The sequence below is a fragment of the Sphingopyxis sp. DBS4 genome (assembly GCF_024628865.1).
GTDB lineage: Bacteria > Pseudomonadota > Alphaproteobacteria > Sphingomonadales > Sphingomonadaceae > Sphingopyxis.
This window is the reverse complement of the sequence record NZ_CP102384.1, coordinates 2,002,267-2,059,937: the sequence shown is the minus strand read 5'-3', so window position 1 is coordinate 2,059,937 and position 57,671 is coordinate 2,002,267. Positions and strand designations below refer to the sequence as shown.

The 57,671-nt window shown below is 62.4% G+C and carries 53 protein-coding genes (2 of these 53 only partly in view); 34 read left to right on the top strand and 19 right to left on the bottom strand.

Going from position 1 to position 57,671, the window contains the following annotated elements; all coding sequences use genetic code 11:
• From NP825_RS09705 to tviB, 7 genes are all read left to right on the top strand, one after another.
• Nucleotides 1–196 carry the 3' end of a metallophosphoesterase gene (locus tag NP825_RS09705; protein ID WP_257551369.1) on the top strand. 464 nt of this gene lie to the left of the window's left edge, so 196 of the gene's 660 nt are visible here — the last part of the coding sequence; its start codon lies off the left edge, out of view; the stop codon is at nucleotides 194–196.
• Nucleotides 197–363: 167 nt separating this feature from the next.
• A complete protein-coding gene (locus NP825_RS09700) occupies nucleotides 364–1,740 on the top strand; it encodes an O-antigen ligase (protein ID WP_257550941.1) in 1,377 nt (458 codons plus the stop codon).
• 119 nt (nucleotides 1,741–1,859) lie between these two features.
• Nucleotides 1,860–2,549, top strand: a complete 690-nt coding sequence (locus NP825_RS09695) for a polysaccharide biosynthesis/export family protein (RefSeq protein WP_257550939.1) — start codon at nucleotides 1,860–1,862, stop codon at nucleotides 2,547–2,549.
• A gap of 16 nt (nucleotides 2,550–2,565) precedes the next feature.
• A complete protein-coding gene (locus tag NP825_RS09690) occupies nucleotides 2,566–4,749 on the top strand; it encodes a polysaccharide biosynthesis tyrosine autokinase (RefSeq protein ID WP_257550937.1) in 2,184 nt (727 codons plus the stop codon).
• 106 nt (nucleotides 4,750–4,855) lie between these two features.
• Nucleotides 4,856–6,034 (top strand): hypothetical protein, encoded by a 1,179-nt coding sequence (locus NP825_RS09685; RefSeq protein ID WP_257550934.1) that lies wholly within the window; start codon nucleotides 4,856–4,858, stop codon nucleotides 6,032–6,034.
• Nucleotides 6,035–6,063: 29 nt separating this feature from the next.
• The gene (locus NP825_RS09680; RefSeq protein WP_257550932.1) at nucleotides 6,064–7,077 is read left to right on the top strand and encodes an NAD-dependent epimerase/dehydratase family protein; all 1,014 of its coding nucleotides are present in this window, start codon (nucleotides 6,064–6,066) and stop codon (nucleotides 7,075–7,077) included.
• Nucleotides 7,078–7,086: 9 nt separating this feature from the next.
• Nucleotides 7,087–8,364, top strand: a complete 1,278-nt coding sequence (gene tviB, locus NP825_RS09675) for a Vi polysaccharide biosynthesis UDP-N-acetylglucosamine C-6 dehydrogenase TviB (RefSeq protein ID WP_257550930.1) — start codon at nucleotides 7,087–7,089, stop codon at nucleotides 8,362–8,364.
• Nucleotides 8,365–8,420: 56 nt separating this feature from the next.
• Here the strand turns inward: tviB and NP825_RS09670 are convergent, their stop codons facing one another.
• Nucleotides 8,421–8,735, bottom strand: coding sequence for a hypothetical protein (locus tag NP825_RS09670; protein WP_257550928.1), 315 nt, complete (start codon nucleotides 8,733–8,735; stop codon nucleotides 8,421–8,423).
• Nucleotides 8,736–8,786: 51 nt separating this feature from the next.
• Here NP825_RS09670 and NP825_RS23640 point away from each other — a divergent pair, with 51 nt between their 5' ends.
• The 3 genes from NP825_RS23640 (at nucleotide 8,787) to NP825_RS09660 (ending at nucleotide 11,475) form a co-directional block, all read left to right on the top strand.
• Nucleotides 8,787–8,990 carry a DapH/DapD/GlmU-related protein gene (locus NP825_RS23640; RefSeq protein WP_374046562.1) on the top strand — a complete coding sequence of 68 codons (204 nt, stop codon included), beginning with the start codon at nucleotides 8,787–8,789 and terminating at the stop codon, nucleotides 8,988–8,990.
• Between the two features lie 83 nt (nucleotides 8,991–9,073).
• Nucleotides 9,074–10,153: a glycosyltransferase gene (locus NP825_RS09665; RefSeq protein WP_257550926.1), complete on the top strand. Its 1,080-nt coding sequence runs from the start codon at nucleotides 9,074–9,076 to the stop codon at nucleotides 10,151–10,153.
• Between the two features lie 41 nt (nucleotides 10,154–10,194).
• Nucleotides 10,195–11,475, top strand: coding sequence for an O-antigen polymerase (locus NP825_RS09660; RefSeq protein WP_257550924.1), 1,281 nt, complete (start codon nucleotides 10,195–10,197; stop codon nucleotides 11,473–11,475).
• Nucleotides 11,476–11,524: 49 nt separating this feature from the next.
• Here the strand turns inward: NP825_RS09660 and NP825_RS23635 are convergent, their stop codons facing one another.
• Complete coding sequence (locus NP825_RS23635; RefSeq protein ID WP_374046551.1) at nucleotides 11,525–11,848, bottom strand: ATP-binding protein; 324 nt, start codon at nucleotides 11,846–11,848, stop codon at nucleotides 11,525–11,527.
• Here NP825_RS23635 and NP825_RS09655 point away from each other — a divergent pair.
• The 5 genes from NP825_RS09655 (at nucleotide 11,754) to NP825_RS09635 (ending at nucleotide 16,177) form a co-directional block, all read left to right on the top strand.
• Nucleotides 11,754–11,972, top strand: a complete 219-nt coding sequence (locus NP825_RS09655; RefSeq protein ID WP_257550922.1) for a hypothetical protein — start codon at nucleotides 11,754–11,756, stop codon at nucleotides 11,970–11,972. The genes NP825_RS23635 and NP825_RS09655 overlap by 95 nt on opposite strands.
• Nucleotides 11,973–12,003: 31 nt before the next feature.
• Nucleotides 12,004–13,299, top strand: a complete 1,296-nt coding sequence (locus NP825_RS09650; RefSeq protein WP_257550920.1) for a lipopolysaccharide biosynthesis protein — start codon at nucleotides 12,004–12,006, stop codon at nucleotides 13,297–13,299.
• A gap of 208 nt (nucleotides 13,300–13,507) precedes the next feature.
• Nucleotides 13,508–14,662: a glycosyltransferase family 4 protein gene (locus tag NP825_RS09645; RefSeq protein ID WP_257550918.1), complete on the top strand. Its 1,155-nt coding sequence runs from the start codon at nucleotides 13,508–13,510 to the stop codon at nucleotides 14,660–14,662.
• Between the two features lie 42 nt (nucleotides 14,663–14,704).
• Nucleotides 14,705–15,307, top strand: a complete 603-nt coding sequence (locus NP825_RS09640) for a sugar transferase (RefSeq protein WP_257550916.1) — start codon at nucleotides 14,705–14,707, stop codon at nucleotides 15,305–15,307.
• Nucleotides 15,308–15,349: 42 nt separating this feature from the next.
• Nucleotides 15,350–16,177 (top strand): DegT/DnrJ/EryC1/StrS aminotransferase family protein, encoded by an 828-nt coding sequence (locus tag NP825_RS09635; protein ID WP_257550914.1) that lies wholly within the window; start codon nucleotides 15,350–15,352, stop codon nucleotides 16,175–16,177.
• A 70-nt stretch (nucleotides 16,178–16,247) separates the two neighbouring features.
• On the opposite strand, the gene istB is transcribed toward NP825_RS09635, so the two are convergent.
• Together istB and istA are read right to left on the bottom strand one after the other, a co-directional pair.
• Nucleotides 16,248–17,084, bottom strand: a complete 837-nt coding sequence (gene istB, locus NP825_RS09630; protein ID WP_019052403.1) for an IS21-like element helper ATPase IstB — start codon at nucleotides 17,082–17,084, stop codon at nucleotides 16,248–16,250.
• Nucleotides 17,081–18,553: an IS21 family transposase gene (istA, locus tag NP825_RS09625; protein WP_257550910.1), complete on the bottom strand. Its 1,473-nt coding sequence runs from the start codon at nucleotides 18,551–18,553 to the stop codon at nucleotides 17,081–17,083. Before istA ends, istB begins: the two co-directional genes overlap by 4 nt.
• A gap of 264 nt (nucleotides 18,554–18,817) precedes the next feature.
• On the opposite strand from istA, the gene NP825_RS09620 reads away from it, so the two are divergent.
• Nucleotides 18,818–19,192, top strand: coding sequence for a hypothetical protein (locus tag NP825_RS09620; protein ID WP_257550908.1), 375 nt, complete (start codon nucleotides 18,818–18,820; stop codon nucleotides 19,190–19,192).
• Between the two features lie 259 nt (nucleotides 19,193–19,451).
• Here the strand turns inward: NP825_RS09620 and NP825_RS09615 are convergent, their stop codons facing one another.
• From NP825_RS09615 to galE, 10 genes are all read right to left on the bottom strand, one after another.
• A complete protein-coding gene (locus NP825_RS09615) occupies nucleotides 19,452–20,075 on the bottom strand; it encodes an acetyltransferase (protein WP_257550906.1) in 624 nt (207 codons plus the stop codon).
• Nucleotides 20,072–20,452: a VOC family protein gene (locus NP825_RS09610; protein ID WP_257550904.1), complete on the bottom strand. Its 381-nt coding sequence runs from the start codon at nucleotides 20,450–20,452 to the stop codon at nucleotides 20,072–20,074. Before NP825_RS09610 ends, NP825_RS09615 begins: the two co-directional genes overlap by 4 nt.
• Nucleotides 20,449–21,183, bottom strand: a complete 735-nt coding sequence (locus NP825_RS09605) for an SDR family NAD(P)-dependent oxidoreductase (protein ID WP_257550902.1) — start codon at nucleotides 21,181–21,183, stop codon at nucleotides 20,449–20,451. The genes NP825_RS09610 and NP825_RS09605 overlap by 4 nt, the downstream gene beginning before the upstream one ends.
• Nucleotides 21,176–21,403 (bottom strand): hypothetical protein, encoded by a 228-nt coding sequence (locus NP825_RS09600; RefSeq protein ID WP_257550900.1) that lies wholly within the window; start codon nucleotides 21,401–21,403, stop codon nucleotides 21,176–21,178. The genes NP825_RS09605 and NP825_RS09600 overlap by 8 nt, the downstream gene beginning before the upstream one ends.
• A gap of 5 nt (nucleotides 21,404–21,408) precedes the next feature.
• Complete coding sequence (locus tag NP825_RS09595) at nucleotides 21,409–22,458, bottom strand: ketoacyl-ACP synthase III (protein ID WP_257550898.1); 1,050 nt, start codon at nucleotides 22,456–22,458, stop codon at nucleotides 21,409–21,411.
• Entirely contained in the window at nucleotides 22,448–22,726 is a 279-nt protein-coding gene (locus NP825_RS09590; RefSeq protein ID WP_257550896.1) for a hypothetical protein, read from the bottom strand. Before NP825_RS09590 ends, NP825_RS09595 begins: the two co-directional genes overlap by 11 nt.
• Complete coding sequence (locus NP825_RS09585; RefSeq protein ID WP_257550894.1) at nucleotides 22,726–24,318, bottom strand: HAD family hydrolase; 1,593 nt, start codon at nucleotides 24,316–24,318, stop codon at nucleotides 22,726–22,728. Before NP825_RS09585 ends, NP825_RS09590 begins: the two co-directional genes overlap by 1 nt.
• Nucleotides 24,312–25,223: a bifunctional 2-polyprenyl-6-hydroxyphenol methylase/3-demethylubiquinol 3-O-methyltransferase UbiG gene (locus NP825_RS09580; protein WP_257550892.1), complete on the bottom strand. Its 912-nt coding sequence runs from the start codon at nucleotides 25,221–25,223 to the stop codon at nucleotides 24,312–24,314. The genes NP825_RS09585 and NP825_RS09580 overlap by 7 nt, the downstream gene beginning before the upstream one ends.
• A 148-nt stretch (nucleotides 25,224–25,371) precedes the next feature.
• Complete coding sequence (locus NP825_RS09575) at nucleotides 25,372–27,318, bottom strand: nucleoside-diphosphate sugar epimerase/dehydratase (RefSeq protein ID WP_257550890.1); 1,947 nt, start codon at nucleotides 27,316–27,318, stop codon at nucleotides 25,372–25,374.
• A gap of 383 nt (nucleotides 27,319–27,701) precedes the next feature.
• Nucleotides 27,702–28,730, bottom strand: coding sequence for a UDP-glucose 4-epimerase GalE (gene galE / locus NP825_RS09570; RefSeq protein ID WP_257550888.1), 1,029 nt, complete (start codon nucleotides 28,728–28,730; stop codon nucleotides 27,702–27,704).
• Between the two features lie 106 nt (nucleotides 28,731–28,836).
• On the opposite strand from galE, the gene NP825_RS09565 reads away from it, so the two are divergent.
• The 7 genes from NP825_RS09565 (at nucleotide 28,837) to NP825_RS09535 (ending at nucleotide 40,468) form a co-directional block, all read left to right on the top strand.
• Nucleotides 28,837–30,357, top strand: coding sequence for a YdiU family protein (locus NP825_RS09565; protein WP_257550886.1), 1,521 nt, complete (start codon nucleotides 28,837–28,839; stop codon nucleotides 30,355–30,357).
• 72 nt (nucleotides 30,358–30,429) lie between these two features.
• Nucleotides 30,430–31,632 carry a nucleotide sugar dehydrogenase gene (locus NP825_RS09560; protein ID WP_257550884.1) on the top strand — a complete coding sequence of 401 codons (1,203 nt, stop codon included), beginning with the start codon at nucleotides 30,430–30,432 and terminating at the stop codon, nucleotides 31,630–31,632.
• A gap of 187 nt (nucleotides 31,633–31,819) precedes the next feature.
• On the top strand, nucleotides 31,820–34,135 hold the full coding sequence (locus NP825_RS09555; RefSeq protein WP_257550874.1) for an autotransporter assembly complex family protein: 2,316 nt from the start codon (nucleotides 31,820–31,822) through the stop codon (nucleotides 34,133–34,135).
• A complete protein-coding gene (locus NP825_RS09550) occupies nucleotides 34,135–38,367 on the top strand; it encodes a translocation/assembly module TamB domain-containing protein (RefSeq protein ID WP_257550871.1) in 4,233 nt (1,410 codons plus the stop codon). Before NP825_RS09555 ends, NP825_RS09550 begins: the two co-directional genes overlap by 1 nt.
• Nucleotides 38,367–38,591, top strand: a complete 225-nt coding sequence (locus NP825_RS09545) for a hypothetical protein (RefSeq protein WP_257550869.1) — start codon at nucleotides 38,367–38,369, stop codon at nucleotides 38,589–38,591. Before NP825_RS09550 ends, NP825_RS09545 begins: the two co-directional genes overlap by 1 nt.
• 177 nt (nucleotides 38,592–38,768) lie before the next feature.
• Entirely contained in the window at nucleotides 38,769–39,341 is a 573-nt protein-coding gene (locus NP825_RS09540) for a TMEM165/GDT1 family protein (RefSeq protein WP_257550867.1), read from the top strand.
• A 104-nt stretch (nucleotides 39,342–39,445) separates the two neighbouring features.
• The gene (locus NP825_RS09535) at nucleotides 39,446–40,468 is read left to right on the top strand and encodes an acyl-CoA dehydrogenase family protein (protein WP_257550865.1); all 1,023 of its coding nucleotides are present in this window, start codon (nucleotides 39,446–39,448) and stop codon (nucleotides 40,466–40,468) included.
• On the opposite strand, the gene NP825_RS09530 is transcribed toward NP825_RS09535, so the two are convergent.
• Complete coding sequence (locus NP825_RS09530; protein ID WP_257550863.1) at nucleotides 40,469–41,605, bottom strand: acyl-CoA dehydrogenase family protein; 1,137 nt, start codon at nucleotides 41,603–41,605, stop codon at nucleotides 40,469–40,471. It abuts the gene before it with no gap.
• A 55-nt stretch (nucleotides 41,606–41,660) separates the two neighbouring features.
• Entirely contained in the window at nucleotides 41,661–42,410 is a 750-nt protein-coding gene (locus tag NP825_RS09525) for a helix-turn-helix transcriptional regulator (protein ID WP_257550861.1), read from the bottom strand.
• Nucleotides 42,411–42,550: 140 nt separating this feature from the next.
• On the opposite strand from NP825_RS09525, the gene NP825_RS09520 reads away from it, so the two are divergent.
• Complete coding sequence (locus tag NP825_RS09520; RefSeq protein WP_257550859.1) at nucleotides 42,551–45,025, top strand: TonB-dependent receptor; 2,475 nt, start codon at nucleotides 42,551–42,553, stop codon at nucleotides 45,023–45,025.
• 28 nt (nucleotides 45,026–45,053) lie between these two features.
• The gene (locus NP825_RS09515) at nucleotides 45,054–45,959 is read left to right on the top strand and encodes an oxygenase MpaB family protein (RefSeq protein WP_257550857.1); all 906 of its coding nucleotides are present in this window, start codon (nucleotides 45,054–45,056) and stop codon (nucleotides 45,957–45,959) included.
• A gap of 113 nt (nucleotides 45,960–46,072) precedes the next feature.
• On the opposite strand, the gene NP825_RS09510 is transcribed toward NP825_RS09515, so the two are convergent.
• The gene (locus tag NP825_RS09510; RefSeq protein ID WP_257550855.1) at nucleotides 46,073–47,533 is read right to left on the bottom strand and encodes an ATP-binding protein; all 1,461 of its coding nucleotides are present in this window, start codon (nucleotides 47,531–47,533) and stop codon (nucleotides 46,073–46,075) included.
• Between the two features lie 79 nt (nucleotides 47,534–47,612).
• Between NP825_RS09510 and NP825_RS09505 the strand changes: the two genes are divergently transcribed.
• A complete protein-coding gene (locus NP825_RS09505) occupies nucleotides 47,613–48,503 on the top strand; it encodes an ROK family protein (protein ID WP_257550853.1) in 891 nt (296 codons plus the stop codon).
• On the opposite strand, the gene NP825_RS09500 is transcribed toward NP825_RS09505, so the two are convergent.
• On the bottom strand, nucleotides 48,500–49,033 hold the full coding sequence (locus NP825_RS09500; RefSeq protein ID WP_257550851.1) for a molybdenum cofactor guanylyltransferase: 534 nt from the start codon (nucleotides 49,031–49,033) through the stop codon (nucleotides 48,500–48,502). The two genes, NP825_RS09505 and NP825_RS09500, sit on opposite strands and share 4 nt — an antisense overlap.
• A complete protein-coding gene (locus NP825_RS09495) occupies nucleotides 49,030–50,358 on the bottom strand; it encodes an MFS transporter (protein ID WP_257550849.1) in 1,329 nt (442 codons plus the stop codon). The genes NP825_RS09500 and NP825_RS09495 overlap by 4 nt, the downstream gene beginning before the upstream one ends.
• 167 nt (nucleotides 50,359–50,525) lie before the next feature.
• On the opposite strand from NP825_RS09495, the gene cyoA reads away from it, so the two are divergent.
• The 8 genes in view from cyoA to NP825_RS09455 are tightly spaced (at most 14 nt apart) and all read left to right on the top strand, a layout consistent with a single transcriptional unit that may run on beyond the window.
• The gene (cyoA, locus tag NP825_RS09490; RefSeq protein ID WP_257550846.1) at nucleotides 50,526–51,704 is read left to right on the top strand and encodes a ubiquinol oxidase subunit II; all 1,179 of its coding nucleotides are present in this window, start codon (nucleotides 50,526–50,528) and stop codon (nucleotides 51,702–51,704) included.
• 14 nt (nucleotides 51,705–51,718) lie between these two features.
• Nucleotides 51,719–53,725 (top strand): cytochrome o ubiquinol oxidase subunit I, encoded by a 2,007-nt coding sequence (cyoB, locus tag NP825_RS09485; RefSeq protein ID WP_257551367.1) that lies wholly within the window; start codon nucleotides 51,719–51,721, stop codon nucleotides 53,723–53,725.
• 4 nt (nucleotides 53,726–53,729) lie between these two features.
• On the top strand, nucleotides 53,730–54,377 hold the full coding sequence (cyoC, locus tag NP825_RS09480; RefSeq protein WP_257550844.1) for a cytochrome o ubiquinol oxidase subunit III: 648 nt from the start codon (nucleotides 53,730–53,732) through the stop codon (nucleotides 54,375–54,377).
• Nucleotides 54,374–54,745: a cytochrome o ubiquinol oxidase subunit IV gene (gene cyoD / locus NP825_RS09475; RefSeq protein WP_257550842.1), complete on the top strand. Its 372-nt coding sequence runs from the start codon at nucleotides 54,374–54,376 to the stop codon at nucleotides 54,743–54,745. Before cyoC ends, cyoD begins: the two co-directional genes overlap by 4 nt.
• Nucleotides 54,742–55,434: an SURF1 family protein gene (locus tag NP825_RS09470; RefSeq protein ID WP_257550840.1), complete on the top strand. Its 693-nt coding sequence runs from the start codon at nucleotides 54,742–54,744 to the stop codon at nucleotides 55,432–55,434. Before cyoD ends, NP825_RS09470 begins: the two co-directional genes overlap by 4 nt.
• The gene (locus tag NP825_RS09465; RefSeq protein ID WP_257550838.1) at nucleotides 55,434–56,741 is read left to right on the top strand and encodes an ATP-binding protein; all 1,308 of its coding nucleotides are present in this window, start codon (nucleotides 55,434–55,436) and stop codon (nucleotides 56,739–56,741) included. Before NP825_RS09470 ends, NP825_RS09465 begins: the two co-directional genes overlap by 1 nt.
• On the top strand, nucleotides 56,738–57,271 hold the full coding sequence (locus NP825_RS09460) for a response regulator transcription factor (protein ID WP_257550836.1): 534 nt from the start codon (nucleotides 56,738–56,740) through the stop codon (nucleotides 57,269–57,271). The genes NP825_RS09465 and NP825_RS09460 overlap by 4 nt, the downstream gene beginning before the upstream one ends.
• On the top strand, nucleotides 57,271–57,671 hold the 5' portion of the coding sequence (locus NP825_RS09455; RefSeq protein WP_257550834.1) for a LysR family transcriptional regulator. The gene runs 511 nt beyond the window's last position; the window shows 401 of its 912 coding nt (coding positions 1–401); it begins with the start codon at nucleotides 57,271–57,273; the stop codon falls past the right edge of the window. The genes NP825_RS09460 and NP825_RS09455 overlap by 1 nt, the downstream gene beginning before the upstream one ends.

The window sequence follows — 57,671 nt, the reverse complement described above, 5'->3', positions numbered from 1 at the left end:
CGACGATCTCGGCGATCATGGCAAGGTCATCGTCCATGGTCACAGCATCACCGCTGCGCCCGACGAGCAAGCCAATCGCATCGGCATCGACGTCGGCGCGTTCCGCAGCGGTGTCCTTGCCGGAATCGGACTCGAAGGGAGCCGGCGCTGGTTTCTCTTCGCACGCGAAAGCGAGGCGAGGGCGAATGCGGCCTGACCTCGGGTTCGGCCTGCCGAACCTTGCCACTCCTCGCCGGACGGTCTATTCGCCGGCGCCGATACGGTCTAGGGCCCTGTTTTCCATGCATCCGATGCCAGAATAGTGAAAATATGAGCAGAAGAACGACAGGCGCGTCGCGTCCGAAAGGCTCCAGTTCGCCCGATATGCAAGGCTGGATAGCCATTCTGTTTTTGCTGTTCGTGTTCTTGACCGGCGGCGGATCGCGGAGCGACATCGCGTCACTGCCGATCCTGCGCGGCGTATCGGTGCTGTTCGCCTGCTGGGCGATTACAGGTATGACGCGCGACGACTGGCGCCGCATCCTCGCACCGCTCGCGATTCTGCTTGTCCTGACCACGTGGATCGCCATTCAGCTCATTCCGCTCGCTCCCTCGATCTGGCACGCGCTGCCCGGCCGCGAAACGATCGTCATGATCGATCGGCTGCTTGGACAGCCGGAGCTCTGGCGGCCGATTTCACTGACGCCCTCGGATACGTGGAACAGCCTCCTCGCGATGACGGTGCCGCTTGCGGCGCTGCTGGTCGCCGCCCGTCTAGGCGCTGAAGACATGGCGCGGGTGATGCAAGCGCTGGTCATCATCGCCGTCGCGAGCAGTCTGCTCGGACTGCTGCAGATCGTCTCTGGAAGTGGAAGCGCTGCTTTCTTATACAGAATTACAAACTACAATTCGATGGTCGGTCTGTTCGCCAACCGTAATCACCACGCTGTCTTTCAGGCCTGTGCGGTTGTTTTCGCGGCGGCGCTCCTCCGCGACGAACTGATGCGGCGGCAGCAGAATCCGATGATCCAGCTTGGCTTAGCCGCTGCTGCGATCCTGTGCGTGACGATGACCATGCTGATCGGCTCGCGTGCCGGGCTGGTTGCCGGCGGTGTGGCGTTCTTGATCGGTTATGCGATGATCCTGTCGGCATGGCGCGGTCGGCCCGTTGCTACGCCGCGTCGCAGAGTTGTGTCCGGCAGTGCGTCTTTTGGAACGCAATGGCTGGTCTACACGCCGCCGGTGTTGATTGCCGCGCTTCTGGCGACGATTCTATTCTTGGCCGGTCGCACGACGTCGCTTAGCCGGCTCGCCGACAACCGGGCCGCGGAGGATCTTCGTGTTCTTGCCTGGCCTACCGTCTGGCAGATGACCGAAACATATTGGGGTGTGGGCGCAGGATTCGGATCGTTTCCGGATGTTTACAAAATATTTGAAGTCGATGCCCTGTTACAGCCCGCCTATTTCAACCACGCCCATAATGATTGGATGGAAGCGCTAATTACCGGCGGCTTGCCATTCGCACTGATCGTTGCGGCAGGGCTGATATGGTTCGGCCGCGCGGCCGCCTGGGCGGGCTTCACGCGGCTGGTCAAAGGGCATCGCGGCGACTATCGCCTGCCAGTGCTGGCGGTGGCGGGTCTTCTGGCGGCGGCCAGCCTCGTCGACTATCCGCTGCGGACGCCCTCACTGCAGGCGATGGTGATCATGCTGCTGGTACTTTTCGTATGTCCCGCGCCCGCCACGGCCCGGCGGGAATAGGCTTGCGGGCAAAAGCCGATCCACTATAGCCTTTTTCGCCGTCGATTACGGGGTTTGACAGTTTTTCTATGAAAAATATTCTCTTGTGTGCCGCAACGGCCGCGCTGCTTGCGGGATGCGTGAAAAGCGCGCCCCCGGTCGCGAGCGTGCCGGGGACGCCGATCACCGCATTGTCCGTCCTGCCGCCACCCGAAGCGTCCGACGTGATCCGTTCGACGCGGCTGGCCTTCATCGGCCCCTTCACGGAATTGCGCATCGAAGTGTTCGGGGTACCGGACTTGCAGCGCGACATCATGACCGACGGAGAGGGGAATTTCTCCTTCCCGCTCGTTGGCACGGTTGCCGCCGCCGGCAAGACCCCGCTGGCGCTGGCCGATCAGATCCGATCGCAGCTCGTCGGAAAATATATTCGCGATCCCCAGGTCACGGTGAACTTCAAGGCGCCCACGAGCGCGAGCGCACTGGCTTTCCAGTCGATGGCGGTATCGGTCGACGGCGAGGTCAAGCGGTCGGGCTCCTATCCGGTGGCGGGCCGCATGACACTGATGCGCGCGGTCGCGCTGGCGGGCGGTCTCACCGAATTCGCGAAGCTCGACGATGTGGTGGTGTTCCGCAATGTCGGAACGAAGCAATATGTCGGCATCTATAATATCGGGGCCATCCGCCGCGGCAACTACGCCGATCCGGAAATCTTCCCCAACGACGTGGTGATCGTCGGCGATTCGCCGCAGCGCCGCATGTTCAAGGATATTCTGGCGGCAACGCCGGCGCTCCTGTCGCCGCTAATCCTGCTCGCGCGCGAATTTTGATAGGATGGACCGCCAAATGAACGAGATTGTCCGCGGCCCTATCGTGCCTGTCGATCCCGCCCCTTCGTCTTATGGAGAAGGTGGCGAAGAACAATATGCCGCGTCGCTTCCCGAAATCGAGCGCATATTTTCGGCGATCCTCAACCATCGCAACTGGGTGATGGCGGCGATCGTCGGCGCTTTGCTTCTCGGTCTGCTCGCGACATTTCTCGCGACTCCCGAATATACCTCTACCGCGCGGATCGAGATATTGCCCGATTCTCCCGTCGATACGTCGGTCGACGAACAGCGGGACCGTGCGATGGTCAACGAAATCGCGTTCTACAATACGCAATATTCGCTGCTTAAATCGGAATCGCTCGCCGAGCGGGTCATTCGGGCCGGAAATCTGACCGCGGACAAGGATTTCATCGCGGCGTTTAACCTCGACGCGGCCGATGCGGGAATGACCAGTGCCGAGCGGCGCAGCCTCACGGTCAAGGCCGTCGAAATCCTGCTTGATCGGATCGACGTTTCCCCGGTGCGCACGTCGAGCCTCGTCGATATCGGTTTTTCGACGCCGTCGGCGAGATTATCCGCCAAACTGGCGGACTTATGGGTCACCCAGTTCGTGCAGGCGACGATTGATCGCCGTTTTGCCGCCACGTCCGACGCACGCAAATATCTCGAGGGGCGGCTCGATACGCTTCGCCAGAATCTGGAGACTTCCGAGCGGGCACTGATCAATTACTCCGTTTCCAAGGGTATCGTCACCGTTGCGTCCGAGACGGACAATAATGGCAGGACGAGAACCCAGACGCTGGTCGGATCGGATATCATCCAGATCAGCCAGGCGCTCGCCAAGGCGCGCGAAGCCCGCATCGCCGCCGAAGCCGAACTCGCCAATACGATGACGGGGGTCGCGCAGGTCAATGCGCCCACCATCAGCGCGCTGCGGCAGAAGCGCGCAGTGGCGGAGGCTGAACTCGCGCAGATGCGAACGACTTTTGCGGACGACTATCCGGCGGTCGTGTCGCTGCGGTCGGAGATCGCGAATCTCGACAAGAGCATCCGCGATGAAGTGGGGCGCTCGTCGCAGGGGAATCGCGAAGCCTATAATGCCGCAGTGAAGCGCGAGCGCGATCTGGAGAGTGAACTGAACGGGCTGACCAATCGCTATAACAGCCAGCAGCGGGAATCGATCGAGATGGCGATCCTGCAGCGCGAGGTGGATTCGAACCGCCAGCTTTATGAGGGCCTGCTGCAGCGCTACAAGGAAATCGGCGTTGCGGGCGTCGGCACGAACAATGTGTCGCTGGTCGATCGGGCGAAGCCGGCCGAACGCCCGTCGAGTCCCAGCCTGCTGATCAATTTGGCCGTCGCGCTTCTCGCGGGCATGGTGCTTGCGGCGGGCCTTGTGTTCATGCTTGAGAAGATGGACAGTTCGGTGCGCGATCCGCAGGATGTCCAGTCGCGCTTCGGCCTGCCCTTGCTGGGGGCAATTCCCGAAGTGATCAACAGGCCGGTCGCGGACGCCATCACGGACAAGAAGTCGGCGATCTACGAAGCCTATTTCTCGTTGATGACCAACCTGACCTTCCTCACCGCGCATGGCGCGCCGCGGTCGATCATGCTGACTTCGTCGCGGCCGAAGGAAGGCAAGAGCAATTCGTCGCTCTGCCTTGCGACGGTACTTTCCGCGACCGGCAAGTCGGTCATTCTCGTCGATGCGGACGTGCGGAATCCGTCGCTCAATCGCTATCTCGACATTCCCAACCAGCGCGGGCTCAGCCACTATCTTTCGGGTGACGAGGATCTGGACGGGATGATCGCCGAACTGCCCAAATTCGGCTTTTCGATCATCACCGCCGGCAAGATGCCGCCCAATGCGGCGGAGTTGCTGGGCAGTGAAAGACTCAGCACGCTGATCGCGACGCTGCTTGAGCGCTACGATCATGTTCTGGTCGACTCGCCGCCGCTGCTGGGTCTTGCCGACGCGCCGCTGATCGCGCGCCGGGTCGAAGGCGTGTTGTTCACGATCGAAGCCAATTCGACCAAGAACCGCGCGATTGCGACGGCGCTGACCCGACTCCGCATGTCGGGGGCAAAGCTGTTCGGCGCAATCGTTACCAAGGTGGGCGCCCGGAATCAGGTTTACGGCTACGGCTACGGCTACGGCTACGGCTTCAGCTACGGTTCCGACAAGACCGAAGGCGCGTGACCGTGTCGGACCAATTCGAGAATTTGGTGAAACGGTGAAGATTGCGGGAATATTGCTTTGGTCGACGGCGGCCGTGCTGGCCGTGCTGGTCGGCACATCGAGCGGCGTGATCGCCAGCCAGGTCAAAGATCCGGCCAGGTCGGCCGCCATCGGCATCGGACCGATGGGGCAGGCGAAGGCCAATCTGGCTTTCGCTTCCTATGCCGCGCGGCAACAGCAGAATCGGAACGCCGCAATTTCGGTGCGCGAGCGCCAGCTCGCCCTGACTGCTTACCAGAGCGAGCCTCTGTCCTCTGCGGCGCTGGGCATATTGATCGCATCGACCGGTCGCGCCGACGCCGCCCGGAGGCAGGCGCTGCTCGATCTCGGGGGCAAGCTCACGCGCCGGAGTTCGCTGATCACCTCGGCTTCGATAGAGGCCGCCGCGCTGCGCGATGACGAGACCTCCTTCTTCTTGTGGATGTCGCGCGCCATTCTGACCAATGGAACCTTGCGATCGGTCTATGTCAAGGCGATGGCTCAGGCGACGGCGAGACCTGGAGCCGCTTCGACGCTGGCGCCGGTCATCGGACCGGAACCGAGCTGGTCGGATCGCTACTGGCGCGCGGTGGTGTCCGTGCCGGCCAGCCTGGAGAATGCGGCCAAGCTGCGCATCCTTGTGGCCGGAGCACCTTGGCGGCAGACCGAAATAAGGGACACCGACCGCGCGCTTGCCCGGCGTCTCGCCGATTATGGTCATTTCAATGCGCTGCAACAACTGGCCGCCGCCTTGCGCCGGACGCCGGCGTCACAGGCGGCCGAAGGCGTGCTCCCCGATGCTGATTTCTCGCAGCCCGCCGTTCTGCCGCCGATTGACTGGGAATTGGCGTCGTCGGGCAATCTCGGAGCGACGATAGAGCCCGAGCGCAAACGCATGTCGATTTCCGCGATCGCCGGTGCGCGCGGCTATGCCGCCCGCCGATTGGTCGCGCTTGCGCCCGGGGCGTATGAGATGGAATGGGATCTCGTCGCGGGGGCCGCTCTCGAAAAGGATGTGTTGTCGGCTCGTCTCAGTTGCGCGGAAAAGGGAAGCGATCCCGGCGCCGCACAGATCGTGAGCCTTGGCGTCGGACATCAGCGCGCCGGCCTGGCCATCGCGAACGATGCCTGCCGTTGGTACTGGTTTTCGGTCAACGTGAACGTCCCGGACATGTCGGCGGGCATCGATGCGCAATTCCGCCGCCTGAACCTCAGGCGCGTCGATCAGGCTTCGCCGACGGGTTCGAAGGGAGTTTTGAAAGAATAATGGCTGTGTCTTATACATCTTCCTCACCCGTGCGCAGGGTTCTGATTACGGGTACCGCCGGCTTTATCGGTTTTCATCTCGCGAAGTTACTGCTTGCCGAAGGCTTCAGCGTTTGCGGCTATGACGGGATGACCGATTATTATGACGTGCGGATCAAGCAGCGCCGGCATGCGATGCTGCTCCAGTCGGCAGATTTCAAAGCCGTCGAGGGGATGCTGGAAGACCAGCTTCTGTTCGACCGCGTTGCCGATAGTTTCCGGCCCGACGTCATCGTCCACCTCGCTGCGCAGGCCGGTGTGCGCTACAGTCTCGAAAATCCACGTGCCTATATCGACAGCAATATCATCGGCACCTTCAACGTCATGGAGGCTGCGCGGCGGCTGGAGGTCGGCCATCTGCTGATGGCATCGACCTCTTCGGTCTATGGCGCCAATGACGAAATGCCTTTCGTGGAGACCGAGAAGGCCGATACGCAATTGACCATTTATGCGGCCACCAAGAAGGCCAACGAGAGCATGGCGCACAGCTATGCGCATCTTTGGAATCTGCCGACCACCATGTTCCGCTTCTTCACCGTTTACGGTCCTTGGGGCCGTCCGGACATGGCACTGTATAAATTCGTCGACGCAACGCTCGAGGGGCGGCCGATCGACATCTATAATCATGGTGATATGTATCGTGACTTCACCTATGTCGAGGATCTGGTGCGCGGTATCCGCCTGCTGGTCGACGCGGTACCGGTGCGCCCTGCTTCCAAGGACGAGATCGAGCCGGGCGACAGCCTCTCGCCGGTGGCGCCGTTCCGCATCGTCAACATCGGCAATTCGGACAAGGTACGCCTGCTCGATTTCATCGAGGCGATCGAGGACTGTCTCGGCAAGAAGGCGATCCGGAATTATATGGAGATGCAGCCGGGGGATGTACCCGCTACCTGGGCAAATGCGGAGTTGCTTCAGCGTCTTACCGACTATCGCCCGCAGACCGATTTCCGCGACGGCATTGCCAAATTCGTCACGTGGTTCCGCGAATATTACGGGAAATAAGGGCCCGGTATGAACAGCATGTCTCTCCCGACCGTGGCGGTTGTCGGACTTGGCTATGTCGGCCTGCCGCTGGCCGTCGAGTTCGGCAAGCATCGCCCGGTGATCGGTTTCGATATCCGCAAGGAACGTATTGCGGAACTGCGCGGCGGCAGCGACCACACACTCGAGACCTCACCCGAGGAACTGGCCGAGGCGAAACAGCTTTCCTTCACCGCCGACCCCGCCGATCTGGCAAAGGCGACGATCTATATCGTTACCGTGCCGACCCCCATCGACGCGAGCAAACGGCCAGACCTGACGCCGCTCATCCGAGCGTCCGAGACGCTGGGGAAGGTGCTCAAGCGCGGCGACATCGTGATCTATGAATCGACCGTCTATCCCGGCGCCACCGAGGAGGATTGCGTGCCGGTGCTGGAGCGTATCTCCGGCCTCAAGTTCAACGAGGATTTCTTTGCAGGCTACAGCCCCGAGCGGATCAATCCGGGCGACAAAGCGCACCGGCTGACGACGATTCGCAAGGTGACCTCCGGCTCGACGCCCGAGGTCGCCGAGACGGTCGACCGGCTTTATGCCTCGATTATCGAGGCCGGCACGTGGAAGGCGGAATCGATCCGCGTCGCCGAGGCGGCGAAGGTCATCGAGAATACCCAGCGCGACCTCAACATCGCGCTGATCAACGAGCTAGCGATCATCTTCAATCGCATGGGCATCGATACCGAGGCCGTGCTGAAGGCGGCGGGAACGAAGTGGAACTTCCTGCCCTTCCGCCCAGGCCTCGTCGGCGGCCACTGCATCGGCGTCGATCCCTATTATCTGACGTACAAAGCGGAGATGCTTGGCTACCACCCTCAGGTGATTCTCGCCGGACGACGCATCAACGACGGCATGGGCGCCTATATCGCCGGTCAAATGGTGAAGGCGATGCTCAAGCGCCGTATTCAAGTTGACGGAGCCCGCGTATTGGTGCTCGGCCTCACCTTCAAGGAGAATTGCCCCGACCTGCGCAATACCCGCGTAATCGATGTGGTGACCGAGCTCCAGGATTATGGCATCGCGGTCGATGTTCACGATCCTTGGGCCGACGTCGCGGAGGCGGTTCACGAATATGGCGTCGATCTTGTTGCTGCCCCGCAAGCCGGCGCCTATGATGGCATCATTCTTGCTGTGGCGCATCGGGAGTTCGCCGAACTGGGCGTGGGCGGCATTCGGGCATGGGGCAAACCCATCCATATGCTCTATGACATCAAGAATGTTCTGGGAGCGGCCGAAAGTGATCAGCGATTGTGAGCATCGAGGATAGAACGAGGCCAACGAGCGGTCGGGACAAATTCAATCGATATGGCTCAGTCATTGCCATATCGTGTTTTTTTGTAAGGTGGTTTCCCAAGACTATCCGTGCTCTGCTGTGGGATGCAAGCCGCCCTTTCGGCGGCGCAATCGCTTTGCTGTTGCGTTATGCGCTTTTGCGCGCAGATTCGGCCGCTGTCGGACGCAATGTCTACATCGGCCGTAATGTTACCATTCTCAATCGACATAATTTGAGGATTGGAAGCAATGTTTCCATTCATGAAAATTGCTACCTGGACGCAGTTGGCGGCTGCACAATCGGCAATGATGTTTCCATCGCGCATGGATGCAGTCTTCTTTCTTTCGATCATGATTGGAGATGTACGGATATCGCTATCAAGTACAATCCGATCGCTACCGCTATGGTGACAATTGCGGATGACGTCTGGATTGGGGCAGGAGCGCGCTTGCTGAGTGGCGTTACGATAGAAACACGTTGTATTATTGCAGCGGGCGCTGTCGTGACGCGAGCAGTCCCGTCGGGCTCACTTTATGGAGGGGTTCCTGCTCGAAAGATACGTGACCTGCCTCGGTCGGTTGAAATAGAAACGAGCCGTTTCAAATGAGGGCGCTCTTCGTACACGACCACTGGTATCTCCAGACCGAAAAAGGATTTCATGACCCCGGGGGACTCCCGGAAGAAGCGCTTATGCGCTATGTAAATGCCTTTGGAAATTTGCAGGTCATCTGCCGGGGGCGAAAAGTTGCTTCGTGCAACCTTCCTGTGATCGAGAATCCCTCGATCGATTTCCTGCCGTTTCCAAATTTACTTACCGCGAAAAATATTATTCGGTACTTTTCTATTAAAAATAAAATAGGTCGAGCGGTACGAAATGCTGACATCGTGATTGCTCGACTTCCGAGTCTTCTCGGTTCTCTTGCAGCAAAAGAAGCGCGTAACGCGAATATCCCATATCTCGTGGAAGTTGTCGGAGATGTATTTGAATCCGTATACAACCATCGCTCTCGCATGGGGGTATTATTGGCACATTACAGTGAATATATTATGAAGAAAGAAGTATCCAAAGCAAAAATATCTATATATGTCACAGAAAAAGCCCTGCAAAAGAAATATCCCTGTGCAGGAAAGGTTTATTCTTGCACGAATGCGATGGTCGAGCCAATTGCCGACGAGGAATTTTCGATAATTAGGGCGATAAGATCAAGTCGTGACATATATACGATAGGCCTTGTTGGGGCGCTAGACGTGGGTTACAAGGGGCAGGATGTTGCTTTGGAGTGCCTTCGCCGTCTAATATTTGATTTCGGTCAAGCCAACGTCTGCATAAGATTTCTGGGGCGGGGCGATCCTGCGCATTTGCGGGCGATTGCCGAACGATACGGCGTCGCTGATAAGGTGTTCTTTGATGGGATCGTGCCGCCTGGAGATGCGGTTCTCTGCTGGATGGACCGGCTGGATATCTTGTTGCAAGCAAGCAAGCAGGAAGGTCTCAGCCGGGCTGTGATCGAAGGCATGAGTCGCGGGCTTCCGGTCGTTGCAACGAAAGTTGGCGGTACCGATGAATTGCTTGATGAAAAATGGCTCGTCGAACCAGCCGATCTAGAATCTATGGTTGCATTATTGCGTAAGCTGCTTTCGAATCCTGCACTTATGCAAAAAGTTGGATTTGAGAATCTAAATACTTCTCGGCGTTACGATACGAATGTTATCGAAAATCGCCGCCAAAGCGCATTTATGGATCTTTTATCCTATAGGGATGGTAGATAGATTCAATGATTGAAAAGAGAAATAATCATATCATTTTCGCAATGATATTATTTTTCATATTTATTTTTACGAACGCAATAGCACTTTACTATTCGAGTGAAGTATTATTCGTATTAATTGGCATGTATATTACGATATTTTCTGTTTTATATGGGAAGGGCTTAATATTCAAGCCGGTCGTATGGCTCTCCATAGCATCATTTTTATACTCATTTGGCGGGAATATTGTATATTTGTTCGAGGGCTATGGGCTATATAACCCATTGGAAACTGCCTTATTCGCAAATATTTTCCATTTCTCCGTATGTTTCTCATTAATATTATTCGATTCGGATCAGAAAAATGACCATGGGCTTGTAGATATATTTGATAGATATACGCTATATAAATATAATTTTTATGTATCAATCGCATTAGTTTTAATTAATATATTTATATTCTATAATAGCGGAGCTTCTAGTAAGAGGGAGTTTTCTTCAATAAGTTCAGATTCAGATCTCGGGTATTTCGGATTTTTTTATAGCTATTTCGTGCTGTCTTTCGTCGTTTATGCCATTTCTTTCTATAGAAAAAATGGTAAAATTCCAATATTTGAAATTATCTGCTCTCTGATCCTGTCATTTTTTACCCTTTTGGTGACAGGTGAAAGAGACGTTTTCTTTAAAATTGCGCTATCATTAGCATTCATGTCTCTATACTTTAAATCTGTTAAGCCATCTGTTGTGTATTTCTCTGTACTAGCCGTGATATTGTTTGTTCCGTTTTCTAAAAGCTTGGGCGTTTCTCTGGGATCTGACAGCGTCCAACTATCATTTTCAGGAAGCAACTTCATCGTCGGTTTCATGAAGAGTGACTTCGCCTCGGCTGGCAGCAATCTAGATATCTTGCTGCTGAGCCCGGATATATATTCAAACCAGTCTCTTTCAAGACTCTTTGAGGATATCGTAAGGGGGTTTCTTCCTACATCGCTCTCTTCATACGACAGCTCAACAGCTTGGTTCTATAAATATTACACACCCTATTCAATCAGGCGGGATGTAGGAGGGCTCGGATTCAGCCTCATGGGCGCTTTCTACATATATGGCAGTGTAGTTGGAGTTATTATCGGAGGTTTCCTCTATGGTTGCCTGTCATCATTCCTCTGGAAGAAAGCGAATAGAAACGATATATATCTCTCGATATATTTCTCCAGCGTGCCGCTTCTCATATGGAGCTTGAGGGGAGATGTATCGACGATAATATCGTCCCTTACGAAGCAGACGATACTCCCCATCATTTTGATAGTCTTTATCTATAGGATTTTTAGATTCCGGGATCGGTAGATGCCACGCGGCTTCCGGCGAAGCCGCCCACCGATTGGAGGTCTGATCGTCATGGTTGTGATTCATGATTTTGGCGCGCGGACCAACCGTGGGTGAGCACGGGCTCGGACGAGCTCGGCGCCGCCTCGGCGATCGGGCCCGAGTGGGCCTTCGCCCGCCGAGGCGACTCCCCTTCGAGCGCGATGCGATGGACATTGTGCGCGAGCCGGTCGAGGATCGCGTCGGCATAGGTCGGATCGCTGATCGGCGCGCGCCACTTTGCGATCGATACCAGGCTGGTGACGAAGCGTCGAGCCGCTACGGTCGCACTCCTCCAGCATCTCCGGCAGATGGAACCGGGCGCCGGCTTCGAACGGTTCGAGTCCCCAGTCATCGAGCAGCAGCAGCTCGGCCTGGCCGAGCCGTCAGCTTCGCTGCGCCCGTCGATGCACGATGCTCGCCCGGCGAGCGGTTTCGCGCGTCGAAAGTCCCGCAATGTCGAATTTTTGCTAATATAAAGTAGTTTTTATTAATAGGGTCATCTAGGTCATGATACGATCTTCCGATTATACGGCGACAATAGCAAAAAAAATGTTTGTGGTGTTTAGCGGGACCGCGGCATCTGCATTGGTTGCTCGTTTTCTGGGCCCGGAGATGCGCGCTGAATATGCTTTCATCCAGAATTCCGCGGCTATTCTGGTCGTCGTCCTAAATTTTGGATTAAGCAATTATTATCAGAGCCTTAGGCGGCAACAAGGGCCGGGGGCCTGCGCGGGTTTTGTCGCTGTTTCAATAAAGATGGCGGCATTGCTCATGCTGGCCGCGTTGTTGCTGACCGGCGTTCTGAATCCGGTGCACCATATGATTTTGATCGTTGCGTGCTGCTCTTTGCTTCGGCTGCAATTTCAAGCGGTGAGCCTTGTCGAGAATATCCAAGGCGCCTCCATAGCCACAATGCTCGGAAGCTTGGCCGAGGTGCTTGCGATGGTGCTGGTGTGGTTTTGGGCTCCGCACGCTGTAGGATGGGTCGTTTGTGCCTTCATTTCGAAGGAGTTCGTGAATACAGCTCTCAGTCTGCGCGCGATCGTTCGCGGACCGGATCAAGTTTCGACTGGTTCGCTTTTTTCGATCAAGAGCCTTGTATCTCAAAAAAGCTTCCCTGTTGTGCGAAGCGCAATGATGCGATCGATACCTTTGTTTTTTCTTATCGTTTCTACTACTACCCTCTATAAGGTTGATGTTCTCATTCAGTCGGAGTTGAATGTTAACGCAAGAGATATTGGCATATATGTGGTTGGGGTTCTTGTGGCTGAATATCTTTGGATATTCTCGGATATATTCAAGGATGTTCAAACCAGCAGAACGGCACGGGGGGAAGATGCGCGCGGCGTTGCATCCGCTCATAGAATGGCGCTTTTCTTGACTATTATTATATATATTTTGTTTTTATGTTTTGGGAAATTCGCTATAAATCTTGTTTTCGGGAGTAGCTTTTCTGAAAGCTATGAAATTTCTCTTTTAATGCTGATTGCTAATATATTCATGATTCCATCTAAGGTCATTGGATCCTATCTAATATCTATTTATAACGTGAAAAAATATGTTTCTATCATGGTATTTTCTCTTATTTTAAATGTAATTTTAAATTTTATTTTCATACCGCATTGGGGGGTTTATGGATCATTAATGGCAAATATATTATCCTATTCCGTTGCAGGTATCGGAGTTATACTGATATTTTACGTCCATACCAATATTGATTTTCGAGATATTCTGCTTGTAAAGAGGAGGGATGTCTCTGCGGTTTTTGCGAGATTTTATCGGAATGACAGGGGTGATGTATGACCCCGCATGTTCTGCGTAAGATCTTGAACGAGCATCATGTGCTGTGAGAAGGGAAGTAATCCTTATTCGTTCAGAAAGGATTTCTCTTCCGGTGGATGCTGCCTTCAGGCGCGTAAAATCCATGATTCGCGTCGGTAGATCAGGAGGGAAGTTGCTTTTGGTAGGTCGTAATTGGATGGTTTTCGGACGAGTGATCTAGATTTTCCACATGACACACATCTTTCTTCTCGGATCCTATGCGCCTTCATTGATTAATTTTCGTGGCCCATTGATTCGCGATCTGCTCGCGGCAGGGCATCGGGTATCGGTCGGAGCCCCGGATATCCCTGGCGATGTGCGTTCGGCGCTCGAAGCCATGGGGGCGATGGTATATGAGACTCCGCTAGAGCGCAGGGGCACGGGCATGCGCGCCGACCTTGCCTACTACCGTGTCTTGAAGCGGATACTTCTGCGCATCAGGCCTGATGCGTTGCTTACCTATACGATCAAACCAAATATCTGGGGCGCGTTCGCAGCCGGTTCGGCAGGTATCCCGTCCTATGCCATGATCACCGGTCTCGGCTATGCCTTTACCGAGGCGGGCGCCAGACTGTCGACCCGTCAGAGATTGACTGGTATGGCTGCGCGCTGGCTCTATCGCGCTGCGACGCGTCGCAGTGAACGTGTGATCTTTCAGAATCCGGATGATCGAGATGATTTCATAAGGGGCGGCTGTCTTGTCGATCCTGCGAAAGCCGCCATGATCGACGGATCGGGGGTCGATATGGAGCATTATTCCCGTGCTCCGCTTCCCGATGCGCCGGTGGTGTTGATGATTGCAAGACTGCTCGCCGCCAAGGGCGTCCGCGATTATGCTGCCGCAGCATTTGCCGTGCGTGCGAGCCATCCCTCGGCCCGCTTCCTGCTGGTTGGGCCATTCGACGAAGGGCCCGATTCTATCGGTCGCGAAGAAGTGGAGGAGTGGGTTGCTGACGGCCTCGAATATCTTGGTCCGACAGATGATGTCCGGCCGGTGATAGCGCAGGCGCGCCTTTATGTCCTGCCCTCCTATCGGGAAGGAACGCCGCGATCCGTGTTGGAAGCGATGGCGATGGGACGACCGGTTGTCACTAGCGATGCACCAGGTTGCCGGGAAACCGTGAAGCATGGCGTGAACGGTCTACTCGTTCCAGTACGCGATTCGCGGAGACTGGCCGCCGCCATCGTTCATCTGCTCGATAATCCGATGGAAGTAGAAGCTATGGGGCAGGCAGGCTATGAGTTGGTCGCGCTGAAATATGACGTGAAGCAAGTAAATCGAGCTATTATGGATATCATGAAGCTGTCAGCAAGCAGAGAAGACCATGATGATGCGCAAAAATAGGGAGTTGCGCAGCCATTCGGCGATCACGCAAATTCGTGCAGTATGAAGCGATTTTTGGACATTATGGTCTCCGGCCTCGCATTGTTTTTTGCGCTGCCACTTTTGGCGCTGATTGCACTGTTGATCCGTGTTATGATGGGCAGCCCGATATTGTTCCGTCATATCCGCCCCGGACTCAACGGCGTCCCCTTTACGATGCTGAAGTTCCGCACCATGCGGGACGCTTTCGCTGCTGACGGAACCCCGCTCACCGACGCCGAGCGTTTGACCCCGATCGGGCGCTTTTTGCGCTCGACGAGCCTCGACGAATTGCCTGGACTGTGGAATGTCTTGAAGGGCGATATGAGTTTGGTCGGGCCCCGTCCGTTGCTGATGTCCTATCTCCCGCTTTATAGTCCCGAACAGGCAAGGCGGCATGAAGTGCGGCCCGGGGTGACGGGGTGGGCGCAGATCATGGGGCGCAATTCGCTGAGTTGGGAACATAAGTTCGCGCTTGACGTGTGGTATGTCGATAACCGGAGCTTGCTGCTTGATTTTCGCATCCTGCTTCTCACGCTGCCCAAAGTCGTGCGGAGAGAGGGGATCAGCGCGGCAGGGGAGGCTACGATGCCGCCGTTCCTGGGTTCGCATCGCGATGACGGCTGAGTGCTCCTATTCCTTCTTCCTCAACCATGCGATGGAACAATCATGCTGGACACACCCTTTGCTCCCTGGCCGAGCTTCACCGAAGAGGAAGTCGATGCCGTAGCCGCCGTGCTCCGTTCGAACCGGGTCAACTATTGGACCGGCGAGGAATGTCGCCTTTTCGAGCGCGAGTTTGCTGCGTGGAGCGACTGCGAATATGCCATAGCGCTTGCCAACGGCACGCTGGCGCTCGACCTCGCGTTGCACGGATTGCGCGTGGGAGCGGTCAATGGAGGTTCTGCGGATGATGAGGTAATCGTCACGCCCCGTACCTTCCTGGCATCGGTAAGCTGCGTCATAAATGCCGGCGCCCGGCCGGTCTTTGCCGATGTCGACGCCGACAGCGGGAATATCTCGGTCGCAACCATCGCTCCGGTGCTCAGCGACTGGACGCGGGCGATCATCGTCGTCCATCTCGGCGGATGGCCCGCCGACATGGACCCGATCATGGCGCTCGCCGAACCGCGCGGGATCAAGGTGATCGAGGATTGCGCGCAGGCGCACGGCGCACGCTATCGCGGACGCAGCGTCGGCTCGATCGGCCATGCCGGCGCGTGGTCCTTCTGCCAGGACAAGATCATGACCACGGGCGGGGAGGGCGGAATGCTGACCTGCAACGACCGCGACTTGTGGTCGCGCATGTGGTCGTTCAAGGATCATGGCAAGAGCTGGGAAGCGGTTTACGAGCGCGCGCACCCGCCCGGTTTTCGCTGGGTGCACGAAAGCATCGGCACCAACTGGCGGATGCTGGAGATGCAGGGCGCGATCGGGCGGATCCAGCTTCGCCGGATGGCGGACTGGTGTAGCGCGACGATCTGGATGAGAAGTTAGCGACGATCAGGATGAGAAGCGCTGATCGCGACGAGGTCGTTTTGGTGTGTTTGATTGCCGCTGGCAAGACCTATGTCTCAGGTTGATTGTCGGGGAGCGACACATCGGTATTTTTGGCTGTGGCGACCTTGGCGGGGCGACCTGCCCCCTGCTGTTTTCGCTCGATAGCCGTGCGCCGCCGATAGCTTTCGACATTCATCTCGAAGATGGTGGCGTGGTGCACGAGGCGGTCGACGGCGGCCAGCGTCATTGCGGGATCGGGGAAGACCCGGTTCCATTCGCCGAACGGCTGGTTGGCGGTTATCATCAGCGAACGCCGCTCGTATCGCGCGCTGATCAGCTCGAACAGAACCGAGGTTTCAGCCTGATCCTTGGCGACATAGGCAAGGTCGTCGAGGATCAGAAGGTCGAAGCGATCAAGCCGATTGATCGCGTTCTCGAGCGCGAGCTCGCGGCGCGCGACCTGTAGTTTCTGGACGAGGTCGGAGGTGCGGACGAACAGCACCCGCCAACCCTTTTCGATCAGCGCGAGCCCGATGCCCGACGACAGATGCGATTTTCCTCCGCCGGGCGGGCCGAACAGGATCAGGTTTGCGCCATTTTCGAGCCAGCTGTCTCCGGCACAGATCGCCATCACCTGCGCCTTCGATATCATCGGAACCGCGTCGAAGTCGAACGTATCGAGCGTTTTTCCCGGCAGCAGTTTCGCCTCCGCCAGATGCCGCTCCATGCGGCGGCGACCGCGTTCGGCGATCTCATGCTCGGTGATCGCGCTGAGGAACCGCGCCGCCGGCCAGCCCTCCTTGTCGGAACGCTCGGCGAACGTCGGCCAGAGCTGTTTGATTGTCGGCAGTCGCAGCTCGTTGAGCATCAGCGTGAGCTTTGTGACATCAATACCCTGGGTCATGCCATTTCCTCCGCGCGAGGAGCCAGGAGCGCTTCATAGGCGCTCAGCGGGACGAGCTCGACGATGACCTCGGGCAGCGCCGCGGGGTCGGGCGCGAACCGCGCCCTAAGCATTGCCATGTCCGGCATACCCTGCGGCGTCGCTAGCAGGGTTTCCAACACAGCGGCGAGTTCGGCCTCGCAGGCCCGCTCATGCGCGAGGCTAAGAAGCTCGACCATTGTCCGGCACGCGACCCGTTCGGCGAGCCGCTCCAGCAGCCGATCGAACATGCGCCGGTAGGCCTCGCGCGGGAAGAGCTGGTGGCGATAGACAAGATTCAGCAGCGCCATCGGTTTGCGCCGAAGCGCATGGATGACATGGCGATAATCGACGACATGGCCATGTTTGCCGCTGCGCTCGGCGCGGCCGCGCGGAAGCGTAAAGAGCGGTGTGCCGCCGAGGAACAGCTCAAGCCGATCGTCGTAAAGTCGCACTCGCAGTCGATGGCCGATCAGCCGCGACGGCACGGTGTAGAACACCTTGCGCAGCGTGAACCCGCCCGAGGAGGTCACCATGACAAGCACCTCTTCATAATCGCTGGTGCGCATGCTCGGTAGCGACTGAAGCGCCGCCCGTTCGGCGTCGATCCGCTTCGCGCACCGCGCATTCTTGCGCGCGACGATCTCGTCGACGAAGCAGCGATATTCCGCAAGGTCGTTGAAGTCGGCCGATCCGCGCATCAACAGCGCGTCGCGCACCGCCGCCTTCAGATGCCCGTGCGCGCTCTCGATCGCGCCATTTTCATGCGCAACACCGCGGTTATTGCGGGTCGGCTCCATCCGGTAATGGCGACACAGCGCGTCATATCTATGCGTCAGATCCTCGCGCGCCGATGCATCCAGATTGCGGAACGCCGCCGACAGACTGTCGCTGCGATGCTCGCGCGGCGCGCCGCCCAGCGCCCACAGGGCATTCTGCAGCCCTTCCGCCAACGCGACATAACTCTCGCCGCCCAGGATCACATGGGCATGCTCGAAGCCAGAACAGGCGAGCCGGAAGTGGTACAGCCGGTGATCGAGCCCGACCCCGGCGATGTGTACGCCCAGATCGGCCATGTCGGTAAAATCCGACAGCCCCATCCGACCCGGCTCGTGCACCTGGCGGAAGATCACGTCGCGATCCGGGCCTTGCAGCGCCCGCCAGCTTCGAACCCGACGCTCCATCGTCCGCCGCACCCCATCGGGAAGCTCAGGATGACGACGCTGCATTTCTTCGAACACCGTCACGGCCCGGAGTCCCGGCGCCGCCTCCAGCAGCGGTACAACTTCGCTATCGAAGATATCCGCCAGCGGATCGGGGCGCCGGCGACCGCGCGGCTCTTTCTTCTGCGAGGGCAACTGCGCATCCCGCTCCAGCCGATACGCCGTTGCCGTGCTGAACGCCGCGCACGCCGCCGCCGAGCGCGGCGACACTGTCTGTCTCATCTTCATATATAATCTCACCTGATGATCGTTGATATGTCTCCCGGGCACCGCATCTCCCCTTCCAAAGGAGGCGCCACCTGGCAGGTCACGATCACCAAAAGCGCCATTCCAAAAGAAAAGACGCTTGCGGGGGTGTGTCTGTCGCTCCTCGGGGCTTCGCCCCTCGTCCCGACAGACACACCCCCGCCATTCTCATCTAGATTGTCGCGCTGTTCTCACCTTGATTGTCGCGCAGCAGACTGGAGCGCCGCGCGTCGCCGCAACGCCGCCGTGATCCGCGATGCGCTCGCTCCCTTTGCGGAGGTCGTGCGGACCCCGGTGCTCGCCGAAGAGGGAAGTACGCACGCCGAGTATAAATTCTACGCCTATATCCAGCCCGAACGGCTGGCGGCCGGATGGGATCGCGACCGCATCGTCGCGGAAATCAACGCGCGGGGCATCCCCTGCCTTCACGGCAGCTGTGCGGAAGTCTATCTGGAGAAGGCGTTCGACGGCACTGGTTTCCGCCCGCTGCAACGGCTGCCCGTCGCCCGCACACTGGGCGAAACCAGCGTGATGTGGCTGGTCCACCCGACGCTGACCGACGAGCAGATGCGGCTGACGGCGGATGTCACCGCGGACGTTTTCGCCAGAGCATCCAGCTAGAGTTTGTCCTGAAGAGACGGATTCAAAAAGCACCGTTCGTGCTGAGGAGCCATGGAGCTTGTCGAAATGGCGTCTCGAAGGGCCGAGCGCGGCGTATGGTCCTTCGAGACGGGTCTTCGACTGCGCTCAGCCCCTCCTCAGCACGAACGGCTCAATCTAAACAGGACGCACTCTAGGCAGGCGTTGGGCCGGGTTCTGCCTGGCCGACGTCGATCATCCCGGCTTGCCGGCCGTCACGATGAAGAGGAACGCCGAGGGGTTATCGTCTTGGCTGCGAGCGATTGGGCAGGATCGTCATACCCTTGTCGACGTTCCGCAAAACGAGGCTACCCAGCGAAACGATGACTTCGTCAGAGACGGCGCGGCCTTCCAGGACCACCGAACTGGGACCGATGAGGCAATCGCGGCCGATGGAAGCTGCCCCGCCGACAAAGGCATTCGGCGCTACGATCGTGCGTTCGCCGATTACCGCATCATGACCGACGATGGCCGAGGTATTGAGGATGGCGTGAGCGCCGATTTTTGCATCGACGCTGATGACCACGCCATGCGCTACGACCGCTCCGGCGGCGATCTCGGCACCGCGCGAAACGACCGCATGGGGCGAGACAAGCGACTGGAAGGTGAAGCCCTTGGCCTCGAGTTCGCCGATCACCTGGGCTCTGCGTCCCAGCGAACGGCGATCGACCGCACCGAACCCTATGGCGAGATGGTCGAATTTCGATCGTAGCTCGTCCAGATCGTCGATCGTGCCAAGACGGGGCAAATTCGCGACACCTTTGGTATCCGCCACATAGCCCACGACTTCATGCCCAGCCAGGTCTGCGATTTCATGCACTTCCTTGGCGAAGCCGCCGCCGCCGATCAGGACGAGTTTGGTCATAGGATGAACTCCACAATAGCCCGCTGCCTTGTCACAGCGAATAGCACGTTCCGGTCGAACAAGACGGCATGAACCGGCCCGCGAACGCGCATCAGCCGGTGCTGCCGCAGATAGTCGTCGATTGCATCCGCGCCAATACCCTCATAGCAGATATGGTGCAGCCCTTCACCCGATCGGTTGAGATGCGCCCAGGTGAAGGCGCTTTCGCCGAGCGGCTGAATCAACTCTATCCGTGACGCATCTCCGACGCGGTACAGCGCGATACGGGCATTTTGTATCTCGTCCACGACCTCCGCTTCGAACTCGAGACCTGGCAGAGAGGCCGCATAGGCGTTGAGATCCCGAACCACATAGCCGACGTGGTGGATACGGATCACAACGAAGCGCCGCCGTCGATCGTGAAAATCTGGCCGGTGATGCTGCGGGCCGCATCGGACATCAGATACATTGCCAGTTCGACGACCTCGTCGACCGTCGCGATGCCGCGAGGCGTTGATGCGGCCAGTCTCTCTCGGAACTCCTGATTGTAGACATGCGGTTGTGACTGCGTCATTTCGGTGTCGAGCCAACCGGGAGCGATCGCGACTACTCGTCTGGGCGCGCTTTCGCGGGCGAGACCGCGCACCAAGGCATCCAGACCCGCCTTGGCGGCCGAATAAGCAAGAATGCCGGGTTCGGGGCGTTGCGCCGCGATCGACGAAATCGCGCAATAAACGGCTTCGGAATGCGTCGTACGGGGACTAGCGAAAGCCGATGCGGTGATCAAGGCACCCATGAGATTGACGTTGACGACATCCGCGAGCTCGGCGGGCCGCGCCGCGCGGATCGGCTTGATAAGCTGCTGCCCCGCGCAATAAACCATGCGATCGACTTTGCCATTGGCGGCGACGGCTGTCTTGATGGTCTCGCTCAGCCGCTCGGCATCGGTCACGTCGCAGGCGTAGGCGGTGCAATGCGGACCGGCCATGGCCTCCAGCCTGTCGGTGCGGCGGGCGATGAGCGACAGATGATAGGTGTTGGCCAGCCGTGTCGCGAGCGCCGCACCGATGCCACTCGAAGCCCCGATGATGAGAGCGTGCGGACGGGCCGGCTCACTTGCTTCAGCCACTGACGGCTTCCCCGGCGAGGGCGATCAATTCATCCGTGGTCTTCAGGTCGTTGATCGTATCGATATCAACTTCCGCGCCCAGCTCCTCAAGCAATTCGACGATCGACAGGATTCCCAGGGAATCCCACATGTCGATATCTTCGAGCTTCTGACCCCGAACGATTTCGCCATCATAGTCCAGAACCTCGGCAACTTTGGCCAGAAACGCTGCGCTATCCATGAGTCTTATTTCCCTGTTCCGATGAATGTGGCGGGGGCGAAAATCGCGTCGGTTTCCACGATCGCGGCTGCCCAGCTGAGACCGATGCCGAACCCCGAGAAAACCGAGGTTAGACGAGACGTCGAAAACCGATCGGAAAGGAAGCCGGAGATCGTGCCCGGAATCGAGGCGCTGTTCTGGTTTCCATAGACCGACTGCGTATCAGACGGCAATTTTGCGTCGTCGACCTTCATCCGCTTCTGGATGTTCTTCAGAATATATTTGTTGGGCTGATGCAGGACAAAATAGTCGATGTCGGCCGCATCGCGTCCGCCGTAGGCGAGGATGTCGGCGATCATCGAAGGCACGCGCTGGAGCGTAAAATTGAAGACCGCGGCGCCATCCATGTGCATGAGCTCCGGCATGCCTTCGTCTTCCGGCGTTTTGCGAACCCCGCTGTTGGGGATGATCAGGGCGCGGGCGCCCGTACCGTCGGAGTAGAATTGGAAGTAGCTTTTGGACGGCCGGCGTTCGACCAGAATCGCCGCGCCTGCATCGCCCATGATTGGCGCGATGGAATGATCGGTCGGATCGACAAATTTGGACGCCACATCGCCCACGCAAAGTAGGACGCGATTCAAACCCGATTCCACCAGGCTGAAAGCCATCGACAAGCCATAGACGAATCCGCTGCAACCCAGACGGACGTCGAAAGCCATGGACGTGATGGGCAGCCCGAGCCGCGCTTGCAGAGAAATCGCCGTCGCAGGCGCCGTATAATCGGGCGTCTGCGAGACGAAGATGATCGCTTGGCAATCCGATGCCTCGATGCCGCATCCCGAAAGCAGGTGCCGCGCCGAATGCTCGCAGAGGTCGGACGTGGTTTTATCGCCCGATACGATCTGGCGTCGATCGAGGCCGATGGCGCGCTTGAGCCTGGCGACGTCCGCCTCGGTTAGGCCCATCGCGGGCGCTTCCTGTGCGAATTCAACCGTCCGATCGCCGACCGTGGTAACGATTCCGCGGATCGACGCATTGGCGAACCGCAGTTCGGCTCTCTCTGAACTATTCTGCAATGCGCTTCTCCACATAAATGGTCCAATTGGCCCATTTCCTCAAAGGTGATTTTTCCGCATCGAAAATCGTCTCGTCCGCCAGCGGAACATAGCGCCCGATGACCTGTTCGATCCGTCCTTCAGTTTCCAGTAGCAGGTCGACGATGGCAAAGGAGTCGACAGCGTCGAGAATATTGGCCGACGCATTCACTTCGATCGGAGTTTCCAGTTCGAGACCGGCAAGAATCTGGCGGAGGGAGTCGTCGAGAACCTGGGAGATATCGGTCATTAAAAAACCTCGGTAAGCTGATTGGTCAATTCAAGGTCGCTTGGCGTGTCATATGCATAGAGCCTGACGTCCTCTCCGTCGCCGATGCGGGTAAAACCCATGCGATCGTAAAAATCGGCGACCATCGGATTCTTGGCTGTCCGGATATAGGAGGCCTTAATCGGTTTTTCGGACGTGTGCGAGATCACATGTTTGATAATATCATCCTCTATCCGTCGGCCGAGCGCTCGACAACTCATCAAGAAGGTCTCGATTTCGCCGTTGCGGACAATGACCACCGCGATGATTCCCATGTCGCCGAAACGATCGCGCACGCGAAAGTCGAAGACCTGCCCCTCCTTCATCGCGACCATGATCTCGCTTTCGGAATAGCGCCGCGTCGTCAGATTGAACTGGTTGGTCTTGTTCGTCAGTTGCGCGATGCGCTTCACCTGCTCGGTCCGATTCAGCCCCGCCTCGATCACCATGTCGAGCGATGCGATATAGTCCTCGATTGAGGCCGCCGCCGCCTGTTGTTCCTGACGGCGAGCCTCCTGACGATATTGATCGGACTTTGCCATATCTTCGGCTGATGGCGACCAGATGCCGATATCCGGGAGCGCCTCGATCCACTGCAGTGCGTCGGCTGCTTCCCGAACACTGAACTGGCGCGATGCCAGCATCGGGAAACGTGCGGCGACTTCGGCCAGTTCGACCGGATTGTCGTCGACGAACAGCATCGAATCTACCCCCACGTTCAACTGCGCGGCGATCGCTTCGATATTTACGCTCTTCGGTTCCCAATTCGCCCTGATCGCGGCGAAATGGTCCCATTTCAGAGGCATGTCGGCCCGCTCGAAGGCTTCGCGGACATCGGGCTCGTTATTCTTGGTGACGAGGCATAGCAAGAGGCCGGTTGCGCGCAATTCAAGCAATTCGGACTGAAAGCGCCGATACAAGATGCCGGGATATTGATCGCCGACCTGAATGCCTTCCACCCCGTCTTCGCCGATCACGCCGCCCCACAATGTGTTGTCGGCGTCGAGCAGCAGCACCTTCTTTCGGGCAGTAAAGCGTTCGCCGATGGCTCTGGCATATTCGTCCATCAGCGCCGGCATGACTTGGTTGGTGTAGGGGAGGCGCATCACGGCGTCGTTGATCGCACTGATACTGACGTCGTGCCCGCAACGTGCCAAGACTCCGGCGGTGTCGGCGATGCTGACCCAGGAGCATTCGTCCGCGCAGCGGAACAGCATTTCGTTCAGTGCGGAGACGAGGCGCTGGCGGGCGATATGCTTCGCGCCAACGATCCGGCGCGTCGGACCTGCCAGCGTATTGATGATAAGGATGCTGTGGCCGGCCGAGGCGAATTTGCACGCGGCCTGGCAATATTCCTCCATGCGACGCATCGCCGCGTCGCGGTCCCAGCCTTCGACTATGAAATAGTCGAGCGTGACATGCGCGACGAGAACGTCGGGCCTGCTGTTGCCAAGCAGCACCTGCATGATCTGGTCCACACCGTGATGCTGCACTTCGACATCGGTTCGGGGGATTTGCCGGGCGATCCGCCCGAAGGGCTGGGTAATCACATTGCCGACGAATTCGATCAACATGGAGCGCGGTCTCCGGCTTCGACAGACAGAGGTTTTTGAGCTATGGCGGTCAGGTTTCCGCCCTTGGCCAGGATATGTGACAGCTTCCAGACGGCTTTCAGCTTGGCACCGTCGTGGATCCGGGCGTGGGCCAGACCGAACACCGGATCGTCATAGGATGCCGAACGCGTCGAAACGCCCTCGAAACCCGCCTGACGGAGTCCAAAGGCCAGTGTGTTCGCGCCATAGGCCAGCATGTGGAATGGCGGAACAATCTCCCCATAGGCCTCGCTCCATCGGTTCCACCGGCGAATGACGGCTGTCAGGCCATCGTCGTTGGGAACGTCGATATAGATAAGCCCCCCAGGACGAAGCGCCGTCCAAGCGTTCCGAAGGAAAGCGTCGGGCGAGCGGACGTGCTCGAAGACTTGCGAGAGGAAAACGATGTCGAAGCCGCCCTGCGCCGCGGCGGCCGGCGTGAAAAGTTCACGCGGATCGACTGCCGCGAAATCCGCCTGAACGACGTCCAGGCCGCGCTCTGCCATGTTTTTCGCCATGTTCGGTTCGATTTCGCAGCCGCGCCAGTATCCGCCATGCCGCTCGACGATCGCGCTGAGCAGTCCGCTGCCGGGTCCGATCTCGAGCCAATGGCGGGGGGGGGCGCCCAGCCGCTCCCGAAAGGTGGCCATTCGTACGTCGATCAAGCCGGACAGCGCGGCGCTCAACCGCTCTGACTGGGCCAGCAGGTTGGAAAAGTGATGCGGCGAGGTTTCGACCGACCCTGCGTCCCGGGTGCCCGCAACAGACCGCATTTCGCCGAAATGCAGGCCGCAGGTCTTGCATCCATAAACACGAAGGCTACCGCGCTCAATCGGCCGAGGCGACACAACTTCCTGACAAAGCGGACAAATTTGCGGCGGGCTCACTATCTTCTCCTAGCTGGGCCGGGGGATTGCATCATCTTTCAGTCATTCGCAACACTGCACGGCCACGACCACAGCGGTCATATGTCATGAAGATTCGCTCGCCGAGGTCGAAGCCTCTATTGCGATCGCGCTAAGAGCGAACGGTCCATCACGGCCCCTTGTTTGCCTTCGTCTCATGTTGCCAAGGGACGGAATTGGGGGCATATTCGGGCACCAATTGGGCGAGAATCTGTATTGCAGCGGTCTTGTCGCCAGTCCTGCGGATATGGTCGTCGAGATCCTGCAGGGCTGCTTGGAGTTCATCCAATGGCCAGAGTCCTTCCCTCGCCCGCATGATCCGCGGATGGTTGGTCGGTTCGGGATTGTCGCCGATCAGCAGTTCCTCATAGAGCTTCTCGCCCGGACGGAGGCCCGTTTCCACGACCTCGATGTCGCCGTCGGGATTGTCGGCGTCGCGCACGCTCAGCCCCGACAAGCGGATCATCGACCGAGCGAGATCAGCGATGCGCACCGGCTGGCCCATGTCGAGCACGAACACCTCGCCGCCCTTGGCCATCGCGCTCGCCTGGATGACGAGCTGCGACGCTTCGGGGATGGTCATGAAATAGCGTGTGATCTCGCGATGGGTCAGCGTCACGGGGCCGCCGGTGGCAATCTGTGCCTTGAAGCGCGGCACCACCGAACCGCTCGACCCCAGCACATTGCCGAAGCGGACCATGCTGAACACCGTCTTCACACCGGGCTGCGCGGCGCGTGCCTGAAGGATGAGTTCGCACACGCGCTTTGAGGCGCCCATGATGTTCGTCGGACGCACTGCTTTGTCGGTGCTGATCAGGATGAAGTTGGCGACGCCGGCTTCTTCAGCCGCCTCGACGCTGTGGAGCGTGCCCATGATATTGTTGCGCAGGCCCGAGATCGGGTTCGCCTCGACCAGCGGCACATGCTTGTAGGCGGCGGCGTGAAACACGGTTTCGGGGCGGTAGTGCGAATATACGCGGCGCATCGACGAGCGTTCGGACACGTTCGCCATTTCGGGAACGATGGGCACCGAAATGCCGAGCCCGCGCATCAATTCGCCGAGTTCCTGCTCGATTGCGTAAAGCGCATATTCGGACTGTTCGACAAGGATCAGGCGTGCCGGCCGGCACTGGACGATTTGGCGACAGAGTTCACTGCCGATCGACCCGCCGGCGCCCGAGACCATCACCGTCTTGCCGACGATCGTCTTGCCCATCAGCAACTCATTTGGCGCGACGGCCTCGCGGCCGAGAAGCTCCTCGATCTGGATCTCGCGAAGATCGCTGACGGTCACCGTGCCTTCGATGATGCTGGTCAGGTTGGGGAGCGAGCGGACATAGACCTCTTCGTCCTGCAGCGTTTCGATGATCTCGCGCCGCCGGGCGCGCGATGCGCTCGGGATCGCGAGCAACACCTCGTCGACGTCGGTATCCACAAGTATCTCGGATAGGCGATTGGCGCCGAAAACCGGCACACCGTCGAGGCGCTGGCCGTTGAGCCGCAGATCATCGTCCACGAACCCGACCAACAGCACCTGAGGTTCGTGGCGAAGCGACAGCGCAAGCTGCTGTCCTGCGCGGCCGGCGCCGTAAACGAGCACCCGGCGCACATCGACCGATACGACCTTGAGAAGGTCGAGCAGGACGAACCGGATCGCGATGCGGCTCGACCCGAGTAGAAGCAGAAAGATGATCGGGTGCAGCACGCAGAGCGTTCGCGGGACCGAGGGGAGCCGGAACACCACGCAAACGACGAAGAGTGGGAGAGCCAGAATGGCGCACGCAACGGCCAGATCGGCGATCGTTCTCGCCCCGGAAAAACGGATCAACGAGCGATAGACGCCGATTTTCCAAGCGATGGGATACCAGACTAGCAATGCCACGGCCGCGAAGGTCGCGATGGCCGGCGAAAACAGATCCCACACGCCAAGACGGAGCGAAAAAGCGATCCAGACCGCGGCGATGCAAAGAAAGCCGTCGATTGCGACCGCAGAAAGTTGGCGTTGAATACGCGGGCGGTCAGCCAGAAAGAATAGTATTTGCGAGCGCATGCTGCGCCAGCGATTATCGTTCGGCATTATCATTTTTGTCGCCAACCGCTTTCTAAGTCATCTGCACGGGGGAGGGGGAGAGGTACAGATCACGGGAATTCCTCCGCAGAGCCGTGCTCAATCGGACCGATTTCTGCCATCCGCATAATGGAGAAGCCGAGATTTTTCAATGTCGGTCGCCGTAGCCGCCCCATCGTGAAAGACCTCCCTCAGCCTCGCATAACTCGCCGCGACGCATATCGATCCCCGGGCGCGACATTCGCAGGCGAAATAGTCATGATTCGCGTGTATCCGACGTTATTGGAAATGGCCGGCGCGCAGCGCTGTGACCGGGGAGTCATAGCCAGCCGCGAAAGCATCTCTTGCCGCCAAGGATGCGGGCGCTTCGCCTTACCGTCGGGAAGGGGAGATCATGAGCTGTGTGGGGCGTCCCCGAACCCGTCGGGGTTGCCCGACTGCCATCGCCAGGAACTGGCGCACATGTCCTCGATCCCGAATTTGGCGCACCAACCCAGCGAATTCGTCGCTTTTTTGGTCGCCGCATAACTACTCGCGACATCGCCCGGACGGCGCGGGCCTATTTCGACGGGGATGGGATGGCCGCACGTCCGTTCGTAGGCGGCGACCAGTTCCCTGACCGTGATGCCGGTGCCGGTGCCGATGTTGATCGCCTCGCAGCCCTGCGCGGCGCCGCTGTAGCCGAGCGCGGCAAGATGCGCGTCAGCGAGATCGACGACGTGGATATAATCGCGCTCACCAGTGCCGTCGCGGGTGTCATAATCGTCGCCGAAGATCGCCAGCTTTTCGCGGCGCCCGATCGCCACCTGCGCGATAAAGGGCATCAGATTGTTGGGGATGCCGTCCGGATCTTCACCGATCCGACCCGATTCATGTGCTCCGACCGGGTTGAAATAGCGCAGCAGGACGGCCGAGGCATCGGGGGTCGCGCGCGCCCAGTCGGCGATCACGCCCTCGGCCATCGCCTTGGTGCGGCCATAGGGATTGGTCGGCGCGATCGGATGGTTTTCGTCGAAGGGCAGATAATGCGCCTCGCCATACACTGTGGCGGAAGAAGAAAAGACGATGCGCCGGCATCCCGCGGCGTCCATCGCACCGAGCAGGTTCATCGTCCCGCTGACGTTCGTCTGATAATAACGCAGCGGAATATCGTTCGATTCCCCCACCGCTTTCAATCCGGCGAAGTGAATCACGGCATCGGGTGCGAAGTCCGTGACCCCGCGCGTCAGCGCGTCGGCATCGCAGATATCGGCCTCGACCACGCGCATGTCGCGATTGGTCAGTTGGCGAACGCGCGCGAGCGCGACGGGCGAGCTGTTGCAATAATTGTCGAATACGCAAACCTCATGGCCCGCGGTCAGAAGCTGGACGAGCGTGTGGCTGCCGATATAGCCCGCTCCGCCGGTAACGAAGACCTTCATGCCCGCTCCTGTGCCGATCCGCCCGCCGAAGATCAACCGGGTTCGTCGTACACTCCTTGCCATGGTTTGGAAAACAGCGCGTTAATCGATCGCGAAGGGGCGAGCTATGCGGAAGGCCCATCGGGCGCTTGCAATCCCGGCGTCCGCGCTCGACATAGAGGCGATGGATCTCGCGTTCGACAATAGTTTTCATGATGCCATGGAGGGCTTCTATGCCCCCGCGGAAGCCGCGAAGCCTGCGGCGCCGAAGCTGCTCGCCTTCAACGATGCGCTTGCGAGCCGGCTCGGGATTGACGGTGCCGACGCGGGGGACGAGGTGGTCGCGCGTCTCTTTTCGGGTCAGGAACTGCCCGATGGCGCAAACCCTCTGGCGCTCGCTTATGCCGGGCATCAGTTCGGACATTTCTCGCCGCAACTCGGCGACGGCCGCGCGCTGCTGCTTGGCGAAATCGTCGCGCCCGACGGCGCGCGCTTCGACGTGCAGCTCAAGGGATCGGGACCGACGCCCTTTTCGCGCAACGGTGACGGCAAGGCCGCGATCGGGCCGGTGCTGCGCGAATTTCTCGTCTCCGAAGCGATGGCGGCGATGGGCGTGCCGACGACGCGGGCGCTGGCCGCGGTCGCGACCGGCGACCGGGTCCAGCGCGAACGCGCGCATCCCGGCGCTGTGCTGACCCGCATCGCGAGCAGCCACATCCGCGTCGGCACCTTCCAGTTCTTCGCCGCGCATTTCGGCGCTGACCATGTCGTCCAGCTATCGGACTACACTATTCGCCGCCATTTTCCCGACCTTGTCGAGGCGCCCAATCCGCACCTTGCCCTGCTCGACCGGGTGATCGGGCTGCAATGCGACCTCGTCGCGCACTGGCTGGGCGTCGGCTTCATTCACGGCGTCATGAACACCGACAATGTCGCGATTTCGGGCGAGACGATCGACTATGGTCCGTGCGCCTTCATGGACCGCTTTGCCGCCAACACCGTCTTCAGCTCGATCGACGCCAATGGCCGCTATGCCTATGGCCGCCAGCCGCAGATCATGCACTGGAACATGGCGCGTTTCGCCGAGGCGCTGCTTCCCGCGATCCACTCGGTCGACGCCGCCGATGTCGAGGCGGCGAAGGCGCTGGTGGCGGAGGTTCCGGACCGCTTTGCTGCAGTTTGGCATGGGCGATTGCGTAGAAAACTAGGGCTGACCGAAGCGCAGGACGGTGATGTCGCGCTGTTCGACGCGCTCTTTGCCGAACTTGAGCGCCACCGGGTCGACTTCACGCTGTTCTTCCGCGGTCTCGCGATGATGCTGCGCGGCGACGGTTCGGAACTCGAGGCGCAATTGCCCGACGCTGAGGCGATGGTGCCGTGGATCGCCGACTGGTGGGCGCGGCTGGCGCGCGAGACCGATGCACCGCTGAATCGCGCCGAGACGATGGATGCGGTGAATCCGCTCTATATCCCGCGCAACCATCTGGTCGAGGCGGCGCTGGGCGCGGCCGAGGCGGGCGATCTCACCGCCTGGTTCGAATTGCTGGAGGTGGTGCGCAATCCTTACGTCCGGCGCCCTGAATGGGCGCTGTTCGAGGGGCCGGCGCCTGCCGAATTCGGCCCCTATACAACCTTTTGCGGCACCTGACGTCGCCGTTCCGGTTGAGCGCGCGCGGCGCAGTTGCTAGGGACGCGCCGACACCCATCAGAGGATAGACCATTGCCCCCAGACAGTGCCGAACAGGCATCGCCCCCCAAGATCACCGTCGTCGGAACCGGTTATGTCGGCATCTCCAATGCCGTGCTGCTCGCCCAGCGCAATCGCGTGGTTGCGCTCGACATCGACGCGCGCAAAGTCGAGATGATCAACGCGAAGACCTCTCCGATCGCCGATCCCGAGATCGAGGAATATCTGGCTAACAGGCCGCTCGACCTGCTTGCTACGGCCGACCGCGCGCTAGCTTATGACGGCGCCGATTTCGTCATCGTCGCGACGCCGACTGATTACGATCCCGACACCAACTATTTCAACACGAACACGGTCGAGACCGTAATCGCCGATGCGCTCAAAATGGCGCCAAACGCGCTGGTCATCGTCAAGTCGACGGTGCCGGTCGGCTTCACCGACCGGATGCGCGCCGAGACCGGGTCGGACAACATCGTCTTTTCGCCCGAATTCCTGCGCGAAGGGCGCGCTCTCTACGACAATCTCCATCCGTCGCGGATTATCGTCGGCGATACCCACCCGCGCGCGGAGGATTTCGCCCGGCTGCTGCTCGAGGCTTCGCTGAAGCCCGAGGCCGCGATCCTTCACACCGGCAATACCGAGGCCGAGGCGATCAAGCTGTTCGCCAACACCTATCTCGCGATGCGCGTCGCCTTCTTCAACGAACTCGACACCTATGCCGCGACCCACGGCGTCGATTCGCGGCAGGTGATCGAAGGGGTGTGCCTCGATCCCCGGATCGGCAGCTTCTACAATAATCCGTCCTTCGGCTATGGCGGCTATTGCCTGCCCAAGGACACCAAGCAGATGCTGGCGAATTACAGGGAGGTGCCGCAGAATCTGATCGCCGCGATCGTCGCCTCGAACACGACGCGCAAGGATTTCATCGCGGCGGAGATCATCAAGCAGAACCCGCGCGTCGTCGGCATTCACCGGCTGGCGATGAAGGCGGGATCGGATAATTTCCGCGCCAGCAGCATTTTGGGGGTGATGAAGCGGGTCAAGGCCAAGGGGATCGAGGTGATCGTCCACGAACCGCTGATCGAGGAGGACCGGCTGTTCAATTCGCGCGTCGTCCGTGACCTCGATGCTTTCAAGGCCGAGGCCGACATCATCATCGCCAACCGGGTGACCGATGAACTCGCCGATGTCGCGGACAAGGTCTATAGCCGCGACCTGTTCGGCGCCGATAGCTGACGCCATTCTCTCATCGCCGCCCCCTCGAACCGCCGCAACGCCGGGAACCGTCCCATTGCCGGAGAGTTGGCTTGGAAACAGGGGAGATTCGGGTTGCACAGCCACGCCTCGCGAGCCACAAGTGCGCATCGGTCGGGACATGATGCGTCATATTGATAAATCTCGCGAATTTGACGCCTCGCCGCTGATGCGGCGTCGACGGCAGTTGATCCTGACCGCATCGCTGTTCGGCCTCGCCTGGACGAGCGTTGCGGCCGCTCAACAGGCCGACGTCGCGCCCCCTGCGGTCGTGCCCACGGTGGCGCAGCAAGCGCCCGATGCAGAGCCGCTGCCCGATATCGCCGCGCCGACCCCGCCGCCGCCCGAGGCGCAATTGCCCGAGGTCGCGCCGATCATCCCCGACGAGGAGTTCAAGTCCGCGATTCCGCCGATCAGCGCCGAGGACGACCCCGAGCTCGACAAGCCGCTCGAATCGATCGCGGAGTTCGAGCGTCGGCAGGCCGAGGCGGCGAAAGCGAAGGCGGCCGGAACGCCGGCCGAAACCGCCGCTGGCGATGTGCCGCAGGTGGACGGCGCGCCGGTGCCGGCGCTGGCGGACGGCGATAGCGTCGAAGCCATCGGCGATGCACCGATCAGCGATGCCGAACTCGCCGCGCCGCTGCCGCCGCTCGATAGTTTCGACGTCACGCCGGTCGAGTTCGCCGAGCCCGAGGACAAGAACGAGACGCGGACGATCCACTATGCGGTAAAGGTCAACGGCCTCGCCGCAGCCGACGATGGCACCGATGCCGATCTCGCCGACCTGTTCGACGATCTGTCGGCGCTCCACGACGGCGATGGCAAGGCCGACAATTTTGCGATGCTCCGCGCGCGCCTCAGCGCCGATTCCGAGCTGATGTCGCGCATCCTCGCCTCCGAAGGCTATTATGACGCCGTCGTCGAAACGCGCATCGATCGCGGCGAAGCCGAGGCGGGGGCCAATGGCGCGGCGGCCCGCAATCGGTCGATCACCGCGGTCATCGATGTCAAGCCCGGCGTGCGCTATACTTTCTCCGACATCGTCATCGACGCGAAGCCGACGATTCCGCCGGGACTGATCCACGACAATTTCCCGCTCGTGATCGGCGAACCGATCGTTGCACAGCGCGTGCAGGGCGCCGAAGCGGCGATCGCGCTCAAGCTGCCGCAGGAAGGCTATCCTTTCGCCAAGATCGGGCAGCGCGATATCCTGCTCGACGGCGATACGGGGAAGGGGCTTTATACGCTCCCCGTCGACATCGGCGCGCGCGGGTGCTTCGGCGGGATCGAGGCGGTTGGGAAGCTGGCCTTCGACGCCGACCATGTGGACATTCTTGCGCGCTTCAAGCGCGGCGACCTCTACGACAGCCGCAAGGTCGATGATCTGCGGCAGGCGCTCGTCGCGACCGGCCTGTTCGCGACCGTGGCGGTCGAGCCGCAGCCGACGGGCGAGAGCGCGGGCGACGACAGCGAATATGTGACCATGCTCGTCACCCAGCAGGCAGGCCCGCCGCGCACGATCGCGGCGAATGCGGGCTATGGCACCGGGCAGGGAATCCGCCTGGAGGGAAGCTGGACGCACCGCAACTTCTTCCCGCCCGAAGGCGCGCTGATCGGCCGGGCCGTGGCCGGGACGAAGGAGCAGTCGTTGGGCGTGACGATGCGCCGCTCCAACGCCGGGCGCCGCGACCGGACTTTCGAGCTGATCACCGAGGCGACGCGGAGCCGTTACAACGCCTTCAACGCGATCACCGGCCGCGTTGCGGCGCGCGTCAGCTATGACTCGACGCCGATCTGGCAGAAGAAGCTGACCTATGCCTTCGGTGCCGAGCTGATCGCGACGCGCGAGGATGATTATGACTTTGCGCTCGGGCAGCGCGTCAATGACTTTTACACGATCCTCGGGCTGAACGGGCAGGTCGGAATCGACCGCACCGACAATTTGCTCGATCCGACCAAGGGGTTCCGGCTGACGGCGCGGGTCGAGCCCGAGGGATCGCTCGCCGGCCGCTTTTCGCCCTATGCACGGACGCAGGTCGATGCCAGCGGCTATTATCCGGTGACCGATAGTATCGTGCTTGCCGGAAGGGTGCGCGTCGGCTCGATCGTCGGCGCGGCGCGCGAGCGGCTGGCGCCGTCGCGGCGCTTCTATGCCGGCGGCGGCGGGTCGGTGCGCGGCTTCGGCTATCAGGAGCTCGGGCCGAAGGATCCGAATAATGATCCAATCGGCGGGCGCAGCCTCAACGAGGCGGCGGTCGAGGCGCGCTATCGTTTCGGCAATTACGGCATCGTCGGCTTCCTCGATGCCGGGCAGGTCTACCGCGGATCGACCCCCGATTTCTCGGGCCTGCGTTACGGCGCGGGGATCGGCGGTCGCTTCTATACCAATTTCGGGCCGATGCGGCTCGACATCGCGACGCCGCTCGGCCGGCGCCCGGGCGAGGCGCGCGTCACCGTCTATGTCTCGATCGGCCAGGCCTTCTGATGGCGGAGGAAGCGGCCATCGCGACCGAAGGCGACAAGCCGGCGGGGCCATCGCTGGGGTTCCGGATCGCCAAGGGCGTCGGAATCGCGCTGCTCGGCCTGATCGCGCTGGTCGCGCTTTTCCTTGTCGGGCTCAACAGCGACGCCGGACGCCGCTTCGTCGCGACGCAGATCGAGAAATATGAGTTCGAGAACGGGATGAAGATCGGCATCGGCCGGCTCGATGGTTCCCTGTTCGGCGAGATGGTCGTGCGCAATTTCACGCTGTCCGATCCCAAGGGCGTGTTCGTGCGTTCGCCCGAACTCCGGATCGACTGGCGGCCCTTCGCTTTTCTGTCGAACCATGTCGACGTCCGTTCGGCGACCGCAAAGACATTGGTCGTCGAGAAATTGCCGACCTTCAAGCCGGTGCCCGATACCGGCGAGCCGTTGCTGCCCGACATCGACATTGATGTGCTAGGCCTGCACATCGACCGGCTGGTCTTCGAACCCGCGATCACCGGAGAGCGGCAGGTAGCGACGCTTAGCGGTTCGATCTCCATCGCCGACCGTCGGGCGCAGGTGAGGGCGTTGGCGAAGACGATCGGTAACGGGGCGAAGGGCGATCGACTGGCGATGCTGCTTGACGCGGTGCCCGACCGGAACCGGCTGGCGGTAAAGCTCAGTCTCTACGCGCCTCAGGGCGGCGTCCTCGCGGCGATGATGGGTGGGCTGAACGCGCCCCTGTCCGCGAAGCTCGACGGGCGCGGCGACTGGAAACGTTGGGACGGGGCGCTGACCGCCAATCTCGGCGCCGGGCCGCTCGCCGACCTTGCGCTCTCTGCGCGCGACGGCACGTTCGCGGTCAAGGGCACGACACAGGCATCGCGGCTGCTCGCCGAGGGGCCGGTTGCTTCGCTGCTGAGCCGCGAGACCGCGGTCGACGTCACCGCGCGGCTCGACAAGCGCAAGGCCGATCTCGATGGCCGTCTGTCGTCGGACGCTTTCCGCCTCGGCATCAGCGGCGGGGTCGATCTCGGTGAGAGTCGCTACGATGCGCTGAGCCTCGCTTTGGTGCTGCTGCGCCCCGATGCGCTCGCGCCGAATCTGCGCGGCAACGGCCTGCGCGCGACCGCGAAGCTCGACGGCGCCTTTGGCCTGCCGACGGTGGACTATCAGGCGAACGCCAATGCCCTCGCTTTCAACGACGTCATCGTCGAGACGCTGAGCCTTGCGGGCAAGGCGCGGGTCGATGCCGATCAGATTTATGTTCCCGTCGCTGGGCGGGTGGCGCGCATTCGCGGGCTCGATACCGTCGCCGGCGGGACGCTGGTGGAGGTGCGGCTCGATGGCGATCTCGCCTATAAGGACGGGCGCATCCTCAGCGACAATCTGCGCCTCCGCTCGCCGCGGATCGACGCGAAGGCGATCGTGATCGCCGATCTCAATAAGGGTTTCTACACCGGCGCGATCGACGGGCGGGTCAACGACTATCGCATCGAGAGCGTCGGCCTGTTCGACATCGATACCAATGCCGATTTGAAGACCGCGCCGCGCGGCGGGTTCGAGATCGTCGGCAAGGTGCGCGCGCGCTCGACACGGCTGTTCAATTCGGGGGTGCGCGATTTCTTGGGCGGCAATGCTGTCGCGAGCGGCGACGTTCGTTACGGGACCGACGGCATCGTCCGCTTCGCCAATCTGCGGCTCGCCGCGCCGCGCCTGCGCGTGACCGGCGGACAGGGCAGCTATGCCCCCAACGGACAGATCCAACTCGCGGCGCGCGCGCATTCGACCGACTATGGCCCGGTCGGCGTCCAGCTTGCCGGGACGATCAGCGATCCGCGCGCGGTGGTGACCGCCGACCGGCCGGGGCTGGGCATCGGGCTCGCCAATCTGGTTGCGAAGATCAACGGCGCACCGAACGGCTATCGCCTCGCGGCGACGGGAGACACCGACTATGGGCCGTTGTCGGCCGACGTCGTGCTGCTGACCGCGGCAGGGCCGATGACGATCGACATCGAACGCGGCGACCTGTCGGGGATCGGCTTCCACGGCCGGCTGGTGAAGAGCGCTGCCGGGCCGTTCGAGGGTCGGCTCGACGCGTCGGGGCAGGGACTTGGCGGTCTCGTCCGGCTGAGCGGCCAAGGTCCATATCAGGCGGCGGCGATCAACGTGCGCGCGAACAATGTCGTGCTGCCCGGCGCGGCGAAGCTCGCGGTCGGGTCGGCGATCGTCGACGCCGACGTCGTCCTCTACGATCAGCCGCGCGTCGTCGCCGATATCCAGATCGCCGATACGCAAATCCGGACCTACGACATCGCGGTCGGGCGGGTGAAGATCGATTATCGCGACGGGCGCGGCCATGCGCAGGCGCTGGTCGAGGGGACGAGCGGTGTGCCGTTCCGCATCGCCGCCAACGCCGACCTGCAGCCTGACCTCTGGCGGGCATCGGTGCAGGGACGCGCGACGGGGATCAATTTCCGCACCGTCTCGCCGGCGCGGATCATCCCGCACAAGGACGAGTATGAACTGCTGCCGACGACGATCGACCTCGGCCGCGGCAGCAGCGCGCGGCTCGCCGGGCGGTTCGGCGAGGGGATCATGGTCCAGAGCCGGCTCGATCGCGCGAATATGGCGATCGTCAACGCTGTCTATCCGGGGCTCGGACTCGGCGGGCGCGCGACGGGCAGCGTCGATTTCGCGCAGGCGAACGCCGATGCCTTTCCGCGCGCCGACGCGCGGCTGACGATCACCGACTTTACGCGCACCACCGCGGCGACGGTCAGCCAGCCGGTCGACATCAATTTCTCGGGCAAGCTGCTGAGCGACGGCGGCGAGGCGCGGGCGGTGATCCGCAAGCGCGGCAGCGTGATCGGGCGGCTGCAGGCCTCGCTCCGTCCGCTGGGGCCGAACGCGGGCGACTGGACGACGCGGCTGCGCGCCGCGCCGCTGAGCGGCGGGCTGCGCTACAACGGCCCCGCCGACACGCTCTATTCCTTCGCTGGACCTGCCGGGCAGGGGGTTTCGGGACCGATCGCGGTGGCCGCCGATTTCAGCTGCCGGGTCGACGATCCGTGCCTCAATGGCGTGATCCGGGGCAATGGCATGACCTATGAGAATCAGGCCTATGGCACGCGGCTGACCAACATGGTCGTGGACGGGCGCTTCAGCGGTAACCGGCTGGAGATCGAAAAGCTCACCGCGACAGCGGGCGACGGCAGCATCGATGCGAAGGGCTATGTCAGCCTGTCGCAGGCCGACGGTTATCCGATGAACCTCAGTGCGACGCTCGACAATGCGCGGCTCGCGCGGAGCGATAATATCGCGGCGCGCGCGACGGGCACGCTGACGCTCGAAAAGGTCGCGGGGCAGACCGCGCTTTTGTCGGGCGATCTCAAGCTGCCCGAGACGCGTTATCGCATCGTGCGCGAGGGCGCGGCCGCCGTGCCGGTCCTCACGGGGGTGCGGCGCAAGCCGCCGACGGGGCGGCGGCGGATCAGCGGCGACGGACTCGCGGCGGTCGGCGGCAGCCTGTTCGACCTGATCCGTCTCGACATCCGTTTGCGCGCGGGCGACGAAATCTATGTCACCGGCATGGGGCTCGAGTCCGAATGGCAGGCCGACATTCAGCTGAAGGGCACGACCATCGAGCCGCGCGTGACCGGTCAGGTCGAGCTGGTGCGCGGAACGCTGGGTTTTGCAGGACGGTCGTTCGATCTGGAGGAAGGGAAAGTGACCTTCCCGACCGGCGATGCCTATGACCCGGCGCTGCAACTGGTGGCGAGCGATACCTTCGACAATGTGACGGTGTCGGTGAATGTGTCGGGCCGCGCGAGCAATCCGCAGGTGACCTTCTCGAGCGTGCCGGGACTGCCGCAGGACGAGATCGTCTCGCGCATCCTGTTCGGCGATTCGATCACCTCGCTGTCGCCGCTTCAGGCGGTGCAACTCGCATCGTCGCTCAACACGCTGAGCAGCGGCGGCGGGGGTCTGAACCCGCTCGGTGCGCTGCAGTCGGCGGCGGGAATCGACCGGCTGCGCGTTCTCGGCCCCGACGATACGACGGGTCGCGGCACCGCGCTGGCTGCGGGGCAATATATCACCAAGGACATTTATCTGGAGGTGATCACCGACGCGCGCGGCTATACCGCGACCCAGCTTGAGATCAGCCTGACGCGCGCGCTGTCGCTGCTCAGCCAGGCGGGCGGATCGGGCCAGACCAATGTCAGCATCCGTTATCGCAAGGATTATTGATGCGCCGCGCCGCTCTCCTGCTGCCGTTGCTGCTTGCTGCCTGTCACCAGGAGCCCGACTTCGACGATCGTTACGACAAGGCGGCGAAGGAGATCGAGGCGCGCGCGAAGGCGATGGACGCCGACATCGCCGAGACGGAGAGGGCCGCGGCGGCCACGTCGCAGCCAAAAGCCTTGCCAGCATCCGCGAAGCCGTCTAACCCGCCCCCGTCATCTGGGGAGTAGCCAGCCGTCCGATCCGGACGGGCCGCCGCGTCAACATACTCGGTCGAGAGGCCGTGGTGCGGTGGGAACGGGAAATCGTTCGGGCGAGACCAATGGCATCGAACCTTCCGTCCGGGCCGGGCGGCAAGGCGCGATGTCCGTTGGAATTCGCCTGCCGCCCGGCCCCGGAGTTTTGCCATGGAAGCCATCCTTACCTCGACCGCCGTCGTCGCGCTCGCCGAGATCGGCGACAAGACGCAGCTGCTCGCGATCCTGCTCGCGACGCGCTTCAACCGGCCCGTTCCCATCATTCTCGGCATATTGGCGGCGACGATCGCCAATCATGCGCTCGCGGCGCTGCTCGGCGCGTCGGCGGCCGCCTTTCTCGACAGTCCGGTCTTTCGTTATGCGATCGGCATCTCGTTCGTGGCGATGGCGGCGTGGACGCTGGTCCCCGACAAGTTCGAGGATGACGAGGCGCCGAAGCCGCGTTTCGGGGCGTTCGTGACGACGCTGATCGCCTTCTTCCTCGTCGAGATGGGCGACAAGACGCAGGTTGCGACGATCGCGCTCGGCGCGCAATATCATAATGTCCTTGCGGTCACGACCGGCACCACGCTGGGGATGATGATCGCGAATGTTCCGGCGATCTTCCTCGGCAATGAGCTATTGAAGCGGGTCGACCTCAAGAAGGTGCGGATGGTCGCGGCGGCGCTGTTCCTCGTCATCGGCCTGTGGGTGCTCGTGCAGGCGGCCGGCCTGTTCGCTTGATCCGGCTTGCCACCTGTCACGCCCGACAGCTAGCTCCTTCCCGTCGCCCGCCGCATAGGCGGGGGCAAGGAGAGCGAGATGCGCGATGACGGGACACGGCTGAAATGAACGGGCTCGATCTGCCGCACAGCGTCGAGCGCGACATGCTCGCGGCGAGCATCCAGCGCCTGCTTGCCGACAATCCGCGTCCGGGCTGGCGCGATCTGGCCGATGCGATCGGACTCGCCGGGCTGACCGTGCCCGAAGCCGCGGGCGGTTTCGGCGGCGGCGCGATCGAGGTCGCGGTGGCGATGGCCGAGCTTGGCCCCGCGCTCGCGGGCGCCGACTGGCTGTCGCACGCCGCCGCCGCGATGCTGATCGCGCGGGCCGATCCTGGTCATGAGGCGTTGCCCGAGCTTGCGGCGGGCGCGCGGCGCGCAGCCATCATCTGCTCCGCATCGTGCGCCGCCATGCCCGATGTCGCGCTCGGCGCGGTCCATGGGGTCGCGCGGCTCGTTGCCGGGGCGGCCGAGGCCGACCTGTTCCTTGTTGCCGACCGCGACGGCATCGTCCTGCTTGCGGCCGGCCAGGGCAAGGTCGAGCAGCGCCACCGGATCATGCACGACGGCAGCGTCACCGCCGACCTCGGCTTCACCGCGCCCGCCGCCGATGGCGCGTTGCTGGCGGCGGGACCGGAGGCCACCGGTCTTGCCGAATGGATATCCGACTTGATGCTCGCGGCCCGCTGCGCCGAAGCGGTGGGGCTGATGCAGCGCATGGTCGCGGACAGCATCGACTATCTGGGGCAGCGGCGGCAGTTCGGGGCGCCGATCGGGTCGTTTCAGGCGCTGCGCCATCGCGCTGCCGACATGCAGCTCGCGCTGATGAAGGCGGCCGCGCTCGCAGAACTCGCGGTGCTTGCCGTCGATGCGGGCGGCGCCGATCGCGCGCGCGCGGTCAGCGCCGCCTGCGTCGAGGTCGCCGATGCGGTTCGCATCGTCGGCGAAGGTGCGGTGCAGATCCACGGCGCAATGGGGCTGACCGAGGAGCTGAGCCTGGGCGCCTGTTTCAAGCGCGCGCTGTCGATCGCGGCGGCATTCGGGTCGCGCGCCGATCATCTGGCGCGCTATGCCGAAGCGGCGGCCTGATCATCCCAGCATCAGCCGTGCGATCAGGTCGCGCTGGATTTCGTTTGAGCCCGCATAAATGCTCGCCGCGCGGTCGTTCAGATAGCGCGGCACCGCGACGGCAAGCTCGGCGGGGGTCTGGCCGTCGGCGTCGGCCCATGCGGCCGGCCCCGCGATCTGACAGGCGAGCGTGTCGATGCGCTGTGCGGTTTCGGTTCCCAATATCTTGAGCACCGATGCGTAAAGCGCGGGGCTTCCGCCGAGGCCGCGCATCGCCTTGATTTCGAGCGCCTGCAGGGCCGCGAGGCCGATCGCTTCGCGGTCGAGTTCGGCGCGGAGCACGGGACCGATGCCGTCCTCGGCGCGCAGCCGTTCGAGCCGCCCGATCAGTCCCGGCGCATATTTTCCGCCGCGCTCGAAGGTCAGCAGATGCTTGGCGACCGACCAGCCCTCATTCTCGCCGCCGAGCCGGTTCGCCTGCGGCACGCGCACATCGTCGAAGAAGACCTGGTTGAACTCATGATCGCCCGCGAGGGTGCGGATCGGCTCGACCGTGACGCCGGGAGTCGCCATGTCGAGCAGCAGGAAGCTGATTCCTGCCTGCGGCTTGCCCTCGGTCGAGGTGCGGACGAGCGCGAACATGCGGTTCGCGAAATGCGCGTGGGTGGTCCAGATCTTGGACCCGTTCAGCACATAATCATCGCCGTCGGACACGGCGCGAAGCTGAAGCGAGGCGAGATCGGAGCCCGCGCCGGGTTCGGAAAAACCCTGGCACCAATAATCCTCGCCCGACAGGATGCGCGGCAGATAATGCGCTCGCTGTTCCGGCGTGCCATAATGCATGATCACCGGTGCGACCATCTTGAGCCCCATCGGCGCGAGCCCCGGTGCGCCCGCCGCGGCGCATTCGGCGGCGAAGACATAGCGCTGGATTTCGCTCCAGCCGGGGCCGCCGAACTCCGCCGGCCAGTCGGGCGCCGCCCAGCCGCGCGTGTTCAGGATGCGTTGCCACGGCAGCGTGACGGCGGGATCGATGAAGACGCTCGTCGCGCGGCTCGCGGCGCGGCGAAGGTCGTCGGGAAGTTCCTCGGCGAGGAAAGCGCGCACCTGGGCGCGGAAATCGGCGAGGCCGGGATCGATCAGGGCGTCGGTCAGCATGTCCATGCGCCCGGCTTACAGGCGCTCGCCTTGCCGGGCCAAGCTGGCACCTGCATCAGGCGGCGCGCGCGCCGACGAAGCCGAGGCCCGCGGCGATCTGGATCGATTGCGCCCGCCCGGTCGCGCCGAGCTTCGCCGCGGCGTTGCGGAGGTGGAAGCGCACCGTCGAGACCGACAGCGACAAGATGATCCCGATCTCGCCATCGGTCTTGCCCGCAGCGGCCCAGCGCAGGCACTGGACTTCGCGCCGCGTCAGCGTTTGCGGTACGGTTGCGTTGCGCGGTCGTCCGCGCGCTTCATTGTGCGTCGCGACCAGTTTGACCGCGAGATTGTGGAGGCGGCCTGCATGGCCCGCGAACAGTGCTTCGACCCCGACGGGCTCGCGCGAGCACCAGAAGACTGCGCCGACGAGACCGCGCGGCAGATGCACCGGCGCGATGATCGCTTCGCCGAAATTGGGCGTATTCTTCGCCTGCTCGCAATCGACCGCGTCGAGCAGCCCGGTCGGGCGCCAGGTGTGGAGGCTGCCGTCGCTGTAATAAAAGGGTTCGGCGACGAGCCGCGCCGCGGTCAGGAAAGCGATGTGGAGCGCGAGCTTGCGGTCGCGCCAATAGGCGTGGGCTGGATCGATCCAGCGAAAGCTCGTCTCGGCATAGGGACGGCCTTCGGCGTCGGCCATCGGTTCGGGATCGCCGAGATCGGCTTGCGCCGCAATGAAGGGAAGGCCGATCGCGTCGCCCGCCGCCTGAACCTCGGCGATCAGCGCGGGCATTTCTGCCCAGCAAAGCGTCTGGCTGTCGGTCACGCGTCCCATTCCATCCCTATCCTGACACAGGTGCCAGCTTGTTTGCCGGCCCGCAATCCGGTCCTCTGCCACTGTCCGGCTTCGCGCGACGCTCGCACAGAGACGAGCTCCGCGACAAGCTGTTTGAGGGAGGATGGACGATGAAGGCAATGCGTATTTTTCTGCTCGCGGGAACCGCGGCGGGCCTGGTCGGGACGATGCCGGCTTTTGCTGCCGAGGCGGAGGCTGATCAGGCGGCGGCGCCGGTCGAGGGGGACATCATCGTCACCGCGCAGCGCCGCGCCGAATCGATCAACGACGTCGGCATGGCGATTCAGGCCGTCGACAGCGAAACGCTGGAAAATCTGCGCGTCACCGATGTACGCGACCTGACCGCCGTGGCGCCGAGCTTCGCCGTGTCGCAAAGCTATCAGGGGGTGCCGACCTATACGCTGCGCGGCATCGGCTTCAACACGATCAACCTGTCCGCAACCTCGACCGTCGGCACCTATGTCGACGAGGTCGCTTACGCCTATCCGATCATGAACACCGGGCCGATCATGGATCTGGAGCGCGTCGAGGTGCTGAAGGGGCCGCAAGGCACCCTCTATGGCCGCAACACGACGGCGGGGCTCATCAACTTCATCACTGCCAAGCCGACCGATCATTTCGATGCCGGGGTCAGCGCCGAACTGGGCAATTACCAGACCTATAATTTCGCCGGCCATATCTCCGGCCCGCTCGGCGAAGGCGTTTCCGCGCGCCTCGCGATCCGCAGCGAGAACAGCGACAAGGGCTGGCAGGTAAGCAATTCGCGCCCCGACGAGCGTCTCGGCAAGGTCGACAAGCTCGGCATCCGCGGCTCGCTTGCCGTCGAACCCGGCACCGGCACCCACATCGACCTGTCGGTGACCTGGTGGCGGAACAAGTCGGACACCGTCGCCGGGCAGGGGATCGGCTTCACGCCGGCGACCAATCCCGTGACGGGCACCAGCGCGTCGCACTTCTTCAATGTCCCGGGGCTTGCCGACTATATCGCGGGCAATTTCCCGACTAAGGCCAGCCAGGCCGACTGGGCGCCCGAAGCCGCTCGTTCGGCCGATATCGGACGCGGGGCCGGACTGCCCGGCGACCTGGCCGAGAATAATCGCTTCTGGGGCCTGAAGCTGCGCCTCGATCAGGACGTTACCGATACGGTGAAGTTCGTCAGCCTGACCAGCTACAATGATTTTCGGCGCAAGGCGCTGTCCGACTGGAGCGGCGCGCCGTTCGAGGTTCTGCTGCAGAAAGCCGACGGTCGCATCAAGAGCTTCGCGCAGGAGATTCATTTCGAGGGCGAGAGCGGTGCCGTCAACTGGCTGGTCGGCGGCTATTATGGGCATGACAAGATCGTCGACAGCAACCGCACGCTGCTCGGCGAAAATGCGAACGCGCGCTTCATCCGCGCGGCGCCCTATCTCGTCGTGCCCGGCGTCAATCTGCTCGAAACGCCGTTCAATTCCGGCGGTTATACGGCCGCCGACATGGCGACGGCGTTCCGCACCTATGAAGACATCGGCACGATGAACACGAAGACGTGGAGCCTTTTCGGAAACGCCGACGCCGAACTGACCGAGCAGCTCAAGCTGACCGTCGGCCTTCGCTATACCGAGGACAAGCAGGACTATGTCGGCTGCTCGCGCGACTATAAGGGCAGCATGTTGCCGAACGTCAACGTCGTGAACCGCTTCCTCTTCTCGGCGGGCGGCACGCTGCCGATCCCGGCGCCCATCGTCGAGGGGCAGTGCAACACCTATGACGATGTGACGAACAGCTTCGGCCCGGTGGTCTCCACGCTCGACGAGAACAACCTCGCCTGGCGGGTCGTGCTAGACTGGTCGCCGAACGACGATACGCTCGTCTATGCGTCGGTGTCCCGAGGCTATAAATCGGGAACCTCGCCGGTCAACGCGGCGAGCAAGGCGCGCCAGAACGCGCCGGTCACGCAGGAAAAGCTGACCGCCTATGAAGTGGGGCTGAAGGCGACGCTGGCCGATCGCCTGCTGCAGGCGAATCTGGCGGCCTTCTACTATGATTATAAGGACAAGCAGATCAGCACCTATTTCGCCGATCCGATCTATACGGCGCTGGCGCGGCTCGACAATGTGCCGAAGTCGAAGGCCTATGGTGTCGAAGGCGAATTGACGCTGCGTCCGGCCCAGGGCGTGACGCTTTCCGCCAACGGTCTGTGGCTGAAGACCCGCGTGATCGACTATGTCGGCACCAATGCAGCCGGCCAGCCGCAGAATTTCGACGGCGCCGAATTCATCTACAGCCCGCATTTCCAGGGCAGCATCGTTGCCGCCTATGATACGCCGGTGAGCGATACGCTGAACGTCAATGGCGCGGTCAGCCTGCGCTATCAGAGCAAGTCGAACACGATCTTCGAGGACGATCCGCTGTACAAGATCGACTCCTTCGCCGTCGTGAACGCCAGCCTTGGCCTCAAGTCAGAGGCCGGATGGTCGCTGTCGCTGTGGTCGAAGAATCTGTTCAACAAATATTATTGGTCGTCGGTCGCCAGCAACGCCAACGTCGTCGTTCGTTTCGCCAACCAGCCGCGAACCTTCGGCCTGACGCTGGGTTACGATTTCTAAGACCGATACGCGAAGGGCGCAGGCAGACATGCAGGACAATTATCTGGGCACGATAATCGATTTTGCCTCTCCCGCCGGGGAATCGGCCCTGCTTGCGCCCGACAGCGTCCAGTGGCGCGTCTACAAGAACCCGATCGCGCTCGGTATCGGCGGCATCGCGGCGGTGCTGCTCGAATTCGCCGAGCCGCGCATCCGCTCGGGGGTGTGGGATCATTCGACTTACAAGGTCGATCCGATCGGCCGGTCGCGTCGCACCGGGCTCGTCGCGATGCTCGCCTGTTACGGCCCGGCAAGCGTCGCGAAGGAGGTGATCGGCAAGGTCAATCGCCTGCACGGGCCGGTGAAGGGCAAGACTCCCGCGGGCGAATCCTATCGCGCGCTCGACCCGGTGCTCCTCGACTGGGTCGCGGCGACGGCCTCCTATGGCTTTCTGATGGCCTATGATCGTTTCGTCCATCCGCTCGGCGATGCCGACAAGGATCGCTTCATGCGCGACGGCGATGCGATCGGGCGCGAGTTCGGCGCGCGGCATTCGCCGGCGTCGGTCGCCGGGTTCATGGAGATGATGGCGGTGCTCGAACCGCGGTTCGAGGCGCATCCGATCATCTTCGAGTTTCTCGATATCATCCAGTCGGGCCGCGCTGCGCCCGGGACGCCGCGTTTCCTGCATCGTGCGATCGCGCGGGCATCGGTATCGCTGCTCCCCGATACCCTCCGCGGCCGGCTCGACCTGGGGCCGAAATATGACCTGACGCGCGCTGACAGGCTGATGCTGCGCGCGGCGGGCAAATTGGCCGACCGCTTCGCCAGCCGGACGTCGGCGCCATGTCAGGCGAGCCTGCGCCTCGGGCTTCCTGCTGATTTTCTCTACCGCTCGCAGGCTGAGCAGCGGCGGTTGCTGGAACGGCGATCGGACATATTGGCGACGGCATAATGCCATTGTCGTCATCCCGGCGCAGGCCGCAATCTCGCCGGTGCGTCATATCGATGGGGTGAGATCCCGGCCTGCGCCGGGATGACGGGGACATGGATTACGATGCGTGATCGCTATTCCGCTTCGGTGCTGAGCCCCAATTCGGGAATGCCGATCGACCGCCGCCCACCGAAGTCCGATCGCACGACGATCGCGCCCTGCTTTTCCATATAGTCGACGAGCCTCCGGATGCGGCCCGGTGAGCGCGTGCCATAGGCGCGGCCGAGCGCGTCGTCGTCGGGGCAGGGACTGCCCTCGATCGCGGCGCGCGCGATCTGCACGAAGGGCGCGAGCATGTCGTCGGGGAGCCGGTCGGCAGCGGCCAGCAATTCGCGCCACTTGTCCTCGGCGGGGTCGAAGATGCCGCCCTTTGCCAGCGCGAACCGTTTGCGAAACTGCGCGAGATCGAGCGGAACACGGCCGAGCTTCTGCATCCGGCAGCGCACCGAGAAATCCTGATAGAGAAAGGATTCGGGGTGAAAGGCGCAGTCGGGGTCGGCGAGCATGTCTTCGAGCGCGGCGACGATTGCCGGTTCGGCATCGGGCACGTCGGCTTCGGGGAATAACGTCGGTGCTGCTACGGGCGCATCGTCGTCGGCATCCTGCTCGGCGAAGCGCTGGATCAGTTCCTGCGCGGCGACCGGTTTTGGCGCGGGCGCTGGCGTCGGGAGCGGCTGCGTTTCCAGTTCGGCGAACAGCATTGTCCACATATCGTGCGGCTCGGCGCTCGGCAGCGGCAGCAGGCCATGCGTCCCGGCGCGCGTTGCGGTCTGGGTCGAGCCGATCTTGACCGCGACCGGACGCCGCGAAATCGCCGGGCCGAGCCCCAGGAAATGACCACGTTCGAGGTCGCGGATCGCCTCGGCCTGGCGCCGCTCCATGCCGAGCAGATCGGCGGCGCGCGCCATGTCGATGTCGAGGAAGGTACGGCCCATCAGGAAATTGCTCGCCTCGGCGGCGACGTTCTTGGCGAGCTTGGCAAGGCGCTGGGTTGCGATCGCGCCCGCGAGACCGCGCTTGCGGCCGCGGCACATCAGGTTCGTCATCGCCGACAGGCTCGCCCGGCGAACGGTGTCGGAGACGTCACCCGACGCGCTCGGTGCGAACATCTGCGCTTCGTCGACGACCACCAGCGCTGGAAACCAATGCTCGCGCGGCGCATCGAACAGGGCATTGAGGAACACCGCGGCGCAACTCATCTGCGCCTCGATATCGAGCGTGTCGAGCGCGACGATCACCGAGGCGCGATGCTCGCGGATGCGCGCGCCCATCGCGGCGATCTCGCGCTCGCTGTAATCGCCCGCGTTGACGACGATGTGGTTGTAGCGGTCGGCGAGGGTGACGAAATCGCCCTCGGGGTCGATCACCACCTGCTGGACGAGTCCTGCGCTTTCCTCGAGCAGGCGGCGCAGCAGGTGCGACTTGCCCGACCCCGAATTGCCCTGGACGAGCAGGCGCGTCGCAAGCAGTTCCTGCACATTGACGTGAACGGCGCTGCCCCGGTCGTCGGTTCCGATTTCGATGCTGCTGTTCACCGCGCGTGCCCTATCGGGCGGCCGCGCGCTTGACAACCGGTCAGCCTGTCCGAAGGCTGGAAATAGGAGAGTGCCGGCGATGACGAGGGACAGGATAGCGCTGATCGAGGCCGGCGGGACGAAATTCGTCGTCGGGATCGCTGGGCGCGATCGCACGATTGCGGCGCGCACGCGCATAGCGACGACGAATCCCGCCGAGACCATCGGCGCGGCAATCGACTGGCTGCGCGCGCAGGGCGGCGATTATGCGGCGGTCGGCATCGCGTCCTTCGGCCCGCTCGACCTCGATCCGGCGTCGCCAATCTGGGGACATATCACGCAAACGACCAAAGCCGGCTGGAGCGAGGCGGCGATGGCGGCGCCTTTCGCGCGAGCGCTGGGTTGTCCGGTCGCGATCGATACCGATGTCAACGGCGCCGCTCTCGCCGAATATCGCTGGGGCGCGGGGCAGGGATGCCGGTCGGCGCTCTATCTGACCGTCGGAACCGGAATCGGCGGCGGCGCGGTGGTCGGCGGGCGGCTGATCCACGGCGCCTCGCACCCCGAGATGGGGCATATCGCGATGCCGCGGTACCCGGACGATAGGGATTTCGGCGGCATCTGCCCGTTTCACGGCGATTGCCTCGAAGGACTGGCGAGCGGTCCGGCGATCGCGGCGCGGTGGGGGGCGTCGCTTTCGGACCTGCCTGCCGAACATGGGGCGCACGCGATTATCGCCTGGTATCTGGCGCGGGCGATCATGAGCTTTCAGGCGATTCTCGCGCCCGATCGCATCATTCTAGGCGGCGGCGTGATGGAAACGCCTGGGCTGCTCGATCGGGTGCGCAGCGAAGCGGCTGCGGCGGGAGGCTATTTCGCGGGCGATCCCGAAGCGATGATCGTGGCGCCTGTGCTCGGTGGCGATGCGGGGCTGCTCGGTGCGTTGGCGCTGACCGAGGTCGAAGGGAATCTGCACGCAGCCGACGGTTAGCCGAGCTTTTCCATATCCTGCACGCGATTGATGTTGACGATTGCATTGCTTTCGATCGCCCGCGCCGCGATCGCTTCGGCCCAGGCTCGCATCGCTCGCGGGCGGCCATTTTCCAGCCAGGTGACAAGGCGCTCGGCGTCGGCGCTCGGCCAGATGCCGATCACCGGGCAGGAAAGGACGAACGCTGCGCCGTCCGATCGGCAGAGCCGGTCGAGCAACCCCTCGGGAAGATGCGGCGTATCGCAGGGCAACGAAACGAGCCGTGCAAATCCCCGGTCGCGCGCCGCCGCCAGCGCGCCCGCCAACCCGCCGAGCGGGCCCAGCCCGGTGCGCGGGCGATCGGGCACGCTTTCTGCGGTCGCATGGGCGTGACCCGAAACGAAGACGGCGCCGCAAACCGGGGCGAGCGCCGCAATCGACCAGTCGATCAGCTTGCGCCCCGCATATATTTCCTCCGCCTTGTCACGGCCGAAGCGCGACGAGGCACCGCCCGCAAGGACGACGCCGGCGGTGGAGGCGGCGGCCGTCAATCGATCGTCCGCGCCAGTTCGTGGTTGAGCCACAGCGCGACGAGCGTCCCGATCGCGCCCGACAGCAGATAGGCGCCCGCCGCGATCAGCCCGAACTGGCTCGACAGCCACAGCGCGACCATCGGCGCAAAGCCCGCCCCGAACAGCCAAGCGAGATCGGAGGTGAGCGCCGATCCGGTATAGCGATGGCGCGGGTCGAAGTTCGACGACAGCGCCCCGGACGACTGGCCGAAGGAGAAGCCGAGCAGGATGAAGCCGAGGATCATGAAGGCCGCTTCGCCGGCCTCGCCCGCGCCGAGAAGCTGCGGCGCGAAGCCGCTGAAGGCGGCGATCGCGGCGGCAGTGACGCCCAGCAATGTGCGGCGCCCGACGCGGTCGGCGAGATAGCCCGAGGCGATGATCGCGAACACGCCGATTGCGGCCGCGACCGCCTCGATCATCAGAAAGCGCACCGGCGTCTCTTCGGTGAACAGAAACACCCACGACAGCGGGAAAACCGTCACCATGTGAAAGAGGGCGAAGCTCGCGAGCGGAGCGAAGGCACCCATCGCGATGATCCGCCATTCGGAGCGCAGCGTTTCGAGCAGTCTCGCGGGTTCGAGGTCGCGATCCTCGAATAGTGCGGCATATTCGGGGGTGACGACGATGCGCAGCCGCGCGAAGAGCGCGACGACATTGATCGCGAAGGCGACGAAGAAGGGATAGCGCCAGCCCCAGTCGAGAAAATCCTGCGCCGGCAGCGCCGCGATCAGGAACATGAAGAGCAGGCTGGCGACGATGAGGCCAAGCGGCGCGCCGAGTTGCGGGATCATCGCATACCAGCCGCGTTTCCCCTCCGGCGCGTTGATCGCGAGCAGCGATGCGAGCCCGTCCCACGAGCCACCGAGCGCCACGCCCTGACCCATGCGGAAGAGCGCGAGGAGCAGCGCGGCGCCGATGCCCGCGGTCTCGTAGCTCGGGACGAAGGCGATCGCGGCGGTCGAACCGCCGAGCAGGAATAGCGCGATCGTCAGCTTGGCGCCGCGGCCATAGACGCGGTCGATCCATGAAAAGATCATCGTTCCCACGGGCCGCGCAAGAAAGGCGAGCGCGAAGATCGCGAACGACCACAGCGTGCCGGTGAGCGGATCGAGGTGCGGGAAGACCAGTTTCGGGAACACCAGCACCGAGGCGATGGCGAACACGAAAAAGTCGAAAAATTCCGACGTTCGCCCTATGATGACCCCGATCGCGATTTCGGCAGGAGAAATGCGATGGTCGTCTTCGTAGAGCGCGCGGGCATCGCGTTCGGCCTGGGTGGTGGACGGCGCGGTTTCGGCAGACATAAGATGCGTCCTGCTACTGGCGCCGGTCCGGAGCGGACTTTGCGGCGCGAGTCGATCATAGGGCAAAAGCGCCCTTCATGAAATTGCCCCTGCGCGATCCGCGGCGATCGCGGGATTGGACAAAATGTCCTATGTGCACTGCAGCAAAGGAGGCCTAGGCGCGCATCATGCCAAGCAATCTCCCCCGTTTTCCCGCTCGCTTGCGGCTTTTGCCGCTGCTCGCCGCGCTGCCTTTGCTGTCGGGTTGCGGGCTGATCGTGCTCGATCCCGCGGGCGACGTCGCGCGCCAGCAGGGCGATCTGATCATCATCTCGACCGTGCTGATGCTGCTGATCATCGTGCCCGTGATGGCGCTGACGGTGTTTTTCGCGTGGCGCTATCGCGCGGCGAACAGGGAGGCGACATACAAGCCCGACTGGGATCATTCGACCCAGCTCGAACTCGTCATCTGGTCGGCGCCGTTGCTCATCATCATCTGCCTCGGCGCGGTGACGTGGGTCGCGACGCACCTGCTCGACCCCTATCGTCCGCTCGCGCGCACCGGGCCGGGGCAGGCGATCGCCGCCCATGTGAAGCCGCTCGACGTCAATGTCGTCGCGCTCGATTGGAAGTGGCTGTTCATCTACCCCGAACAGGGCATTGCGACGGTGAACGAGCTTGCGGTGCCGGTGAACCGGCCGATCCGCTTTCGTATTTCGGCCTCGTCGGTGATGAACAGCTTTTACGTTCCGGCGCTCGCGGGCCAGATTTACGCGATGCCGGGGATGGAGACCAAGCTGCACGGCGTGTTCGACAAGACCGGCACGTTCGACGGCTTTTCGGCCAATTATTCGGGCTGGGGCTTTTCCGACATGCGCTTCAAAGTGAAGAGCCTGCCCGCGCCCGCGTTCGACCAATGGGTCGCCGATGCGAAGGCGTCGGGCGAGGGCGACCTCGGCCGCGCTGCTTATCTGAAGCTCGAGAAGCCGAGCCAGAAGGAGCCGGTGCGCCGCTTCGCCACAATCGATCCCCAGCTTTTCGACGCGGTGGTCAACATGTGCGTCGAACCGGGCAAGATGTGCATGCACGACATGATGGCGATCGATGCGAAGGGTGGCGCGGGGATCGCCGGCATCCAGAACATCCGTTCGGTCACCTATGACAAATTCGCCGCGCGCGGAACCGGCGGCCTCGCGAACTGGAGCGTCCGCTATGTCGCGGCGCTGTGCAGCCAGCAGATGCACTCGGCCGACCGTCCCGATGCGAAGCCGGTGAACCCGGCGCCGCTGAAGGGCGAAGGCCTGCCCCATCCCAATCAGGCACCCGAGCGCACTGCGCTGAACGCCGTTCCCCGCCAGACAAGCTGAAGGCAGCCTTCGTGATCACCCCGCAACCCGCCCCCGCAACCGGCCCTTTCCTCGGCAAGCTGTCGCTCGACGCGCTGCCGCTGCACGAGCCGATCCTGGTCGTCACCTTCATCGCCGTCGCGATCGGCGGCATCGCAGTGCTGGCCGCGATCACCAAATATCGCCTGTGGGGCTGGCTGTGGCGCGACTGGCTGACCACCGTCGATCACAAGCGGATCGGGATCATGTACATGATCCTGGGCCTCATCATGTTCCTGCGCGGCTTTTCGGACGCGATCATGATGCGGCTGCAGCAGGCGATGGCGTTCGGCGGGTCCGAAGGTTATCTGCCGCCGCACCATTATGACCAGATCTTCACCGCGCACGGCGTGATCATGATCTTCTTCGTCGCGATGCCGTTTATCACCGGCCTGATGAACTATATCGTGCCGCTCCAGATCGGCGCGCGCGACGTCAGCTTTCCGTTCCTCAACAATTTCAGCTTCTGGATGACGGTGTCGGGCGCGGCGCTGACGATGATCTCGCTGTTCGTCGGCGAATATGCCCAGACCGGCTGGCTCGCCTATCCGCCCTTGTCGGGAATCGCCTACAGTCCCAATGTCGGCGTCGACTATTATATCTGGGGGCTTCAGATAGCCGGCGTCGGCACCACCCTGTCGGGCATCAACCTGATCGTGACGATCCTGAAACTCCGCGCGCCGGGCATGGGCCTGATGAAGATGCCGGTGTTCACCTGGACGTCGCTTTGCGCGAACATCCTGATCGTCGCCAGCTTCCCGATCCTGACCGCGACGCTGACCCTGCTGGCGCTCGATCGCTATGCGGGCACCAATTTCTTCACCAACGACCTCGGCGGCTCGCCGATGATGTATGTGAACCTGATCTGGATCTGGGGGCACCCGGAGGTCTATATCCTCGTGCTGCCGCTGTTCGGCGTCTATTCGGAAGTCACCTCGACCTTCTCGGGCAAGAAGCTCTTCGGCTATACCTCGATGGTCTATGCGACGATCTGCATCACCATCTTGTCCTATATCGTCTGGCTGCACCACTTCTTCACCATGGGGTCGGGGGCCAGCGTCAACAGCTTCTTCGGCATCACGACGATGGTGATCTCAATCCCGACGGGGGCGAAGCTCTTCAACTGGCTTTTCACCATGTATCGCGGCCGCATCCGCTTCGAACTGCCGATGATGTGGACGGTCGCCTTCATGCTGACCTTCGTCATCGGCGGGATGACCGGAGTGCTGCTCGCGGTGCCGCCCGCCGACTTCGTGCTCCACAACTCGCTGTTCCTGATCGCGCATTTCCACAATGTCATCATCGGCGGCGTGTTGTTCGGCTTGTTCGCAGCGATCAATTACTGGTGGCCCAAGGCGTTCGGGTTCAAGCTCGACGTCTTCTGGGGCAAGATCAGCTTCTGGTGCTGGGTGGTCGGCTTCTGGATGGCCTTCATGCCGCTCTATATCCTCGGCCTGATGGGGGTGACGCGGCGGATGCGCGTGTTCGACGACCCGAGCCTGCAAATCTGGTTCGTGATCGCCGCCATCGGCGCCGCGGTGATCGCGGTGGGTATCGCGGCGATGCTGATCCAGTTCGGTGTCAGCATCTGGCGGCGCAAGGAGCTCGTCGACGAAAGCGGCGATCCGTGGGGCGGCCGCACGCTCGAATGGGCGACCAGTTCGCCGCCGCCCGACTATAATTTCGCCTTCACCCCGGTAATCCATTCGCTCGACGCGTGGCACGACATGAAGAAGCGCGGGCATCAGCGCCCGGTAGACGGCTTTCGCGATATCCACATGCCGAGCAATACGGGCACCGGCTTCATCCTCGCGTCGTTCAGCCTGGTGATGGGATTCGCGCTGGTCTGGCACATCTGGTGGCTGGTGATCGCCAGCTTCGCCGCGACGATCGCCTATGCGATCTTCCACACCTTCAACTACAAGCGCGATTTCGACATTCCGGCGGCCACCGTCGCGGCGGTCGAGGGCGTGCGGACCCGCCACCTTGCGGCCGGAGCCTGATGCGATGAGCGCCCCCACAATAACCGCGGACTCCATCACCGCAACTGCCGACGAGCCGGTCCAGTTCTACGACCTCGACGAGCACGCGCATCCCGAAGGGCACAGCACGATGCTGGGCTTCTGGATCTATCTGATGAGCGACTGCCTCATCTTCGCGATCCTGTTCGCCTGCTTTGCGGTGCTCGGCGGCAGCTATGCCGCGGGGCCGGCGCCGAAGGACCTGTTCGAGCTGCCGCTCGTCGCGCTCAACACCGCGATGCTGCTCTTCTCGTCGATAGCCTATGGTTTTGCGGTGCTCCAGATGCAGCAGGGCAAGGTCAAGGGCACCCAGCTCTGGCTCGCGATCACCGGCCTGTTCGGGCTCGCCTTCCTGGGGATCGAGCTCTACGAATTCCACCATCTGATCGAGATCGGCGCGACGCCGCAGCGCAGCGCCTTCCTGTCGAGCTTCTTCACGCTCGTCGGCACGCACGGGCTGCACGTCACCTTCGGCACTCTCTGGCTGGTGGTGCTGATGGTCCAGCTCGGCAAACATGGGCTGATCGCCGCGAACAAGCGCCGCGTGATGTGCCTGTCGATGTTCTGGCACTTCCTCGACGTCGTCTGGATCGGCGTCTTCACCATTGTCTATCTGATGGGAGTGCTGCGATGAGCGATCCCCACCACGCCGCGGACGGCGCCCACGAGATCGAGATGCCGCACGCATCGATGCGCGATTATCTCATCGGCTTTATCCTGTCGGTGATCCTGACCGCGATTCCTTTCTGGCTGGTGATGGAACGGCCGCTGTCGGACGGCGCGACCGCGGCGGTGATCATGGTATTCGCCGCGGTGCAGATCGTCGTCCACATGGTCTTCTTCCTCCATATGTCGCCAAAGGCCGAGGGCGGCTGGTCGATCACCTCGCTGACCTTCACGATCATCATCGTCGTGATCATGCTCGCGGGCTCGCTGTGGGTGATGCACCATCTCAACACCAACATGATGCCGTCGCCGCACGACATGAGCCAGCTTCCTTGAGGCGCGGCATCGCCGTCGCGGCGCTGATCGCCGTGGCGGCGGGTTTCGCCGCGCTCGGCGTCTGGCAACTCGAGCGGCGCGTCTGGAAGCATGAGCTGGTCGCCGCGGTCGACGCGCGCATCCATGCAGCGCCGGTCGCGGCGCCGGGGACGGATGCGTGGCCGCGCATCGGCGCGAAGGACGACGCCTATCGCCGCGTGACCGCGCGCGGGCATTTCCGCCACGACCGCGAAACGCTGGTGCAGGCGGTGACGGCACGCGGCGCGGGCTATTGGGTGCTGACGCCGCTGGAGACGCCGCACTTCACTCTGCTCGTCAATCGCGGTTTCGTGCCGAAGGGGCGACGCGATCCCGGCACGCGCGCAGCGGGGAATAGCGCCAGTGACGTGACGGTGACCGGTTTGCTGCGTGTGACTGAGCCCAAGGGAGCGTTTTTGCGGTCGAACGATCCGGCGGCGAACCGCTGGTATTCGCGCGATGTCGCGGCGATTGCGAAGGCACGGGGGCTGGGCTGGACGGCGCCCTATTTCGTCGACGCCGACGCTACGCCCAACCCCGGCGGCTATCCGGTCGGCGGGCTAACCGTCGTGCGCTTTCCCGACAATCATATGGTCTATGCGCTGACCTGGTTCGCGCTTTGTGCATTGAGCCTCTTTTTCGCGGGACGGCTGTGGCGTATCCGGGATTGATGACCGAACCCGCGATCCCGCCAGTCGATGCGCCCGCCGAGGCGAATGCCGGGCGGCGGAACATGGCGCTGCTGATCCAGCTCCGCTGGCTCGCGGTGGGGGGACAGCTTGCGACGATCGCCATCGTCACCGGCCCGATGCATATCCACCTGCCGCTTGCGCCGCTGGTGGCGGCGATCGCGGTGCTGGTTGCGATCAATGTCGCCAGTCTCGCGCTGCTGCGGCGCGGGCGCGCGGTGACCAATGCCGAGCTGACCGCGGCGCTGCTGTTCGACGTCGCGGCGCTCGGCTGGCAGCTTCATCACAGCGGCGGGCTCGCCAATCCCTTCGCCTCGCTGTTCCTGCTGCAGGTCGTGATCGGCGCGATCCTCCTGACGCCCGCCTCGTCGTGGGCGATCGTCGTCGCGGCGCTGGCGGCGATCGGCGTGCTTGCGGTCGAGCCGACCCCGCTGATCCTGCCGCCGCCCTATGCCGACGATCCGATGGCGCTCTACCTCAAGGGCAGTCTTGTCTGTTTCCTGCTGATCGCGGTGCTGCTCGTCGCGTTCGTGACGCGGATCAGCCGCAATCTGCGTGACCGCGACGCCGCGCTCGCCGCGAGCCGCCAGCGCGCGGCGGAGGAGGATCATATCGTCCGCATGGGGCTGCTCGCCTCGGGCGCGGCGCACGAACTCGGGACGCCGCTGTCGACCTTGTCGGTGCTGATCGGCGACTGGAAGAGCGCGCCGGACCTCACGGCGCAAAGCGAGCTTCAGGATGATCTTGCCGACATGGACGCGGCGGTGCGGCGCTGCAAGGCGATCGTCAGCGGCATCCTGATGTCGGCGGGGGAGGCGCGGGGGATCGCGCCCGAAATGACGACGATGCGGAGCTTCCTCGGCGATATCGTCGCCGACCACGCGGCCCGCTTCGCCGGGCGCATCGACCTCAGCGACCGTTTCGGCGCCGATGTCGCGATCGTGTCCGACCCCGCGCTGCGGCAGGTGATTGGCAATGTCATCGACAATGCCGCCGAAGTGTCGCCCGACTGGATCGGCATCACCGCCTCGCGCGACGGCGAGACCGTGGTGATCGAGATCGCCGATCATGGCCCGGGTTTCGCCGAAGCGATGCTCGACGGGTTCGGTCAGCCCTATCGCTCGACCAAGGGGCGGCCCGGCGGCGGGCTGGGGTTGTTCCTGCTCGTCAACGTGCTGCGCAAACTCGGCGGCTGGGCGAGCGCCGAGAATCGCGATGCCGGCGGCGCGGTGGTGCGGATCATGCTGCCGCTTGCGGCGGTCGCCGCCCGCGAAAGCGAGGGTGCATGAGCGACCGGCGGCAATTGCTGATCGTCGAGGACGACGACGTTTTCGCGCGGACGCTCAAGCGCTCGTTCGAGCGCCGCGGTTATGAGGTGCGCGTGGCATCGAGCCCCGACGAAGCCGAAACGCTGCTTGCCGGGTGGCGCCCGGGCTTCGCGGTGGTCGATCTCAAGCTCGGCAATGCGTCGGGGCTTGTCGCGGTCCAGACGCTGCGCGCCGCCGATCCGGCGATGCGGATCGTCGTGCTCACCGGCTTCGCGAGCATCGCGACGGCGGTCGAGGCGATCAAATTGGGCGCGTCTTATTATCTCGCCAAACCGTCGAACACCGACGATATCGAGGCGGCGTTCGATCGGTCGGAGGGGAATGTCGATGCCCCGCTCGACGCGCGGCCGTCGTCGATCAAGACCGTCGAGTGGGAGCATATCCACCAGACGCTGGTCGAGACCAATTTCAACATTTCGGAGGCCGCGCGGCGGCTGGGGATGCACCGGCGGACGCTCGCGCGGAAGCTCGAGAAGCGGCAGGTGAAATGATGCGCAGGCTCGCGCGTTTCGATCTCAACCTACTCCAGGTCTTCGACGCGATCCACGCGAAGGGCGGGGTGTCAGCGGCGGCGCGGCACCTCAACCTGTCGCAGCCCGCGATCAGCCATGCGCTCGCGAAGCTGCGCGATGCGTTCGGCGATCCGCTGTTCGTGCGGCAGGGCAACCGGCTGGTGCCGACCTCGGCCGCGCGCGCGATCGCCGGGCCGGTGCGCGAGGCGCTGCGCGGGCTCGACGCCGCGTTCGATGCCGCGACCGCCTTCGACCCGGCCGAGACGGCGCGCGAATTTCGCATCGGGGTGCGCCTGTCGGGCGAGATGCCGCGTTTCTCCGCGCTTGCGCTGCGCGTGCGGAGCGAGGCGCCGCGCGCGATGCTGGCGAGCGTGACCTT

Coding starts and splice junctions, on each gene's coding strand:
- NP825_RS09665 (WP_257550926.1), top strand. CDS start 9,074: ATGCGCTATGTAAATGCCTTTGGAAATTTGCAGGTCATCTGCCGGGGG.
- NP825_RS09585 (WP_257550894.1), bottom strand. CDS start 24,318: ATGTTGATCGAATTCGTCGGCAATGTGATTACCCAGCCCTTCGGGCGG.
- NP825_RS09515 (WP_257550857.1), top strand. CDS start 45,054: ATGCAGGACAATTATCTGGGCACGATAATCGATTTTGCCTCTCCCGCC.
- NP825_RS09650 (WP_257550920.1), top strand. CDS start 12,004: ATGATACGATCTTCCGATTATACGGCGACAATAGCAAAAAAAATGTTT.
- NP825_RS09700 (WP_257550941.1), top strand. CDS start 364: ATGCAAGGCTGGATAGCCATTCTGTTTTTGCTGTTCGTGTTCTTGACC.
- galE (WP_257550888.1), bottom strand. CDS start 28,730: ATGAAGGTCTTCGTTACCGGCGGAGCGGGCTATATCGGCAGCCACACG.
- NP825_RS09640 (WP_257550916.1), top strand. CDS start 14,705: ATGAAGCGATTTTTGGACATTATGGTCTCCGGCCTCGCATTGTTTTTT.
- NP825_RS09565 (WP_257550886.1), top strand. CDS start 28,837: ATGCGGAAGGCCCATCGGGCGCTTGCAATCCCGGCGTCCGCGCTCGAC.
- NP825_RS09550 (WP_257550871.1), top strand. CDS start 34,135: ATGGCGGAGGAAGCGGCCATCGCGACCGAAGGCGACAAGCCGGCGGGG.
- NP825_RS09635 (WP_257550914.1), top strand. CDS start 15,350: ATGCTGGACACACCCTTTGCTCCCTGGCCGAGCTTCACCGAAGAGGAA.
- NP825_RS23640 (WP_374046562.1), top strand. CDS start 8,787: ATGGTGACAATTGCGGATGACGTCTGGATTGGGGCAGGAGCGCGCTTG.
- NP825_RS09540 (WP_257550867.1), top strand. CDS start 38,769: ATGGAAGCCATCCTTACCTCGACCGCCGTCGTCGCGCTCGCCGAGATC.
- NP825_RS09600 (WP_257550900.1), bottom strand. CDS start 21,403: ATGGATAGCGCAGCGTTTCTGGCCAAAGTTGCCGAGGTTCTGGACTAT.
- NP825_RS09530 (WP_257550863.1), bottom strand. CDS start 41,605: ATGCTGACCGACGCCCTGATCGATCCCGGCCTCGCCGATTTCCGCGCC.
- NP825_RS09545 (WP_257550869.1), top strand. CDS start 38,367: ATGCGCCGCGCCGCTCTCCTGCTGCCGTTGCTGCTTGCTGCCTGTCAC.
- NP825_RS09465 (WP_257550838.1), top strand. CDS start 55,434: ATGACCGAACCCGCGATCCCGCCAGTCGATGCGCCCGCCGAGGCGAAT.
- NP825_RS09575 (WP_257550890.1), bottom strand. CDS start 27,318: ATGCCGAACGATAATCGCTGGCGCAGCATGCGCTCGCAAATACTATTC.
- NP825_RS09645 (WP_257550918.1), top strand. CDS start 13,508: ATGACACACATCTTTCTTCTCGGATCCTATGCGCCTTCATTGATTAAT.
- NP825_RS09590 (WP_257550896.1), bottom strand. CDS start 22,726: ATGACCGATATCTCCCAGGTTCTCGACGACTCCCTCCGCCAGATTCTT.
- NP825_RS09460 (WP_257550836.1), top strand. CDS start 56,738: ATGAGCGACCGGCGGCAATTGCTGATCGTCGAGGACGACGACGTTTTC.
- NP825_RS09670 (WP_257550928.1), bottom strand. CDS start 8,735: ATGATCGAAAGAAAGAAGACTGCATCCATGCGCGATGGAAACATCATT.
- cyoD (WP_257550842.1), top strand. CDS start 54,374: ATGAGCGATCCCCACCACGCCGCGGACGGCGCCCACGAGATCGAGATG.
- NP825_RS09520 (WP_257550859.1), top strand. CDS start 42,551: ATGAAGGCAATGCGTATTTTTCTGCTCGCGGGAACCGCGGCGGGCCTG.
- NP825_RS09505 (WP_257550853.1), top strand. CDS start 47,613: ATGACGAGGGACAGGATAGCGCTGATCGAGGCCGGCGGGACGAAATTC.
- istA (WP_257550910.1), bottom strand. CDS start 18,553: ATGAAGATGAGACAGACAGTGTCGCCGCGCTCGGCGGCGGCGTGCGCG.
- cyoA (WP_257550846.1), top strand. CDS start 50,526: ATGCCAAGCAATCTCCCCCGTTTTCCCGCTCGCTTGCGGCTTTTGCCG.
- NP825_RS09615 (WP_257550906.1), bottom strand. CDS start 20,075: ATGACCAAACTCGTCCTGATCGGCGGCGGCGGCTTCGCCAAGGAAGTG.
- NP825_RS09690 (WP_257550937.1), top strand. CDS start 2,566: ATGAACGAGATTGTCCGCGGCCCTATCGTGCCTGTCGATCCCGCCCCT.
- NP825_RS09660 (WP_257550924.1), top strand. CDS start 10,195: ATGATATTATTTTTCATATTTATTTTTACGAACGCAATAGCACTTTAC.
- tviB (WP_257550930.1), top strand. CDS start 7,087: ATGAACAGCATGTCTCTCCCGACCGTGGCGGTTGTCGGACTTGGCTAT.
- NP825_RS09535 (WP_257550865.1), top strand. CDS start 39,446: ATGAACGGGCTCGATCTGCCGCACAGCGTCGAGCGCGACATGCTCGCG.
- istB (WP_019052403.1), bottom strand. CDS start 17,084: ATGACCCAGGGTATTGATGTCACAAAGCTCACGCTGATGCTCAACGAG.
- NP825_RS09555 (WP_257550874.1), top strand. CDS start 31,820: ATGCGGCGTCGACGGCAGTTGATCCTGACCGCATCGCTGTTCGGCCTC.
- NP825_RS09495 (WP_257550849.1), bottom strand. CDS start 50,358: ATGTCTGCCGAAACCGCGCCGTCCACCACCCAGGCCGAACGCGATGCC.
- cyoC (WP_257550844.1), top strand. CDS start 53,730: ATGAGCGCCCCCACAATAACCGCGGACTCCATCACCGCAACTGCCGAC.
- NP825_RS23635 (WP_374046551.1), bottom strand. CDS start 11,848: ATGACTGGGGACTCGAACCGTTCGAAGCCGGCGCCCGGTTCCATCTGC.